This is a genomic window from Marinoscillum sp. HNIBRBA16962 (assembly GCF_057801515.1).
Genome location: NZ_CM173603.1, coordinates 892,672 through 950,342, shown reverse-complemented (window position 1 = coordinate 950,342; position 57,671 = coordinate 892,672). Strand labels below are relative to the sequence as shown.

Below are 57,671 nucleotides of genomic sequence, written 5' to 3'. Positions count from 1 at the left end.
TGATAACTGGTGCAGCTATTCCACCAACGAGATCACCATCAATTGGAATGCACCCCTGGTATACTTATCAGGTGCTCTTCAGCATATTTATGAAACAGAGATGATCGGGCCGGATCGAGGACAACCTGAAATCCCGTTGGATATTGGTCATATACTTAAACCTGAAATATTTCCCAATCCAGCTGATGAAACGATCCATGTTGTTTCAAATGATCTCCCTGTGTCAAAATTCTCCATTATATCTCTTTCCGGAGCTGAACTCCTCTCCACTAACCAGGAATCATTGGATATTTCTTCCTTACCTGCAGGTCTTTATCTGGTCCTGATCTATCTGCAAGACCAAAAAATCATGAGAAAATTTGTGAAGGAGTAAAATTATAGCAGTAGACAGGAAATCCTGCCTATTATCTTTCAATCGCTTCCCTGATTTTCTTTTCAGCGGCTAGCGCTTCCTTACTTTCTGTGTAAAAAAATGCTGACGGATCAATGTCCCTTTCTTTCATCATCACCTTCTGGCTTTTAAAGACCGGCAATTGATCTCCCGCCCATACCGACAGGAACTGAAGGATCAGGACTGCAACAACGAAAAATGTGGTATTTCGAATGATCCGTTTCATAGAAAAATGAGTAGTTTTTTATTAAAGCTATCAAGAAGGTCGTAAAAAGTGTAATTTGCCTGATTGTCTTAATGGATAATCGACCTTCTCGATCGACTCATTGATCCAATTTTGATCATAATTATCCAAAGTCCTTTCCATTGATTCTAAAAACATGACTTGGGCAAAATTCCAGACTTTGGATATGCTGGAGGATTCGGTCATGGTTGATCGTAGTTTTGCATGAAAAAATCTAAATAAGCACTCAGCTGTGTGCCCAAATAATAGGGCAGGTTCATTAAATAAAACACTTTTCCAGTTGGGGTACTATGTTGCTCAACTGAAAATTTGCCGGCATACATTCTGACAGCATAAGGATGATCCAATCGATCTACCAGGAGCATAAGTGATTTTAAGGTTCCCTTCTTGCCAGATTTGAATTCTACCGGAATCACTTTCCCCTGATGCGAAATCACCATGTCCACTTCAGCGGAAGATTGCAGCTTTTCCCTCACCCAGAAAAAAGGCAATTGTGCAGTAGCAATGTCCAAAGAAGAAAATTCCTGGACAATGAGATGGGGGATAATCGCTCCTTTAAATGCCTGACTTAAATCCTGCATGGCCAGCATGTCTGCCTGTATCCCAAGTTGATGGTTGACCAGCCCGGTATCCAGAAAATGCATTCGTGGTGATTTTTTGAGGTCAGGTTTTAGCGGAACCTCTGTAGAAGTAGTGGGGTAGCACAAACGGATGATCCTGGCCTGATCCAGCTTTCGAAAGGCCTCTCCCACTTCCCTTGATTTGTAATTGCTGTTGCCAAAGCCATGAAACTTTACACGCTGATCCACATAAAGATGAGCAGTGTGCATCAGGAAACTCAGTAGCTGTTGCTGGGATTTACTCCCTCCATACTTTACCACATCGTCCTGATAGGTAGCCCAAATACTTTCATAAATGGAAACAAGGTCCGAAACACTCCGGCTCTCCGCATAGCAACTCATGACCTCCGGCATACCTCCGATGATGGCATACTGATGAAACAACCCGATCAATACCTCATGAGCATGCTCTGCTATCGGAACTTTGGCCAGCTGATCAACAGCGGAATGGTGGTCAAGGGCATGAAGAAACTCCTGAAAATTGAAGGGAGAAAGGTAGAGATAAGTCACACGACCTACCGGAAAGCTGGTCACCTCCCCGAGTGCAAACTCCAGCAGTGATCCGGCTGCTATCACGTGTAGCTGAGGAACTTCTTCATAAAAATACCTGAGCATGCGTATGGCCTTTGGTGATTCCTGAATTTCATCAATAAACAACAAAGTGTTGCTCAATCCGGATTTTGGAACATTGTGTTTTAGGCTCAACGCATCCATCAGGACTGTCACCTCCTCAAAGTCCTCAAAAACCTTTCGGTCTGCAGTCTTTTCCAGGTTTAAGAATATCTTATGCTCATAGGATGAGGCAAAAGCTTTGACCAATGTGGTTTTACCCACTTGTCTGGCTCCTCTGATGATCAGCGGCTTCCGGTGACCGGACGACTTCCATGCTTCTAACTGGCTATATGCATACCTTCTGAAGATCATTCACGCAGAAATAAGGGTTATTTCAGAGAGTAAATGTAATAAAATAAGGGTAATTTTTAAAAATAGTTGTAACAAAATAAAGGTAATTGATTGATGTCTGTAATATCATAGTTCATATAGCTCAATTTGAATTCAGCCGAAACCAAGGCCTCAATCAGTTAAGGCGCATGCGTCTCACTTGTCCTCATAAACTCCATTCCAGCAATCCACCTTTTACACTGACTGCATCTGCATACCCTGAGTCTAAAAGTTTTTTAACTACCTGCTTACTCCGAATCCCTGAGTGACAAACCACCAAAATCTTCTGGTCTTTTCCGGGCAATTGATCCCGGGCCTGATCAAACTGACTTACCGGTACATTGACGCCCCCGATATTAAATTGCGCAACTTCATGAGGTTCCCGCACATCCAGCAAAAAAACCTCCCCCGATTTTATTTTTTCTTTGGCCAAATTGGCGGTTATTTCCGGAATGGTCGGGGGCTCACATAAAATATCGTAATCTGACTGTATGCTAACCTTCCGGTTTTCCGGATTTGAGATGATTTTCAAAGCGAACTGACTATTATCCAGGGCATTCATCATAATTAACTTCCCACTGCATACCACTCCCACTCCTGAAATAATTTTAATGGCTTCCAGAGCCTGCCGGGTACCGATCATTCCCGGAAGAACTCCCAAAACTCCAACTTCCGAGCATCCGGGCACTGTGCCGGGCTCAGGTGGGTCAGGAAAAAGACAACGATAAGTAGGGCCCTCCTCATAGTTAAACACACTCAATTGCCCTTCATATTTATGGATAGCTCCGTAAACGAAGGGTTTTCCCAAATGGACACAGGCATCGTTGATCAGGTAGCGTGTAGCAAAATTATCCGTACCATCCAGGACGACATCAAAATCTGAAATAACTTCCTCCGCATTTTGTGGGGTTAAAGGCTCTTCAAAAACCTGAATGTTTATGTGTTCGTTTAGCCCACACAGCCGCTTTGAGGCGGCGTAGGCTTTGTTTTTCCCAAGATCATCCTTCGTATACAAAACTTGTCGATGGAGGTTGCTCACATCCACAACGTCTCCATCGATGATCCCTAATTTGCCTATACCTGCCCCTGCCAAATACAACAACGCCGGACATCCCAGGCCTCCGGCTCCAACTACCAGAACACTTCCCTGCTTGAGGTTTCGCTGTTTTTCAGGGCCAAAATCCGGCAGTATAAACTGTCGGTGGTAGTAGGCTTTTTCCTGTTCGTCAAACATACTCCAGCGCTTTATCCCAGTCTTTCCATACGGCTTCATAGCCTTTTTCACGGATCATGGCCGCCACTTCCGAAGGACTACGCTCATCGGATATTTCAAACTGTTCCAACGATTCCGGTTCTGAGGTATACCCTCCCGGATTGGTTTTGGATCCGGCACTCATAGAGGTAACTCCAAGCCGTACTAACTCATCTCTGAAAGCAGGCGCCTCCCGTGTGGAAAGTGAAAGCTCTACTTCCTGGTTAAAGAGCCTGTAGGCCGTAAGCAGCTGGACTAGCTCCCGGTCATTCATGGGAATCTTGGGGGCCAACCCCCCTGAGAATGGCCGCAGGCGCGGGAATGAAATGGAATATTTCGTCTGCCAGTAGGTCTGCTCAAGATATTTCAGGTGCAATGCCACAAAAAAACTGTCTACTCTCCAGTCTTCAAGCCCGATCAATGCCCCCAGCCCGATTTTATGAACACCTGCCTGACCCAGGCGGTCCGGAGTTTCTAACCGGTAATAAAAATCAGACTTTCTTCCTTTCGGATGATGCTTTCGGTAATCCTCTTTGTGATAAGTTTCCTGATAAACCAACACCGCATGTACCCCATATGGCATAAGTTCATGGTATTGCTCCAGTTTCAAGGGCTGAACTTCCAGGCTGATCTGGTCAAAATGAGGTCGGAGCTGCTCAAGCACACGCTTAAAGTAAGGTACCCCCACCATGGTATTTGCCTCACCGGTCACCAGTAATACATGACGAAAACCCAGTGAAGTCAAAGCCCTGGCTTCCTTCTCAATTTCAGTAGGATTCAGTGTTTTTCGGGGAATCTTATTATCCAGGCTAAAGCCACAATAGGTACAGATATTCTGGCATTCATTGGACAGATACATAGGCGCATACAGCTGAATATTATTCCCAAATCGCTGAAGGGTATCTGCCTGGCTTTGTACGGCCATTGGCTCCAGGTAAGCAGATGCAGCCGGTGAAACCAGTGCTTTAAAATCCTCCAGATCCCGTATGCGTTTATTCAAGGCATTTTCCACGTCGCTTGACGTCTTTGCATAGATCTCGTCCCTGACCTGATCCCACTCAAGCTGGTCAAATACTTCTCTGAAACTAGGCATCTAAGAATGAAGTTAATGGACTTGTTGGTTGAGAAATTCGATTTTTTCGGCCGAGCCTACTTTCATAAGCCAGTCTGCCCGCTTCTACTCCCAGCTTAAAGGCCCGAGCCATTGATTCAGGATTTCCTGCAGCAGCAATTGCTGTATTTACCAGCACCGCATCAGCACCGATCTCCAGTGCTTTGGCTGCATCTGATGGCGCTCCCAGTCCGGCATCTACTATTACAGGCACTGTACTTTGTTCAATAATTATTTCCAGAAAATCAAGGGTTTTCAGCCCCCTGTTGCTTCCGATGGTTGATCCCAGGGGCATCACCGCTGCTACACCTGCTTCTTCCAGACGCTTACATAAAACCGGATCAGCATGTATGTAGGGCAACACCACAAACCCCTTTTCCGCTAGTTCCCCGGCAGCTTTAAGGGTCTCCACCGGGTCTGGCATCAAATATTTTGGATCCGGATGGATCTCCAGCTTGACCCAGTTGGTTTCCAGAGCTTCCCGGGCCATCTCCGCAGCAAAAACAGCCTCTTTTGCAGTTCGTACTCCTGAAGTATTAGGTAAAAGATGCACTCCGTCAAGAGCTTTCAGCATTTCGTCATTGTGGTTTTGCATGTCCACACGCTTCAAAGCCACCGTAACCAACTCAGATCCTGATGCAATGACTGCCTGCTCCATGGAGCGAACACTGCTAAACTTACCCGTTCCAAGAAATAACCTGGAATTAAATGCTTTATCAGCTATTGTTAACTTCTCCATTTGTTAATGCTTCATTAAAGTTTCTTACAATTTGTTGCGGGTCTTCAGAAAATGAGATTGCAGACCCTACTGCCACACCAAATACACCGGAATCCATAAGCAGCTGTACATCTTCCTGCGCTATCCCTCCTATCGCAACTACGGGTATCCGTATATTATTCGCATTCATTTGTTCAAGGATTTTTTGATACCCCTCGATACCAAGTATGGGGCTCAGGTTGTCTTTGGTTTTGGTGAATCTATACGGACCCAGCCCAATATAATCCGGCTCCATAAGCGCCAGCTGCTGAATGTCTTCAAAAGTATTGGAAGTGCACCCTATTAATTTGTCCGCCCCCAGGATCCTCCGGGCTTCCCGTGGATCCATGTCTTCTTTACCAATGTGTACACCATCTGCATCAATTTCCTTACATAAGGCTACACGATCATTGATAATGAGTCTGGCACCATGTGTTCTGCAAATTTGCAATGCTTCAACCGCCTGCTCATAAATGTATTTCAGGGGTGCTTCTTTGATCCTAAGCTGAACCCATTTTACGCCAATTTCACATGCTCGTCGGACCATTTCAGCATGGGATTCACCATTTCGCCCTTCCTGCGTGATATATTGCAACTTTTCTATCATTTCTCTATCAGATAATGTTCACCCAAAGCCGTTTCCGATTTTCGTAACAGCTGATAAACGTATTCCTTTGCCTGCTTAAAAGCTTCGGGCAGTTTTTTCCCTTTAGCCATTCCGGCAGCTAATGCTGAAGCAAACACACACCCTGTCCCATGCAGGGATTTTTGTGAGATTCGCTGCGAATCTAAAGTCACAACCTCTCCGGATATCATGTACAACGTGTCTGTTACTATTTTTCCATCTCCATCTCCACCTTTGCAAATTACGTTTAGCGGTAAGCCGGACAGATCCGTGTGACAGATCTTTTGTATCTGAAGTGCCTCGGAAATATTTGGTGTCATGCAATAAAGCAGATCGATAACCTTCAGAAGCTCCCCCTGATTCCATTGATTATGAAAATCAAATCCTGCCGATGCTTTCAAAACGGGATCCCAGACAACCCGGATTCCTGGCAGCTGCTGATGCAAAAATGTTAACAACTTTTCCAGCAGTTGCAAGTCCCTGATCAAACCGATTTTTACCACGTCTATCTGATATCCGGTGGACATCAAAGGTATTATTTGTTGCTGGATCTGGTCAAATGTCAGCCACACCAATCCCGAGAATTCAGATGCATTCTGAAAGGTAATGGCTGTAGATACCCCAAAACCCTGAACGTTTAGCTGGTTTATGGTTTTAATATCAGCTAAAACTCCAGCTCCCCCGCTTGGGTCAAAACCACCTATTGATAAGACCGCTTTACTGTCCATTTCTCTAGAATTTTCTCAAGCGCTTCAACTCGTTCCTTCACGGTTTCTTTCTTCCAGATGTACCCGAGCACTGCCACCCCTTCAAAACCCATTTCCTTCAACGTATTTATGTTGGATGGTTTTACTCCTCCCAGCGCTACTATGGGAAAAGCTCTCAACGGACTCGCCAAAAAAGTCTTTAAACCATCAGGGTTGTAATGACTGGTATAGCCAGGCTTGGAAATACTGTCATAAACCGGGCTGAGAAAACCATAGTCTAACGGATTGCCAACATACCCGATGACCTCATCAGTAGTATGAAAAGATCCCGACAACAGTCCTTTCCATGAAGTTTTTAAGTGCAAGCTCTTTTGGTGCAGATGAATGCCACCTATCTTCATTTCTTCCGCAAGTCGGGGGTCTCCGTGTAACGTACAGTTTGACCTTATATCCTTCGGAATTTTTGACAAAAGTCCTCGAAGGACAGAAATACTCCAGGCCGGTTTTCGGACATGGACCCTTACCGGATACCGGAGAATTTCGTTGAGCGTTTCCACTTCATGTGGCACGTCCCCTTCAGCGGTGATCACTGTGACATCCATCTACCGTTTCTATTGATCCACGTACAGGTTGTTTCCCATCTCTGAGAATTCGTCAGCCTTCTCTTTCATTCCTTTTTGCAACGCTTCCTCCTCTGATAGATCGTTTTGGGAAGCAAACTCCCGAACCTCCTGGGTGATTTTCATCGAGCAGAAATTCGGTCCGCACATACTACAGAAGTGAGCCACTTTGGCACCATCCGCCGGAAGTGTCTCATCATGATACTCTATCGCAGTTTCAGGATCCAGCGAAAGATTAAACTGATCCTCCCACCTGAATTCAAATCTTGCCTTGCTCAGGGCATTGTCCCGGTATTGCGCCCCGGGATGACCTTTCGCCAGGTCAGCCGCATGAGCAGCAATTTTGTAGGTAATCACTCCTTCCTTTACATCCTCCTTATTGGGAAGGCCCAGGTGTTCTTTAGGCGTGACGTAGCACAGCATGGCACACCCGTACCACCCGATCATAGCAGCACCTATCCCTGAGGTAATGTGATCATATCCCGGAGCAATATCAGTAGTCAGCGGCCCGAGCGTATAAAAAGGTGCTTCATCACATGCTTCCAGCTGCTTTTCCATATTTTCTTTGATCATGTGCATCGGTACATGGCCGGGGCCTTCGATCATCACCTGCACATCATGCTTCCAGGCTATTTTGGTGAGCTCACCCAGGGTTTCCAGCTCGGCAAACTGGGCCGCATCGTTGGCATCTGCTATGGAACCCGGACGTAGCCCGTCTCCCAGCGAAAACGCCACATCGTACGCTTTCATGATCTCACAGATCTCCTCAAAATGTGTATAAAGAAAGCTCTCCTGGTGATGGGCCAGACACCATTTGGCCATGATAGATCCTCCACGGGACACAATACCCGTGACACGCTTTGCGGTCATAGGGACATATCTAAGCCGGACCCCTGCATGGATCGTAAAGTAATCTACACCTTGCTCCGCCTGCTCTATGAGGGTATCTCTGAAGATCTCCCAGGTCAGATCTTCTGCTTTACCGTTTACTTTTTCAAGCGCCTGATAAAGAGGTACTGTGCCGATCGGGACAGGTGAATTGCGAAGTACCCACTCTCTTGTTTCATGAATGTTCTTACCTGTGGACAGATCCATGATGGTATCAGCTCCCCACCGGCAGGCCCAGACAGCTTTCTCTACTTCCTCCTCAATACTGGATGTAACCGCCGAATTCCCGATGTTGGCATTAATCTTTACCAGGAAATTTCGCCCGATAATCATCGGCTCGGATTCAGGATGATTGACGTTGGAAGGGATAATTGCCCTTCCTTTAGCTACCTCATCTCTTACAAACTCAGGAGTGATCCTACCCTTTGGCATATTGCTGCCAAAGCTCTCTCCGGGGTGTTGCTGATTGTATTTCCCCCATTCCTCGATGCGTTGATTTTCACGAATGGCGATATATTCCATTTCAGGCGTAATGATCCCTTTTCTTGCATAATGAAGCTGAGTTACATTTTGTCCGGGCTTAGCCTTTCTTGGATTACTCAAGTGCGGAAACCTCAACTCATTAAGTTCTGATTCAGCCAGGCGTTCTTTTCCGTAATCTGAAGTGATCCCATCGAGAACCTCCGTATCTTCTCGCTCTTCAATCCATTTTGCTCTAAGCTTATTGAGACCTTTTCGAACATCTACCTCTACGTCTGGGTCGGTATACGGACCGCTGGTGTCGTATACAGTTACCGGTGGGTTTTCTTCATCTGGTGCTGAAGGGTTTAACTTGAGTTTGGTATTGTGTAAGGAGATCTCCCGCATAGCCACGGAGATATCATGCCTTTCGCCTTTTACATAGATTTTTTTTGAACTGGGAAAGGGGTCACGAGTAATCGAAGTACTATCCGGAGTTTTATCTGCTTTTCTCATATTTTGATAATTTTTTAGCCACCTTGGGTAGCTGTAATGATTAAAACTTCATCATTTGATTTAATGGGGTATTCCTGCCATGAAGCATGTGGGACAATCTCATGGTTAACCGCAATGGCTATCCCTTTTTGATGGTTGATCCCTCTAAGTGACAGTAATTCAGTAATTAGAATGGTATCTCTGTCAAGAGCACAGCTTTCATTGTTAACAGTGAAGTCCATAAAATCTTAATTTTTAGATTCTTGCACTTCAGGGATACCAAGCGATGAGAAAAATAAATGGAGGTAGTCCGGGACTTTTCCCTTCGCCCGCATTACCGGGATCAGGTTCCAAGGGTATTTCTCAGCCTGTTACAAGGCACCCCTAAAGTGTTTCACAAGACTAACTATTTTGAGGGAAAGAAAAAAATCCAACTACTAAATCTGAAGCAAAAGCCATTGGTAGATCTAGATGCTCTTTGTGATCTCGGGAAAGACTTTGTAAAACATCAGCCAGGCCATAAGAAGTGTCAGCCCCAGGTTTAAGGTCTGACCACACAGGTATAAAACCAGCGGCTTACCCCCTGAAAATTGAGCTCGTAGCTCCTTAAAGTTTGTGGAAAGTCCAATGCTGACAAAGGCCAGGCAAAACAGCCAACCTCTCAGGCTTTTGGTAAATCCAAACAGATCCTTTTCAATCAAGGTAGCGGAAGTTTCCGGGGCCATGGATTGCTGCAACACACTGAAGAAAATCGATGCTCCGATAAACCCAAGAATAAATTTTGGGAACCGGATCCATATCTCCTTAGCTGTTACCTTGTCTCCCTTAGACTTCTCTACCCTGGCCGTCCAGTAAACCGCTACTGCAAAAGCAATCACCCCGATCAAAATATTCTGGATCATTTTGATCGTGGCAGCCACATTCATCGCCCGCTCACCTAAAAATGCACCTGCAGCTACTACAGCCCCAGTCGCATCGATGGTTCCGCCTAACCAGGCACCGCCAAGCACTTCTGGCATGTTCAGGGCTTTGATCAAAGCTGGCAAAGCCACCATCATTACAGATGTAAAAACCATGGATAAGCCGATTGCAGTAGTCAGCTCTTCTTTCTTTGCTTTGCAGGCAGCTGCCGTTGCTATGGCAGCAGATACCCCACAAACAGACATGTCCGCACTGATGGTGATGTTCAGACTTTTGGAAGCAATCTTTAATACACGTTGGCCGAACCAAAAAGTAGTCACCAAAACGATGGGCGTCACCACCCAGGCCACAAAAATCCCGGGTACACCTATAGCCAGGATTTTACCAAAAAGCACCTCAGCACCCAGAAGCACCAGGCCGGTTTTGATAAAAAACTCGTGCATCAGGGCTGGTTTCAGCCAGTCTGGTAAACCAAACGTATTACTGATAAAAATGCCCAATGCGATCGCCCAGAGTGCGTAACCCAAACCTATAGCCTTCAGATCAACCTGAGCGGCCAGTAGGTAGGCCAGTAAGCCAACAAGAAAAACCACGAAAAAACCTTTCAAAAAATCGTTGAGGCGGGTTTTCAATAGTTTTGCACCACCTCCAAGAAGTAAAAGAAAGATGAGGAATAAGCTGAGCAGTCCCAGGCCGTAGCTTTTTCCACTGAAAGCCATAAATGGATTCGCTTCCCACCTTTGGAGTTTAGAGGTGATCAGACTTAGGGCCCCCGTGAGACTTGTTACCTCAATCCCGGTTTGAGGCAAGACTACAAAAGTGATCAATGCAAAGGCCAGAATTAAAACACCTGTACAGATCGCAACGATATCTTCTGTCCACTTCATAGGATAAAATTTTGTGAAAGTTATGAATAAGGTTGCAGATGACATCAATTCATTATGATTCTTCATTTCAATTAAAGATTGGGCCAAATTGCAATTTTGTAAATCTGGAATGCAAGGTCCTGAGGGTTGAAAGAACTTTTTTGTATTGACATTTGTATGTACATTACAGGTTTATGGAATTTGAATGGGATGAAAACAAAAATCAAAGTAACATCATCAAACATGCCATTGATTTCATTGATGCAGCACATGTTCTGGATCAAGGTGATATTCTGATTAAACCATCACGTTTTAGCAACGAAGAGAGATTTGTAGCAATTGGATATTACAATAAGCGACACATAGCAATTGTTTATACGACAAGAGGTAACACCTACCGGATCATTTCAGCAAGAGCAGCCCGGAAAAAAGAAAAGATGGAGTATGAAAAAGAAATTAAAAAAAGGAAGGACAGTGAAATATAGTTCTGATGAACTCAGAGGCCTTAACAGTAAAAGTGATTGGGAACGAGTTGATCGTTTGACGGACGAGGAGATTGAAAAAGAGATCTCGTCAGACCCTGATGCTGCACCAGTATTGACTAAGGATTGGTTCAGGAAAGCTACCTTGATTAAGCCACCTAAAGATCGGGTTACCTTGCGTTTGGATAGGGATATCCTCTCCTTCTTCAAGAAGCATGGCAAGGGATACCAAACCCGGATCAATCAGGTACTACGGGCGTTTATGGATGCACACCATTAATACAAAAAAGGAACAACCAGTGGTAACTCATCTAAAGAATCATTGATCACTTCCATGCCTCAAAACGTAACCATAGAATACTGCAAGCTCTGCCGCTGGATGATGCGAGCTGCCTGGATGGGCCAGGAATTGCTTAGCACATTTAGTGAAGAGCTGGATGAAGTCACCCTCCGCCAGGGAACAGGTGGTATCTTCAATATTTACGCCAATGACAAACTTATCTTTTCCCGAAAGGATGAAGGCCGATTCCCGGAAATTACAGAACTCAAGCAACTGGTCAGGGATGAAATAGCCCCGGACAAGTCTTTGGGGCATTCGGATAAGAAGTGATCTTACAACGTCTCAATTCCGAATTGCACTGCCGCATCCTTCAATTTTTTATCCAAAGTCGCTAACATCGCAGAATTATTTGATGCAGAATAAAGATATGATGCATCGTAGACAGAAAGATCAAATTGGCTTGCCAGGCTAGTGATCTGTTGAAATTCATCAATCGAAAATGCACTATTCAAAACTGGTAAATTTCTAAGTAATTTAATCGCTCGTCTTAATCCCTCTTGATCAATTCTATTCCTTTTCAAACCAACACTTAAGACATTGAAGATTTCATAGTAAAATATGGGATTGATAATGAGCGTAAGCAACCCATCAAAAACCTTAGCCATCAATTCTTCAACCTGTAATGAATCTTCATCTTCAAAGAAGAATGGAATGACATAAGAACAATCCACAACAATTTTATGCCCTTCCTTCATCCCTCCATTTCAAAATTTCATCAATAGAAATATTACGTTCTTTGCTGAATTTTTTCCTCATTTGCCTAAAATATTCCTTTTGCTCTTCCCAGTTAAATTCTTCTTTTTTAGTTACCGGAGATATTTCAGCAATAGGTTTACCATGTTTGGTTATTACATAATTTTCCCCCTTTGAAACTTCTTCAAGTATCTTTGAAAGATGGGTCTTTGCGTCAAATGAGCCAATTGTTTTCATTTCAACTAGATTATTAAACTAGTTTAATTAATTTTTTCTTAAAGAACAAGCTTCTTATGATTGTAAGTTCTTATGCAACCAGATAAAAAAAGTTTTTCCATCAAATCCATCGCCAAAAACTTAGGCTTCTCCTACTGCGGAATCTCCAAAGCAGAATTTCTCGAAGAAGAAGCTCCGAAACTGGAGGAATGGCTCAACCGTGGCTACCAGGGCAAAATGAGCTACCTGGAAAACCACTTTGAAAAGCGGCTGGATCCAACTAAACTGGTACCCGGAGCGAAATCAGTAGTCTCACTGGTTTACAATTATTATCCTGAAACCCAGCACCAGGATGGACCCTACAAAATAGCCAAGTATGCCTATGGCAAAGATTACCACTTTGTCATAAAAGACAAACTGAAAACCTTCATGGAGCGGATCAAAGAAGAGATCGGTGAAGTGGAAGGGAGAGTCTTTGTGGATTCTGCGCCGGTACATGAAAGGGCTTGGGCTGCTAAAAGCGGTATCGGATGGGTAGGCAAAAATACACTCCTCCTCAACCGGGAAATGGGCAGTTTCTTTTTTCTGGCCGAGCTGATCATTGATCTGGAGCTGGAGCCTGATGGTCCCATGAAAGACTACTGCGGTACATGTACAGCATGCCAAGATGCCTGTCCAACAGACGCTATTCCCGAACCTTATGTGGTAGATGGCAGTAGATGTATCTCTTACCTGACAATCGAGTTGAAAGACGAAATACCGACAGAGTTTCAAGACAACATGGAAGGATGGGCTTTTGGGTGTGACATCTGCCAGGATGTGTGCCCCTGGAACCGCTTTTCCAAACCACATAATGAACCAGCTTTTAAACCTCAGGGCTGGGAAAAATTTTCCAAACAGGACTGGGAGGAAATGACCGAAGAAACCTTTCGTAAGGTCTTTAAGAAGTCAGCTGTGAAGCGGACAAAGTTTGAGGGATTGAAGCGGAACATCAAATTTATCAGGGAAGCAAAAGAGTAGAGACACAATGCATGCGTCTCGACTGTCATGATCTATTAAATTGATCCTGATCCCAATTACCGGGATTATTGATAATATATTTAGAAATCCTATAATAGTCATCCATTGACCGGATGATGTGATCATGAAACCGGGACTGCCAGTTAAATTCGATCTGGTTTTTACGCGCATAGGTTGTCACCGCAGATTTGTACCCGCGAATGATAGACGCCAGGTTTTTTCGTTGCGGACCGAATTGGTTTTTTGGGGTGGGTTCGTCGTTGGTATTCGTGGTAGAGACGCAATGCATCGCGTCTCTACCATTAAATTCATTACCCCCAATGATCACAATCCCATGAATATGATTGGGCATGACCTGAAATTCACCCAATTCCAGGTTCATGTCCGGTCGTAAACCTGGCGTTTTATACCATTCGTCACGAGCCATTTCCCCCACAGATGATAATTCCATTTCGCCTTTCAAAATTTTGCCGAAATAACATTCCCTGTCTTTGGTACATATTGTCACAAAATACAATCCCTCAGAGCCATAATCCCACGTTTGCAATCGTGCAGATGTTATCCGGTAGGTATTCTTGTACAGATCAGCCATGATTTATATTGATTATCCGGTTTTTTCGAACTAAACCCACAACCAGCCTTCTGAAAACTCCCTGATCTTGTGTCGCTTTGAGTGTCGTCTCCCCAATCGGCTTTTGGTAAAGATGACATAGAATCCGGCTACCTCAATACGATCCCATTGTGGATGTTTTGCTATACTAAATGGATACCGCTTAAAAGTCAATGTTCAGACCAACGAAAAATAATTTTACTTCCCTAAAGCGAGCCTCAAGCAAAGCACAGCCAGAACAGCAGTTGCTATTGAGAAAAACTTTTCAAACATTGATTCTGCCAACAAATTTCCTATTGTATTCAAAACGAAAAGAAAAAACAGCACCCACGTACCGATCTTTGCCACGCCCTTCAGCCACGGTATCCTAATTCGCTCAGATCTAATTAAAACCACAAAGAAACATACCATTACCACAGCCAAAGAAACAATCTCAAATACCAGTAGTTGATTGCTGGTTTCCATCTTGCCACCCCACAAATACTCTACCGGGACAAAATCAAAGAAAACAATGCCAATGATCACTGACAGGTGAAAAATTCCAATTACTCCAAAAAGAATCAGACTAAGCAGACCCGCATGTTGGAAACTGACAAGCTTTTTCATACCAGTAATTTAAATACGTTTCCACTATATACTTTCAAAAAAATAATACCGCCATAAAGCATATTCCAATATCATTGCTTAATATGGTACTTTGAAAAATTGTAACACCTGACCTATGAAAAATTACGCAATCCCCCATTTTTTAATTGTGGTATCAGCACTTCTGTTTTTCTCATGTGGCACGGATAACCAATCCGGCGACCAAATCACAAACGACCCGCGATTTGCAGAGTATATCAAGAGTCGTACGGATGGAACCATCTCCAAAAAAGATAATATCACGGTTCAGTTCACGGACATTGTTCCTTTGCCTGATGACTTGCAACTGGATGAACTGTTCTCCATTGAACCTTCACTGGATGGTGAATTGGTAAAAACAGATGCACATGCCATTGTTATCTCACCTGAAAACGGATTGAAATCCGGACAAAGCTTCGTTTTTACACTCAAACTGAATGCACTGATGGAGGTGCCTGAGGGCCTGGAAGAATACCTGTTCCGGGTGAATGTCATTGAGCAGAATTTTGACATTGAACTGACTCCTGTTCAGGCGCCGGACCCGGCTAACCCAGACATGCTGGAATTTGAAGGACTGATCACTACAGCAGATTTTTCAGAAAATGAATCTGTTGAAAAAATGATCACAATGGATGAGCAGCTCCAGGTAACGTGGCGACATCTAAGCAGCACCTCACACCGATTTGCAGTGACGGGGATCAAACGAGAAGAAAAACCGAGAACCATAGTAGTCAATGGGTCAGGCAGCCCCATCGGGGTAAAAAGATCAGTGGACCTGCGTGTGGAGGTGCCGTCTATCCAGGTTTTCTCAGTGATTTCCACTAAAGTGGAAAAAACGGGAGATCCATACGTTTCTGTATACTTTTCAGACCCGCTCGATAGTAAACAAAACCTTGCCGGACTGATCCAGCTGGAAGGTCAGAACAATCCGGGAATGGTCATTGAAGGCAACGAACTCAAGATCTACGTTTCCAACAACATCAGCGGCAGCAAAAAGCTGGAGATCTCCGAGGGGTTAAAAAACTCTAAAGGAAAAACACTGGGCCAGACAGTGACCAGCTATGTGGCTTTTGAACCCGAGAAACCACAAGTTAAGCTCATTGGAAACGGAACTATTCTGCCATCTACTGACGGACTGGTTTTACCTTTTGAAGCGGTAAACCTAAAAGCTGTCCAGGTTGAGGTGGTCAAGATCTATGAAGATAATCTGCCACAATTTTTCCAGGTCAACAGCTACAGGGGGGATGAGCAGGTCAGACGCGTAGGTCAAAAAGTGATTGATCAGAAAGTTTCCCTGGAAGAAAAAGCAAAAGACCTGGCTTCATGGAACCGCTTTACATTGGATCTTTCAGGCTTATTCGAAGCTGAAAAGGGCGCACTCTACCAGGTTCGGATTGGTTTCCGCCCGGATTATACAAACTACCCTTGTGAAACAGCTTTTGAATCAATGGAAGGTTCAGATGAGTCCGGGGACTGGTCGATTTATGATTACGATGGATTTGAATCCTGGGGAAATCTATGGGATTATCGGTACCCTAACGGATATAAATGGTCTGAGCGGGAAAACCCATGCCATGTGTCCTATTACATCTCCAATCGATTTGTTACCACCAGCCTGCTTGCAACAGACATTGGGCTGATCACCAAAATTGGCGGAGACAATGCCGTACACATCTTCACCACCAACATGACCACCGCTGAGCCTATCCAGGCAAACATTAAAGTCCTTGACTATCAACTGCAGGAAATGGCCAATGTAAACACCGATCCTGACGGGAAAATAACGATCCGCCCTGAGCAACGACCATTTTTGGTCATTGCTGAGGCTGAAGGCCAAAAATCTTACCTGAAGCTGGCAGACAATGAATCTTTGTCCATGAGCAACTTTGATGTGTCCGGAACGCGAGTCAGAGGAAATATCAAAGGGTTTATCTATGGTGAGCGCGGTGTCTGGAGACCTGGAGATAACATACATTTATCCTTCATGCTGGAAGATCCGGAAGACCGCATACCTGCAGACCACCCGGTGATTATGGAGCTTCGTGACCCACGTGGCAACCTGAAAGACAAGCAGGTCTCAACCAGTGGTGTATCCGGCCTGTATACCTTCCACACTAAAACCAGCCCGGAAGATGTGACGGGAAATTGGTGGAGCACCATTTCCGTAGGTAACAACAAGTTTTCCAAAACGGTAAAAGTGGAAACCATCAAACCCAATCGGTTGAAGATCAACCTGGACCTGGGTGCTGACCGGATTACTCCGGCTGAAAGGAATCTTTCTGCGGACCTGCATGTGGATTGGCTCACAGGACTCACCGGGAGCAACCTCAAAGCCGAAACAGAGCTGAGGCTCACAGAAACAAACACTATCTTCAATGGATACACTCAATACGAATTTGATGATCAGGGCAAAAGCTTTTACCAGGACCCTGAGCAGGTTTTCAGCGGCCAGGTAGATGCCAATGGTGATGCAACAATCAACGTCCCATTGCCCGGAAACCCAAAATCGCCGGGTGCACTTCGGGCGGTTTTCAATACAAAGGTTTTCGAACCGGGTGGAGGATTTTCCATCAACAGCAAATCAGTTACATACCTGCCCTATGAATCCTTTGTAGGTATCAATCTGACTACTGCGGAGCGCGGCTATCGCATAGAACGAGATAAGCCTCAGCAACTGCAAGTGGTTACTCTGGATGCCAACGGACAGCCTATTAACCGCCAGGGACTTGAATTTACACTTTACAAACTCAACTGGCGCTGGTGGTGGGACCAGTCTGAGGACTACACAACCAACTACCTGTCTTCAAGCTATGCTTCCAAAGTGAAATCTGAAAAGATCAACACCTCCGGAGGTAAAGGCCAGGTAAATTTTGAGATCAAAAGCCCGAACTGGGGACGATACATTGCTGTCGTTAAAGATCCGGTTTCCGGTCATTCATCGAGTAAAATTTTCTATACCAGCTGGTATGGAGACTCGGGAGACAATGCCTTGGGAGCTACCACTTTACAGGTGAGCACTGATAAAGCCGAGTATTCCGTAGGCGAAAAAGTCAATGTAACCATGCGCGGAAGCCTTTCAGGTCAGGCTCTGGTGAGTATTGAAAACGGAAGCAGTGTACTGGATAACTTCTGGATCAAAACGGACCGTGAGTGGACCACTTTCACCGTGGATGTAACTCCGGAAATGGCTCCAAATGTATACTTGCATGTTACTTTACTTCAGCCTCACGGACAAACTACCAACGACCTGCCAATCCGCCTTTATGGAATTTCTCCAATCAAGGTTGTTGACGAAGCTACCAGACTTAGTCCACAGCTGAAGATGGCTGATGAGCTGGAACCGGGAGGCCCGGTGGAGTTAACCATTTCAGAGGCCAATGGTAAACCCATGGCCTATACAGTAGCAGTGGTAGATGAAGGACTGCTGGACATTACAAATTATCAAACTCCTCAGCCCTGGGAACATTTTTACAGCCGGGAAGCCATCGGAGTAAAAACCTGGGACCTGTATAATGATGTTATTGGTGCTTACGGGGGCAGACTGGAACGTTTACTCGCAATTGGCGGAGGAATGGATGCTGAAAGTGAAAGTGATAAGCCCCAGGAAAACCGCTTTAAACCAGTTGTTCAATTCATGGGGCCTTTTTACCTGGAGGCAGGAAAATCCAAAAAGCATTCTTTCACTATGCCTCAGTACATTGGCTCGGTGAAAACCATGGTGGTAGCCGGATTGGATGAAGCTTATGGAAGCGTGGATAAAGCCACACCGGTTATTAAACCATTGATGGTATTGGGCACACTTCCTCGTGTAGTTGGCCCGGGAGAGAAAGTAAGCCTGCCGGTAAATGTATTTCGATACAAAGACAATATCAGAAACGCCAAAATCTCAGTGGAGGCTTCAGGAGTACTAAGTCTGGATGGTTCAAAATCACAAAATATCAGCCTGGACAAAGAAAGTGGCACATTGTATTTTGACCTTTCAGTCGCTGATGAGCTTGGAGCTGGCAAGGTGACGATAACAGGTACTTCTGGTGGTGAGTCGGCTAAGCATGAGATCAATATCGCCTCGCGATCTCCAAATGCACCACAAACTACTGTAAAAGTGGTACCGGTGGAAGCAGGTCAGTCAAAAGACCTAAGTGCAAAACTTTTCGGAATGGAGGGCACCAATGAGGTAGCTTTAGAAATCGCCTCAATACCGCCGATCAACCTGGAGCAGCGACTCAAATACCTCATCCGGTATCCACATGGGTGTATTGAGCAAACTGTTTCCTCCGCATTCCCTCAGCTCTTTTTGGCAGATGTAACCGAACTGTCAAGTGAACAAGTGATCAAAACGGAAAGCAATATCAGAAACGCCATCAAAAAGCTGGAACGTTTCCAGGGAGCAAGTGGCGGACTGAGCTACTGGCCCGGATATGATAACCCCAATAGCTGGGGAACGAGCTATGCATATCATTTTCTGATAGAGGCTCAAAAGAAAGGCTATGTAGTTCCTAATGAATTAATAGATCGTATTCGAAACTTCCAGCGAAATAAGGCCAGAAACTGGACCAAATCCGTAGATCACAGCAACTCCGACCTGATCCAGGCCTATCGCCTGTTTACATTGGCTATAGGAGGCTACCCGGAACTTGGAGCCATGAATCGCCTGAGGAATACCTCAGGAAAATCAGTTCAGTCTATTCACAAACTTGCAGCAGCCTATGCAGCCATGGGCCAGGCAGATGCCGCCAAAAAACTCATGGAAGGAAATGCACGAAGCAGCTTGAAAGAACATCCATATCATTACTATTATGACAACTATGGTTCTTTCACCCGAGATCTTTCCATGCTTTTAGAGGCTTACGTTTATCTGGATAACAAAACGGAAGCTTTTAAAGTACTTCAGGAAATCTCTGAAAAGCTGTCTTCAGACCGGTGGATGAGCACACAAACTACGGCCTACTCTTTACTGGCGATCAGTAAATATGTGAATGCTAACAGTTCTGATAAAGGACTAAAAGCAGCAGTAAGCTACGGCAGTACAAACACGACCTGGTCTTCAGACCGGGCGATCTACCGATCAGACATTCCAGCTAAAGAAAGCAGCTCTCTGAAAGTGGAGAACCAGGGAGAAGCCACGCTATTTGCTACCCTGACTGTAACCGGCACACCAAAACCCGGTGATGAGCCGGTAGAGAGTTCCGGGCTGGATATCAGCGTGCAATACCTCGATCTGAATGGCCGACCAATCAATCCGGATAGTCTGAAACTAGGACAGAGCTTTGAAATACTGGTAAATGTGAAAAATCGCTACGAATTAGGTAGTGTCAGGGATATTGCGTTGACGCACATTTTGCCTTCAGGGTGGGAGATACAAAATGACCGGCTGAATGACAATGAGACCAATGAGTATAGTCACTTCGATTTTCAGGACATTCGCGATGACCGGGTGTATACCTATTTTGACCTGCGCCAAAATGAGCAGAAGACGTTCAAGCTAAGTGTCACCGCAGCGTATCCCGGTAAATATTATAGGCCGGGACTTCAAGCAGAAGCGATGTATAAAGCATCCATTTCAGCCAAAACTGCAGGAAAGTGGATTACGGTTGGTGAGTAAAGAATGCCTAAGAGAGGACTATATAGTTATAAATGGAAGCGCAGAAACTACTGGTTTCTGGCGCTTCTTTTGCTCATTGGATATCTCTGGTGGCCCACCAAAATACCTCAGGCAGCTACATCTACAGTCATCAACGATCGACATGGCAACCTGCTAAGTGCATCTATAGCGGAAGATGAGCAATGGCGCTTCCCAACTGCAGACTCTGTCCCCTACAAACTGGAGCGGTGCTTCCTGAACTTTGAAGACGAGTACTTTTATTATCATCCTGGCGTCAATCCGGTTTCTTTGGTTAGAGCCACCTATCAAAACATAAAAGCAGGAAAAGTGGTGAGCGGTGCAAGTACGGTCACCATGCAGATAGCCCGAATGATGCGGGACAGGGAACGAACCATCTGGCAAAAGCTGATTGAAATGCAACTGGCTTTGCGGCTGGAATTTAGTTACTCCAAAGAAGAACTTCTTAAACAATATGTTTCCATGGCCCCTTTCGGTGGAAATGTGGTTGGCATTAATGCCGCTTCCTGGCGCTATTATGGGCGGCCACCGCATTTGCTCAGCTGGGCTGAATCGGCCACCCTGGCCATATTACCAAATCAACCGGGCGCTATCTTCCCAGGTACAGCCATGAAACCCCTGAAAAGCAAACGGGACTTCCTGCTAAAAAAACTCTTTGAGAATGAAGTCATCGACAGCCTGACTTATGAACTCAGCCTTGAAGAACCCCTTCCTGATCGTCCGTTTGACATTCCACAAAAAGCTCCACACCTACTGACCACCTTTCTCGAGCAGCATGATGGTAAGCAAATCACTACTACGCTGGATCCTTTCTGGCAGGAAAAAACCACCGAAATTGTCGAGCGAAAACATCAACGGTTAAAAACAAACGGTGTGGATAACCTGGCAGTGATCGTGGTAGACCTGGAAAATGGAAAAGTATTATCCTACGTCGGGAATACTACCGATCAGGAAGCTGATGGATTCCAGGTAGACGTGATTCAGCGTCCGCGGAGTTCAGGCAGCATTTTAAAACCATTGCTTTATGCAAAAGCTCTGAACGAAGGGTTGATCTTACCAGAAACACTCCTACCCGATATACCCAGCTTTTTTGGAGGGTACACACCCAAAAATTTCAATCATGGGTACGAAGGGGCTCTAAAGGCCGATCAGGCTCTTTCCCGCTCATTAAACATTCCGTTTGCACACCTGCTAAGAGATTATAAATACGAGAAATTTCATCAGGATCTGAAAAAGTTTGGCCTGACAACCTTGCAGGAGGACCCCGGTCATTATGGTCTCTCCATGATCCTCGGTGGTGCTGAAGTGAAGCTTTGGGACCTGGCCCAGGTCTATTTCAGCCTATATCGTCGGCTGGCCAATGAGTACAATTACCAAATCCATTTTGATGGAAATCCCAAAAAGCTGGCCGATGTGGATGCGCAGGAAATCAATATCTGGCATACGTTCCGGGCCATGACCGAGCTTTCCCGTCCGGGGATCGATCAAAACTGGGAGAACTTCAGCTCCAGCCAGCGTATCGCCTGGAAAACGGGCACCAGCTTCGGGTTTCGGGACGCCTGGGCCATAGGTCTCAATGGAAGCATCCTCGTAGGAGTCTGGGTGGGTAATGCTGATGGAGAGGGGAGAGCAGGATTAATGGGCGCTACCTCAGCAGGCCCAATCCTGACAGAGCTGATCCGCCTTTCGGATTATGAGCCTGACTGGCTGGAACGGCTGAAACCGTTCTCGATCACTAAAAAAATATGTGCCACCTCCGGTATGCTGGCAAGTGAACATTGTGAAAAAACAAAAGATATGGAGCTTGGCTCCAATGCAGAGCTCTCTGGTCTGTGTACTTATCATCAGCGTTTTTGGCTGGATGAAACCGAAACGTTTGCCATCAACCGCTCGTGCTACCCGGCTGAGAGCGCCAGGGAGAAGTCACTTTTTATCCTGCCTCCCACCATGGGCTATTATTACAAAAAGACCCATTCCGGCTATTCCGGAAGACCGGCCACATTGCCAGGTTGTGAAACCAGGGTAGAAAATCTACTGGCCATCACCTACCCGACACCAAATGCCAAAGTCTTTATTCCACGCGAGCTGGCAGGAACTTCCAGTGAAGTGATCATGGAGGCTTCCCATCAGGATCCCACAGCGGAACTTTTCTGGCACATCAATGACGAATACATCGGATCAACTTTCGGTGAACACAAACAATCACTGCAGCTAGGCAAAGGTGTTTATAATATCCTGGTACTGGATGAGCAAGGTAATTCCGTCAGCAGGTCTTTTGAGGTCGTTTCCGATCAGGGTTAATGAAGTAAGTGCTTGTTTGTGAAGCTTCCTGAAATAACTACAAAATGCTGACTACCTTCGCTATAAAACTTGAATATCCTCTACATCATCGACCTGACGGGTACCATGGTTTTTGCTATCAGTGGTGCTCTGACCGCTTTCGACAAAAAGCTGGACATCTTTGGTGTTTCAGCCGTAGCATTTATCACCGCATTAGGTGGCGGAACCCTGCGGGACCTGCTGATAGGCAGTACACCAGTGGCCTGGATGAATAACCTGAACTACCTGATTATGATCGTCCTGGGCATTACGGTAGCTATTTTGTTTAGAAAACAGGTTCAAAAACTTCGCAAAACATTTTTTCTGTTTGACACCATCGGAATAGCTGTATTTACAATATTAGGGCTGCAAAAATCACTCGAAATTGGTGTCTCACCCATTATCGGGATCATGATGGGCATGGTATCCGCGGTGTTTGGCGGGGTAATCCGTGATATTGTCTGCAATGAGATCCCGCTGATCTTTCGAAAGGAAATCTACGCCCTCACATGCATAGCAGGCGGTATTGTTTTTGTTTTGCTTAACTATCTGGGCATTTCACAGCTTTGGAATGTACTGATCACAGCTGGCTTTATTGTCTCCTTCCGAATACTCGCTGTAAAATACCACTGGCAATTACCCAATTTTTCATGACAGATTATGATTACTTTTACAGCCCAAAAATGACGCCCCCGTTTCATAAAGCATTATATGGAGTCCCTGCCTTTGTCGGCAGGCAGGCATATGGACAATAATTGAGAACCTATTGTAATGGTCTGATAATCAAGTACCAAATTTCAAAAATTTGAGTTATCAAAACAGAGTTTATATAAAATATGGGCACAAACAATCACGCCATCCTACTTATCCACTGTAATGATCGAAAAGGGTTAATTACCACCATTACTAATTTCCTTTTTGAGCATAATGGAAACATTATAGATCTTGATGAGCACGTGGAGAAATCCGAGGGGATCTTTTTCATGCGTGTGGAATGGGAGCTCGACGGCTTTGACATCCCGAGAGAAGACATCTATGCTGCTTTTGAAAATAAGATCGCCAGCCAGTACGAGATGCAATGGCAACTGCATTTTACCGACAAAAAACCCCGGATGGCCATTTTTGTATCCAAAGCATCTCATTGTCTGTATGACATCCTTTCGAGGCATTATTCAGGAGAATGGCAGATTGAGATCCCGGCGATCATTTCCAATCATACGGTCCATAAGGAAGTAGCGGACCGCTACGGGATTCCATTTTATCACTTTGAGATCACCATAGAGAATAAATCAGAGATCGAACGGGCGCAGATGACACTCCTGGCAGAGTTAAATATCGATTTTCTGATCCTGGCTCGCTACATGCAGATCCTTAGTGATGAATTTATCAGTGCATTCCCTAATAAGATCATCAACATTCATCACTCCTTTCTTCCAGCTTTTGCCGGAGCAAAACCTTATCACCGTGCCCATGAGCGGGGTGTAAAGATCATAGGAGCTACCAGTCACTATGTCACAGCAGACCTGGATGCGGGACCGATCATCGAACAGGATGTGGTGAAGATCTCACATAAAGACTCCATTGAGGATCTGGTCAGAAAGGGAAAAGATTTAGAAAAAATTGTACTATCCCGTGCTATCTGGACCCACCTGCAACGAAAGACACTCGTGCATAAAAACAGGACGGTCATCTTCGATTAGACTCAGGCCATCGATTTTTAATTTCCTTTTGATGGTTAAGCTCTTATCTTCATGCCTATGAAGAAAACCCAGCTATTAGTCGTCGAGGATGCCGAAGAAGTGTTAGAAGGCCTGGTTGAAATCCTGGAGGGTAATTTTGCGGACATCATTCAGGTAACCAAAGCTCAAAATGGAGCCGAAGCATTCGAAAAGCTGAAGGCAAGCGGAACTGACATCCTCATTACCGATGAGAAAATGCCCTACATGAATGGCGATGAGCTCATATCCTCACTCCGCAAGGATGCAATCTACCAAAACCTTAAAGCCATCTTTTTGATCACTGCATTATACGACTTAAAAGGTCTTCAGGCTCAGCATCCGGATGTGAAAGTGATCAGCAAGATGAATATTTTTGACTCACTCATTCCGGAGCTGCGGATGATACTTGATAATTAGTACCGGGCAGACATTCCTTTAGAGAGATTCAAGCATAAAAAAGGCGAACCCTGACAAATTCTACCGGTTCAGGCTGACTGACAGTATTCTATTATTCCTGCTTTTATCCTTTTGAAAGTTTCCTCAAGAATTTCTTCATTTTCTTCAAGTAAGGTAATCCTGAAACCAAGTAGCTCCGAAGCAAATGAAGAAATGGGCACCACACATACCTGCTTAGCCGCCAGCAGATAATACACAAACCGCTTATCCAGTGTCATATTATTGCTTTCAAACCAGCTGTCCAGTAGCTTTTGCACCCGCTCATCCTCTATCTTAAGAAACTGCTTATCATTCAGCACATTGGGCTCAAAGATCATGGTATTGTAAAACGCGCCATTCGTCTGGTTAAACTTGACATACGGCACTTCCTTAAACACCTCATTGAGATAAGCGCTGCGTCTCCCGATCTTATCTTTGGTCTCATTAATAAAGCCTGCATACCTGGCATCTTTCATAATTCGAGGGATAGCTCTTTGCGGGAGTTTTGTCGAGCTCACCTCGATCATCTTTGCATTATCAATGGTATCACATAGACGTGCAAATTCTTTACTAGTGGTCCTGTTGTAGTACTCTGCCCACCCACAGCGTGCTCCGGGCCATGGAAACTCCTTGGAAATACCCTTCAGAGATATTGCCGGTACATCTCCAATCACCTCTGAAAGCGTGCATGTCTGAGCTCCATTGTAAATGATATTCATATAGATCTCATCACAAATGATAAAGAGATCAAACTCCACCGCGATCATTACCATCTTCTCAAGGATCTCCCTGGGATAGACCATCCCGGTAGGGTTGTCGGGATTGATAATGAGGATCCCTACTATATTGGGATTGTAGCGAACCTTATTGTACAAGTCTTCAATATCCGGATACCAGAGATTATCCGGGTCCAGCTTATAAGTGATCGGGTGATGGTTAGCATGTGCGGCTTCTGCCGAACTATGCGTAGAGTATGCAGGTGATGGCCCTATCACCCTGGCTGTTGGCAGCAGGTACTGATAGATCTTGGCAATAGCATCTCCCAGCCCATTAAAAAAAGTAATGTCCTGAGGACCAATTTGTGCTCCGCCTCTATCATTATTGACCTCAGCTAAAAACTCTCTGGTAGATAGTACTCCCTTGGAATGACTATAACCATAAGTATCATCCTCGTATAGGAGACCCGCTATGGTATCTTTCATCCATTGTGGTAAAACATGGTTTTTCTGTATCGGATCACCAATATTCTCCCAAAAAATTTCGTATCCCAGGGCTTCCAGCTGCTCGGCCTTCTTTACAATGCCTCTGATCTCATAAGAGAGTTCATCAGCCCCATCTCTTAATAACTTCTGTCGCATACCCTAAAAAATAAGCTACGAAGGTAGGAGAAAGTGAAGGTATTTTGAAAGTCTGCCGAATAAAGTTCCTCTTATTTTTTGTGGGACTATATAAAATTCTTCAAAATCAGGATATACCTCATCTGGAAATTCCAAATACCATATAAAACAAAACCACACCCGCTATAGCGAACAATCCTGCAATTAACCCTCTGAACAGCTGATTTAAACCGCTGCTACCTTTCCTTACCCACCTGATGACATAAGAATCTGCCAGTATACCTAAAACTATATCCATAATTTTTTAAAAAAGGTTCCTATCACCCCGTTAGTAACACCTAAACCACCGAAGATTACAAAGAGCTAAATTATTCTTGCATTAAAAATGTAAAAGGTATATTTTAACATTCAAATTAAAAAACCGCTAAATGGATTTCAATTTTTCGGACTGGTGGGATTCCATGTCTACTTTACTCCAGGTCTATTGGGGATTTGCTATCCCTTTCACACTCATTTTTCTAATCCAAATGGTGTTAACCTTTATCGGTGGGGATTTTGACACGGATGGGTCAGCGGATGTTGATGTGGAGACCGATCACGGAGCGGGATTTCAGTTCTTTACTATCAAAAATTTTGTAGGTTTTTTTACATTGTTTGCCTGGACAGGCATCGCCTGCCTGGAGTCCGGTTTTTCGGGAGGTGTTACACTATTGGTCTCCTTCCTGTCAGGTTTGGCCATGATGCTCCTCATGGCCGGTATATTTTATTATTTCAGCAAGCTCAACGATTCGGGAACGCTTTCCATTAAAAATGCAGTAGGCGGAATCGGGGAAGTTTATCTTACTATCCAGGCCAAAAGGGGAAATATCGGAAGAGTCTTAATCAAAGTCCAGGGCTCACTGCGTGAACTGGAAGCTATAACAGACGATAATAAAGACCTACCCACAGGATCAGTAATTTCTGTCACTGATGTCATCAATAATAGTACACTAGTAGTCACTAAATCAATCAAGTAAATGTCAGGAACCTTCATTTTTATAGTAGCGGCAGTAATCATTTTTGTTTTCGTACTGCTCATAGGGCTATTTCAGAGATACAAGCGGTGCCCGTCAGACCGTATTCTCGTTGTTTATGGAAAAGTCGGAAAAGGAACAGACGACTTAGGAAGGTCCGCAAAATGTATCCATGGAGGTGCTGCTTTTATTTGGCCCATTATTCAGGACTATGAGTTTCTGGACCTTACCCCTATGTCCATAGAGGTATTACTTACCAACGCACTAAGTCGTCAGAATATAAGGGTGGACGTTCCTTCAAGGTTTACGGTAGGTATCTCCACAGAAGAGGGAATCATGAACAATGCCGCTGAAAGACTTCTCGGTCTTTCTCAGGAAAACATCCATGACCTGGCTAAAGACATCATTTTCGGTCAGTTGCGTTTGGTAGTCGCTACCATGGATATTGAAGAGATCAACAGCAATCGGGATAAATTTCTGGCCAATGTGGCCTCTAATGTGGAAGCTGAACTAAAGAAGATCGGTCTCAAACTCATCAACGTAAACGTAACTGACATCAAAGACGAGTCAGGCTATATCGAGGCTCTGGGTAAAGAGGCGGCAGCCAAAGCGATCAACGATGCCAGGAAAAGTGTGGCTGAAAAAGAACGAGACGGATCTATAGGGGAAGCTAATGCTCATCAGGATCAACGAGTAAAAGTAGCATCAGCCAATGCATCAGCAGTAGAAGGAGAGAATACAGCAAAAATAAAAATTGCTCAGTCAGACGCTGCACGTAGGGAAAAAGAAGCTGAAGCTCAGAAAATAGCCATCGCCGCAGAAAAAGTGCAAACAGCTAAAGCCCTGGAAGAGGCTTATGCAGCAGAGCAGGAAGCAGAAAATGCCAGAGCAACCCGGGACAAATCCACACAGACAGCCGACATAGTGATACCTGCACAAATCGACAAAGAGAAAGTAGAAATAGCGGCTGAGGCTGAAGCTGAGATGATCAGAAGAAAAGCCCGCGGTGAAGCTGATGCAATCCTGTTTAAGAAAGAAGCAGAAGCAAAAGGTATCTATGAAGTACTAACCAAACAGGCAGAAGGATTTAAGCAGATCGTAAATGCAGCAGGAGATAATTCACGTGATGCCGTGTTGCTGATCATAGCTGACAAATTAAATGATCTGGTCCGACTTCAGACCGAAGCAATTAAAAACATTAAGATAGACAAAATCACCGTTTGGGATAACGGAAAGGGTGATAATGACAAATCCTCTACCGCTAATTTCATTTCGGGACTTTATAAATCCGTGCCTCCACTTCAGGAGATGTTTGGTATGGCAGGGATGGAACTGCCTGAATACCTGAAAGGAAAGTCTACTGAAGAAATTCAGGAAATGGCTAAAGAAGTAAAGGCTAAAAAGAAAGGTGAGGACAAAGAGCAGGGCGCTTCTTCAAAAGAAGAGTCTCCAAAAGGGGACAAAAGCTGACCCGCATTCATAAAACCTCATGATATTTAGCGCATGTGATTGATTTACTGCGGAGTTGAGTTATAAGATAAAAAATACGAATCAGGATAACTCAAATTCGGGCTATGACTCAAAACAGGGATTCTAAACCAGGGTCTGCTGCAAAAGATGGCTACTTTCTTCGTGTAAATACAAAAGGGATCGATTTACCGTCCCCGGAAATGGTAGCGGTAAGTTGCTCTTCTTTTAGTTCATAAGTAATCTCCTTTGGGAAATCATGTTGCGGATTGGTACATCTGAAATAGCCCTCACGTATTTCGGTGACTTTAAAAAGGGTAGGCTCGGGATTTTGCGGAACATCCGCTACGTAGTAAATCTCCCCTTCCATTTGTTTAATTCGTAGCTTTTCCACGAAAGTGGTATCTCCGTCTTTCATGGAGATTCCCTGCCCCATCAGCTGGTCTTCTCCTTTTACCCAAACCTCATAAGCCTCTTTTCCCGGTGACATGCCGGTTCTTTTCCACTTGCCTGCCAGCCAGTCAAACTGGCTCAAATCTCCCTCCGCAGGTTGGGCGGCGCAGGCTGCACCAATGCCCATACAAAAAAGCAGTAGTATTCTATTCATCTTTTTTTCTGACAAAAGAAACGTAGTCTGCATTTCAGATATAGTAAAAAACCGACATTTTACTTTTTCATAAAGAAATTGGCCATATTTTCATGATCAAACATGTATTTGGAAGGGTCTTCCCCGGTAAACTCCTTAAAGTTTTTAATGAAATGAGACTGATCAGTATAACCGGTTTTAAAAGCCACCCCAGCCCAGGAGAAATCGTCCTTGGCTATCTGATGGAAAATATAGCTGAACCGAATAACCCGTGAATAAAACTTTGGGGAAAGACCAACCTGCTTTTTAAAAAGACGCTCCAGCTGGCGCTCCCCTATTCCCGCTGCTTCGATGACGGTTTTAATTCCCACCATCCCATGCACGTCCAAAATTAGCTTTATGGCTCTGTCCAGGGAGTTGTTTACAGCTGGTTTCAGGCTTGACAACCACTTTTCAATGACCGGTATCGCCCTTTCAGGGTCAGCAAGCAAGGGAGTCAACGTTGACGAAAGTTGTTCCCAGTCCGGGTAATATTTTTCCAGGGAAACTACTCTATCGGTGGTCCCGGCCATCTCTACTCCAAAAAGCTGATGAACTGCGGCAGGCTGTAGCTTTATCCCGATCATGCCAGCTACTCCTGTATTTTCCAGGAAGAAATGATTTCTGATCTGACCTGCCAGGAGGTACCTGGTTTGTGTCTGCCAGCTGCCGGAAATGTTGATTCGGAATGGGTCTCCATAATGCAAAATAATCTCAGGATAGCCATCCGGAATGATCTTTTGCATTTCGATAGTATCATCTCCTTCACTATCCACGACCCAATAGCATACGACCAAATGCTTTAGCTCTTCTGTAGGGTCAATCCGCAGGTATTTCATCCAAAGTAATCCGTCATCTGGCTCCAGTAGTGATCGATCCAGCCCTGATCCAGCGAATCTTTTAGTGCATCCGGCACATCTTCGTGAACAAGCGTCAGCTCAGTGCCTTCATCCTTCTCCTTCAGTGTAATGGTGACCATGGATTGGTGTCCTTCCGGCCACTGGTCTTCATGGGCTGCCCACTTCTGCTGTATGGTTTTTCCCGGTTCCAGCTTTACATTTTCCGCTTCTATATAGCCGTCATACATGATGCACTTACCGCCAATCTCTTCCGTCATCTGGCAGCCGGAAGCCGTAAAAGTTGTTTGCCGGTTTTCATGCATATATGCCTCGTACACCTCGTCAGGGGTGATATCTTCAAAGAAATAAGTCTGGTTGATAGTAGCCATGATCGTGAGGATTGATACTCACTAAATTTAATCATAAATCGGGAAAGAGAAATACCACCCTTTGAGCAAAATCAATTCTTCCTTTTCGGACCCGTTTGAGAGTATTAGATTTGAATTACTTGGCGAGATATCGCAACCATCATTAAAACGGTACTACCAATCGTTAGCAGCTCAAGCAGGTAGAATCTTAGGTCGCAGATATGTGACACCCTCCACAGTCAGAAGGATCATCTGACTTATGGCCAAAGCTCTAAGGATCATGAGTTGAGGCAACCCTATAAAATTTTAACCCATATTATAATGGAAGATTTTGTAGTTCCTCTACTAGGCATTTTTTATTACCTATTTAAATTCCAAAGGGAAAAAAGAAAATATCTAAAAGAGAAAAGAAGGTTGATTTCAGATTTAAAAAAATTACTAAAAGACCTATAACAACAAAAAACCCTCTCCCCCAATAATAATCAGGAAAAGAGGGTTTTCATTATCTATATGAATTGGGTGACTGGATAACACTACTGATGTGCACATCAGTGTGGGTACTGACGCCACGGTTCAGTACGGGCCCGGCTGTTGCCTAATCGTATAAGGCCGAAGAAGTATACAGCCTCTAAAAGAGACTGTCTTTGAGTCCCACAGGGACCTATTTCTTCTTATCCTCGTCTACCTCTTCAAACTCTACATCTGACACATCAGAATCTCCGGAAGTATCAGCTCCGCCTGACTGATCTGTGCTCTGTGCCTGCTCAGCTCCCTGAGCTGCCTGCTGTGCCTGGTAGATCTCTTGTGATGCTGCTTCCCAGGCCTTATTCAAGCCTTCCATGGCTGTGTCGATCGCTGCAAGGTCCTGAGCCCCGTGGGCTTCTTTCAGCTTGGCAAGGGCACTTTCGATAGCAGACTTGTTACCATCAGAGAGCTTGTCACCATAGTCTTTCAGCTGCTTCTCTGTCTGGAAGATCAGTGAATCCGCCTGGTTGACTTTTTCTACTTTCTCTTTAGTCTGCTTATCAGATTCAGCATTGGCTTCCGCTTCTTTCTTCATCTTTTCGATTTCCTCCTCAGAAAGTCCTGAAGAAGCCTCGATCCTGATCTTCTGCTCTTTACCGGTTCCTTTGTCTTTGGCAGACACATGCAGGATACCGTTTGCATCTATATCAAAAGTCACTTCGATCTGAGGTACTCCCCTTGGCGCTGGTGGTATACCATCCAGGTGGAATCGTCCGATAGACCGGTTATCCTTAGCCATTGGTCGCTCACCCTGCAGGATGTGGATCTCCACAGATGGCTGGTTATCAGCCGCTGTTGAGAAGGTCTCGGATTTCTTCGTAGGAATCGTAGTGTTTGCCTCGATCAGCTTGGTGAACACACCGCCCATGGTTTCGATACCAAGAGAAAGTGGAGTCACATCCAGAAGCAATACATCCTTAACCTCACCAGTCAATACACCACCCTGAATTGCAGCACCGATTGCTACCACCTCATCAGGGTTTACACCTTTAGATGGCTTCTTGCCAAAGAATTTCTCTACCTCTTCCTGAATCTTAGGGATCCGTGTAGAACCACCTACCAGGATCACTTCATCCACATCCGCAGAAGAAAGACCAGCGTCGCTTAGCGCCTTTTTACAAGGCTCCATAGACCTTCTCACAAGGTCTTCGCTAAGCTGCTCAAACTTCGATCTGCTCAGTGTTTTCACAAGGTGCTTAGGCACACCATCCACCGGCATGATGTAAGGAAGGTTGATCTCTGTAGAAGATGACGAAGAAAGCTCGATCTTGGCTTTTTCAGCCGCTTCTTTCAGTCGCTGAAGCGCCATCGGGTCTTTTCGCAGATCCAGACCTTCGTCTTTCTTGAACTCTTCTGCCAGCCAGTTGATGATCACTGCATCAAAGTCATCACCACCAAGGTGTACGTCACCGTTAGTAGATTTCACTTCAAATACGCCATCACCCAGCTCCAGAATGGAAATATCGAATGTACCACCGCCAAGGTCATACACTGCGATCTTCATGTCTTTGTTTTTTTTATCAAGGCCATACGCAAGCGCTGCTGCAGTAGGCTCGTTGATAATCCGCTTCACTTCAAGACCAGCGATCTGCCCGGCTTCTTTTGTAGCCTGACGCTCTGAGTCATTGAAGTATGCAGGTACGGTGATCACCGCTTCGGTCACTTCCTGACCGAGAAAATCCTCAGCAGTGGACTTCATTTTCTGAAGGATCATTGCTGAAAGCTCCTGTGGAGTGTAATTCCTGTCACCTATTTTTATCCGAACGGTATCATTGCTACCTGACTCGAGTTTGTAAGAAACGTTTTTTCTTTCTTCGGTGACCTCAGAATACTTTTTACCCATGAATCGCTTCACGGAGCTGATGGTGTTCTGAGGGTTTGTGATGGCCTGACGTTTTGCAGGATCACCTACCTTTCGCTCTCCATTTCCACTATCCAAAAACGCCACGATAGACGGGGTAGTCCTGCGTCCTTCACTGTTTTGAATAACTACAGGCTCGTTACCTTCCATTACCGCCACGCAGGAGTTAGTCGTACCTAAGTCTATGCCGATAATCTTTCCCATTGTCAATAATTTATTTTTAAGTTCTTATTTAGTTCACTCGCTGTTTTCTATTGATCAATGGTTGTGCCAACAGGGGAATGTCAGCGAAATTGTGACAGATTGTCAGAAAGATTTGCAGGAATTATTGAAAAAGCAAAGAAATGGCTGACAAGACAGGCTATTTTTCATCCTGATCATTGTTCTTCTGCTTGCTAATGATGAATCGCACGATAATCATCAAAATGACTATGCCGATGATTAGGGCAGGCGCTATTTCATGAAGCTCCTTCAGGACCGTAGGGTCATCATCAGCACCTACTATGAAATAGATGGTAAATCCGATAAGGAAATAAAGGATATAGCGGTAATGCTTTTTCATTCCTGCTTGATTTGGCGGATGGCAAGATAAGCGATCAGTCCAGCCAAACCAAAGCTCAGGCTTATGCTTCCAAGAAGAATTGCTCCCTTCCCATAGTAGTCAAAAATGTATAAAAAAAGTTTCTGGCCCAGCACTATGGCAATAAGATATAACAAGTAGGAAAGTATTCGCCTCCACCATTTCATAAATCAAAGATAATGAAGTCGCTCTCTTTGCTTCAATTCAAATGAGCGAGATCTTTATTTAGCGGCAGCTTCCACCTGATCGACTAATAACCTTATACCTGTAATTATTTGCAGTTCTGTTCTCCCCCCTTGCTTGCGGGCATTTTCCAGCGCTTTCTTGCTACTTCTGATCCATTCCGCATCAGGAACCTGCTCGGTTTCCAAAAAGGTGATAGCTGCATTTCCGACCCCTGCCACTTCTGAGAGATTTGCAGATAGTTCTTTGATCTCATTCAATACTGGTGAACGCTCAATAATCGGAAGAACCTTCTGGTGGTTGTTTTGCCAAATGGTAAGTTGCGCCTGTATGGGTTTACAGTCCGCGGAGGAGTGAAGGTAACTCTTAACCTGCTCGTTGAAATTTCTGGCTACTCGAGCGTCCGGTAATGCCGCATCTGCCCAAAGGGTAAATGGAGAATAACTGGCATACATGGTCCCTTCCGGATTGCGTGTGTACCCTTTCATCGGTTCCACCACGTCAACCAGCGTCTCCAGAGGCTCGATCTCCCGGGATTGTGCCAGCTTTCTCAAAATTACATCTTGAGCCGTTTGATGTTTAAGGTTGAGCTGTTCCAGCTCCAGACTAACCGACCATAGCCTGCGATACATATCATCGACATCATTTACCTCCTCCGGCGACCAGAAACGCTCCGCAATGGCAGCACCTCTCGGCCATATCCGGCTGTCTATGGTTTCAGGAACTACGAGCTCACTCCACATACACATTTCACCTCCCAGAATATTTTCCCTGGCTTCAGGAGCTATATCGACCCCTGATGGCAGGGGATCTACCAGGTAATGGTCCTTCGTAGTTTGCATCAGGTCAAGATAATACCCGTTGGACAGTATAGTCTTGTATCCCTTTTTGGCTGCATCATACAGTGACTTTTTGGCAACCATGCCTTCCCACTCCCCTCGCCAGGAGTGGATCAGGGCGGTTTGGTTCATTTCAGGTGACATAATTTCTTCCCAACCCATCAGAAATTTTCCCTGTTTTTTCAGGATTGCCTGCAGGCGTGTATTGAAATAGGCTTGCAGTTCATGATTGGTTTTAAGCCCCTTCGATCTCATGAACGTCTGAATGTCCGGGTTGGCATCCCAATGCTTCCCAAGGTTTTCGTCACCACCGATATGAAAATAGGGGTCGGGGAAAATCTCGCCTATTTCAGCAAAAAGCGCATCCAAAAAGTCATAAACCTGTTCATTGGTGGGATCCAGCGTAGGATCAAAAATGCCTGCATACCGCTCAATTGAGTAAGATGTATCTTTACTCCCCAACTCCGGATAGGCGGTAAGAATCGCTGTGGCATGCCCGGGCACATCTATTTCGGGAATCACCCGGATGCCCCGCTGATGGGCATAGTCTACAAGTTTTTTCAGTTGCTGCCGGGTATAAAAATTCCCGTCTGAACTTTTACTTGTCAGCTCAGGAAATTTTGCCGACTCAAAGCGAAACCCTTGATCGTCGGAGAGATGCAGGTGAAGTACATTGAGCTTTAAAGCAGCCATGGCATCCAGATTGCGATAGACGACATCCATAGGCATAAAATGCCTGGCCACATCCAGCATCAATCCACGCCACACAAACCGCGGCTGATCACTGATTGCAATCTCAGGAAATACATACCTGCCATCGCTCACTGCCACAAGCTGCAAAAGAGTCTCCAACCCCCGTATTGCTCCGATATCGGTAATTGCTGTCAGCCTCAGTCCTGTTGGAGAAATATTCAGGTCATACGATTCGTTTTCATAAAGCTCTACTTTGCCTGGCCGGTTTACAATGATCTTCAGGTCAGCATCTTTTTTAGCTCCTTCCACTTTATGCTGGTCAAAGAAACTTCCGGTCTTTGCATCCAGTCTCCTCAAAAACCTGGTAGCCTCCCTGGACAAACGATCATCAAAACTGCCTTCAACTGAAATGGAAAAGGATCCGGAAATTGGAAAATTACCTCGACCTATTTCATATTTGGCCGGCATGGGCATGAGATCAAGCTCCTGGCTGACTCCTGCCTGCACCAAAACGATGAGTACTATGGATAAGATTGTATGCTTTGTGTTTACAAACGTTGCTGCCATGTTTCAAGTAAAGTGGGAGCGTGACTACACGCTCCCGTAATTAAATGTATGAAGAAAACTCACTAATAATGGTATCTTTTAAAACCCTCGATTGCCTCGTATTCAGGCAAGCCCAGTAAATCATAGATCCTGGCCGTGTCGCGGTTACGGTCTTCTGCCCTCTGCCAGAACTCACGACTATCTGTTCCCGGAAAAACAGCAGAATCCTTTTGCGATTGATGCTTGAAAATCGCCCGGCGCTTTTTCATCAATTCGTCCGGACTGATCGGCACAGCCATCTCGATATCTTCCACTGACCACTCCTGCCACGCTCCACGATACAGCCAGACCCAGCAATCTTTCATAAATGACTCCCCTTTCAGCTGATCCAGCGCCTGAAATATCGCCGACAAACAAACTCTGTGCGTGCCATGTGGATCTGAAAGGTCTCCGGCTGCATAGATCTGATGGGGCTTTATTTCCTTGATTAATTCTGCAGTTATGCGGATATCTTCCGGGCCCAGCGGATTCTTTTTCACCTTGCCTGTTTCATAAAAAGGCATGGTCATAAAATGAACGTGGTCCATATCTAACCCTACATACCGTGCTCCTGCCTTTGCTTCACTCTGCCGGATCAGGCCTTTGATCTTCTGGACTTCCGGAGAATCCAGCTCTCCCGGCTTCTTGTTTTTGATTTGAGCCTTTACAAGCTCATAAATATTTTTTCCACCGCTTTCAGAATCAAATTCCTTTTGAAGGTCTCCAAAAAAATCAGCATAGCGCACCACATCATCATCAAATACGGCAATGTTTCCGGAGGTCTGATAAGCTACATGCACATCGTGCCCCTGATCGACAAGCCGAATGAATGTGCCTCCCATGGAGATCACATCATCATCCGGATGGGGACTGAAAATGAGCACACGCTTTTTAGCCGGAGCAGCCCGCTCTGGTCGATTGGTATCGTCCACATTGGGTTTCCCTCCCGGCCAGCCGGTGATGGTACGCTGCAGTTTATTAAATACGCGCAGGTTTATGTTATAGGCCGGTCCATCATCAAGGATCAGGTCGCTCATTCCATGATCTGCATAATCCCTGTCCGTAAGCTTAAGGACCGGCTTATCAAGTTCCTGTGCCAGCCAGATAACGGCCTTTTTCTCTTTGTGAGCATCCCAGTCAATGGAACCAAGGATCCATGGTGTTTTTTCTCTGGTCAACTCCTCAGCAGCAGCCTGATCAACCACAAAGGTGGTGGAAGGGTGAGTCTGTAAAAAAGTAGCAGGGACCTGATCTGTCATGGGTCCCTCGATGGCTTCTTTCACAATCGGCGCTTTACCTTCGCCCCAGGCCATGATGATGATCCTTTGGGCTTTCATAATCGTGCCAATACCCATGGTAATTGCTTTACGAGGCACGTGCTCTTCTCCAAAAAAGTCCGATGCAGCATCTTGCCGGGTAATGTGATCGAGGTTGATCATCCGGGTCTTTGAGTGGACCGTAGACCCTGGCTCATTAAATCCCACATGGCCAGTACGACCAATCCCTAACAGCTGAAAGTCCAACCCTCCATAAGCCTCAATTTTTTGTTCATACGCTTCACAGTAATTACTTACCTGCTCCGCATCCAGTGTTCCATCCGGAATGTGAATGTTTTCTTTAGGAATATCAACATGATCAAACAGGTTTTCGTGCATAAACAGCACGTAGCTTTGCATCTCTTCCGGACGCATGGGGTAGTATTCATCCAGGTTAAAGGTGAGGACATTTTTAAAGCTGAGCCCCTCTTCCTGGTGGAGCCGTATCAACTCCTTATAAACTCCCTTGGGCGAAGAACCGGTAGCCAAACCGAGCACACATTTTTCACCTTTATCCGCCTTCTTCCTGATGAGATCCGCAATCTCTCTGGCTATTAAAGCGGAGGCCTCCTCCGGGTGCTCGAAGATCTCTGTGTGGATCTTTTCTTTTTGCGTAAAAGCAGAAAACTCCCAGGTTTTTCTATCAAAGTATTTTAATGCTTTCATCGTTTGTTTTGTCATGTCAAGTTATCGGTTCGGTTTTTTGATTCACGTCATTCGTATCCCACACCAGGGCCGCAGCACCAATGACTCCTGCATGGTCGGGAGCCAGAGCTGTTTTTCTGATAGGGATGTCTGTCGGATAAATTTTCAGAAGATTCTCTTCAAAACTCCTAATTGCTGGCTTAAAAAGCAAGTCACCGGCATTAACGAGTCCGCCAGCCAGAAAAATAGCTTCCGGATTAAATAATGCCGCTAAATCCGCCAATCCTTCACCAAGCTTGCGGCCGGTATATTCAAAAGCCTGTAGGGCCAGCAAGTCCCCGGCACTGGCAAAAACAGCTATGCGATTGGCTGTGATCTCTTTGAAAGGAAGGTCTCTAAGCCTGCTATCCACCTGAGAAGTTACTAAAAGTTCCTGAACTGTGAGACATACTCCTGTTGCAGAAACATATCGTTCCAGGCAACCATTTCTGCCGCATTTGCATGGTCGCCCTTCTTTATCAACTACCACGTGCCCAAACTCTCCGGCCAGTCCGTCTCTGCCTTGCAAGAGTTTACCATTACAATAAAACCCCGCCCCCACTCCGGTGCCTAAAGTGATAACAACAAAATCTGCCATTCCTCTGGCTTCACCAAAAGCATGTTCCGCAATCGCAAAAAGATTGGCATCATTGGTAAGTTTTACCGGAAGTCCAAAGGCTCCAGTGAGCTTGTCTACGATCTGAAGTTTTTCCCAGGGAAGATTAGAAGCATTTTCGATGATCCCTTTTCTTATATTAGCGCCCGGTGACCCCACGCCGATCCCCTGTATCTCCAGGTGGTCGTGCCCATCGATAAGTTCCCTGATGGTGCTAATCAGTTTTTCAGTGAAGTGTTTAGGGTCAGGATAGCGAGCGACCTCCACAACGCTCTTTTTCAAAATGCAGGCAGTTTCATGCACCAGAGCTACCTGCACGTTGGTTCCTCCTATATCTATGCCTATTGCAGCTTTCATGCTTCCGTCCCCTTTGCTTTATGTCCGTTTATTCCATAAAAAATCAGGTAACTATAGCAGATAAGCACTATTGAGAAAGAGGCCTGTAAGGACCAGTAATCTGCCAAAACTCCCTGTAATAACGGAATGACGGCTCCTCCTACCACGCCCATGATCATAAGTCCGGACCCCTGGCTGGTGTATTCACCCAGTCCTTTGATGCCCATCGGAAAAATGCAAGGCCACATCACCGAATTAAACAGCCCCACAGCCACAATGGTCCACATAGCTACAGGGCCGGAGGACACTACTGAAATGGTCACCAGGACAAATGCTACCACTGCCACGAAGGTGAGCGATTTTGAAACTTTTACTTTTCCTAAAAAGGCTACTCCTACGAAGCGGCCAACCATGGCCCCTCCCCAGTAAAGTGATACATACCATGCAGCCTGGCTTTCCGAAAAGCCGGCAATATGATCCAGAGCCAGATAATTAATCAAGAAACTTCCCACAGTAACTTCTGCCCCGACATACAGGAAAATAGCAACTACTCCAAGTCGTAAATTCCTAAACTTCCAAGCTCCTTTTTTCTTTGATTGTTTTGTCTCTATGGAAAGGGATGGAAACCTATAAAAGTGGATGATAAGTGCTACTGCCATGATAAATAATGCCAACCCCAGATACGGCCCCTGCACCGCCTCTGCTCCACGGGTCTGCTCCTCATTGCTAAGGATAAAATGTGCCCCGATCATTGGCCCGATGACAGTAGCCAGGGAGTTGAAACCACCGGCCATGTTTAGCCGGGCTGAAGCAGTCTCGGCACTTCCCAGAGCTGAAAGGTATGGATTGGCTGATACCTGCAGTAGGGTAATTCCACTGGCCATGATGAAGAGGGCAAAAAGAAACAACGGGTAAAAAACAATGGAAGAGGCAGGATAAAAAAGCAGACAGCCTCCCATGACTGTAAGAAGCCCAATGACAATTGCACTTTTATAGCCTGTCCGGTTGATCACCCAGGCTGCAGGCATGGCCATCAGAAAGTAAGCGCTGAAAAAGGTAAACTGAATAAGAATGGCCTGAAGGTAGCTGAGTTGGAAAACTGACTTCAGATGAGGGATCAGCACGTCATTGAACACGGTGATAATCCCAAAGATGAAAAACAATGAAACCATCAGGGCTATGGGACCCACGTTGCTCTTTCGCTCTGAGATTGTTTCACTTAATACTGCCTCTCCGGCCTGGTTAGCTCCATTCATAAATTATGATTTTCAAATAAGAGGACAGGCCCATCCTGCCCTCTAACGTTGCGACTATCAATAGCTAGTGTGCTGACTCGTAAAAAAGCCAACTATTTTTGCGCTCTTTTTCCTTCATACTGTGTTAAAATTTTCTGCCATAACCCTGCTATGCCCTCAAATTTTGCCGTGTCTGAAGAAAAAATAACATCAAAAATTTAGTCACCTTTCTTACAAATCATCACACTAGTTCTTCCACAAACAATTCAAACCCGTACAATTCAGAACCCAATTAACAGAGCAGGTGACAGTACTTAAAATTTATTAGCAGTATGGCATGGATTAGTAGCTAAACAACAAAAGGGTATAGCCCAGCTACATGAATGTAAAACATCAGGACATTCCTGCCATTCAGCAATAAAAAAGCCCGGGACAATCGCCGGGCTTCTTTTATCTTAAACTTATCTTACTTTGACCACCAGAGACCTACATCCTGTTTATCCGGACCTTGCTCACTAACAGCCGCACTATAGTTGTCTGCATTTTCGCTTTTTACGGCATTCCCGTACTGCATGCGCATTGGGTAAGCTCCATTGATATCGCCCATAGCAAAAATATCAGGATCAGCTACACCTGCTGCAAGAGAGGCCGGATACCCGGACTTCCTTACCACAGCCCACGCTTCAAAACCATCCGTATAGGATGCGATCCATCGCTGTATGGCTATTTTCTCGAGCTGTTCGTCTACTGTGCCAGATAGAGTAGCCAGATCAGCGCCAGCCAGGTAAGTAGCTATCTCTCCATCACTCACTCCCCACATTTTCATGGCCTGGGAAATACCCCGCGAAAACATTTCCTGGGCATCACCACTACTTAGCCCTCTGACAATCGCTTCTGCCTGCAAGAAATACGCTTCTGCCGAACTGAAGACAATTTCCGACCATATATTATCTCCGCCTTTAGCGTTGATGATTAAATCTGCCGGGTCCGAGAAAAAAGCATCGGCCACAAATGGATAAATGAAACCATTCAATCGAACAGGCTGTCCGATGTAATGCCCTGAGGAAATTGTCACCTCCACTTCATCAGCAGTTTCGTTCACTACCGGATTGGCACCGGCATCCGTAAGTGCCTGAATGATAAAATCTGCTCGTTTATCAAAATTTTCATTTCCCTCGGGGTTTGTTTCAGCATCAGGTCGCGTCCATGTCACGGTACCACCTATGGCAGGTTTAGCATACTTGCTTAACCGTGGGTCTCCATTATCTTTCAGGTAATCCAACAGAGGCTGACTTACTTTCCAGTTAGACCCTGCACCGAAGTTATGCCAAACATCTCCATAAGCAGCGCTTGCCCACTGACTGATCACATTATCTTTTTCCATCAGCACATCTCCGCTTGTTTCATCCAGCAATGGGGCACTTAAAGCCTCAGTTATCGCTGTGGTGGCAAAGTCTGCACCCGGAGCCCCATAAGCACGCAGGGCCATTCTTAACTTAAGGGTATTGGCAAGCCTTTTCCACTTTTGCAGGTCTCCTCCGCAATACAGGTCATTAGCTCCAAGATCTTCTATCCCATCTCCCGTAGAAACCGCATCACCAATAGTAGCCATCGCCTGGTCCAGTTCTGCAATGATGTTTCCGTAGATCAATTGCTGATCATCAAAGCCCGGAGTGAGTACATTCTCATCTCCAACTTCTGAAAAAGGTATCTGACCAAAGGTATCCGTATACATCTGGAAATAAAGTCCTCTTATGATCTGCCCAACCGCAAACATCCGGTCATTTTCAAAATCCCCTCCAGGTCCGGTCAACTTCATGAAGTTGTCCAGGTCCCCGAAGAAACCTGCCAACCAATCCCAGGCCGCATCTGTATAACCGGGATTGTAAGTATACCCCAGGCCATCGTCCCACCAGGAGCCATTAAATCCAAAAGTGAAATGCCCGGCATATCTGTCAGCATGGATAAGCTGCGCCCTCCAATAAGGGTAACGATCAGGTCCGTAGAGCTTAAACTGTACGCCAGTCAAAAAGTACTTGGCACTTGCTTCCTCCGTGGTAATGTCATTGGGATTTGTGTTGATCTCCGAAAAATCAGAAGTACACGACACAAACACCATCGTCATCACCAGTATTGCTATATATTTAAATGATTTCATATCGGCTATAATTTGAGGGTCTGTTAAAATTTGATGTTGACATTAAACCCATACTGTCGGGTAGTAGGCAGATTGTAAAACAATACACCCTGAGCAAAATTGCTGGTACTGTAGCTGGATTCCGGATCAAAGTTGTCAATCTTCTTATACAGGAAGAACAGGTTTCGGCCAACCACACCCAGCGAAACACTCTGTAGTGGTATATTATCCAACCAGGAGTCTGGCAAACGATACATAAGAGAGGCCTCTCTCAAACGAATGTTGGTTTGATCGAAAATATAGTTTTCCGGAATACCGCTATATGCACCCCAGTATTGCTGGCCGGTGATTGAAGTTTCATTTGCCTCGTATACAGGATTTTCGGAATCACCTGTATTTTCAACGCCATCTACGATGATCCCTTCCTGTCTGTACTGAACGGTCTTAGCAGATACTCCACTGCCATCCAAGGCCGCATCCGTACCAGAATAAAGTTCTCCTCCAATTCGTGCATCTATAAGCACTCTCAGAGAAATGTCCTTATAAGTAAAGTTATTGGTAAGACCTCCGGTCCAGTCCGGTTGATAGTTGCCAAGCAATTCATAATCGGAGTTTCTCTGCGGAACACCCTGCTGAGTCACGATATTTCCCTGATCATCGCGCTGATAGGTGAAGCCATAGATATCCCCATAGCCTCCACCTACCGTAGCCCGGACAATCACTGTTCCGGCATTGGTGGTCGAGAATGTAAAGTGCTCAGCCCCTTCGATCAATTCTTCTAACCTGTTTTTATTCCTTGCAAAATTTGCAGAAATGTCCCAGCTGAACCCCGGTTTCCGTATCACAGACCCTCCGACCATCACTTCCACCCCTTCATTGGTCATTTCACCTACATTGGTGTGGAATTCCTGATAGCCGGTAGATTCCGTAACAGGCACATTCATGATCAGATCCTGAGAGGTGATTTTGTAATAAGATATATCTGCATAGATCCGGTTATTAAAAAAGCTGATATCTGTTCCCACTTCAAAAGACCTGGTTTGCTCAGGCTTTAGGTTTTCATCATAAAGGACCGTGGACCTGTTGAGTATTGGTAAACCCAGGTAAGAATCTGTAGGGCTGGACAGTGCATAAGGTGTGGTCAGCTGAAACGGATCCGTATCATTACCCACCTGTGCCCAGCTGGTGCGCAGTTTCCAGTAATCAAGCAATCCTCCACCCGGATCTACGAATCGCTCGATCAGGAAAGACAAACTAGCTGATGGATAAAAGTATGACCAGTTGGATTCGGGAAGTGCGGATGACCAGTCATTTCGTGCAGACAGGTTCAGAAAGACCATATTGGCATACGAAAATTCAGCAGACCCGTATAATGAGGTCACTTTCTTTTTCTGGGTTGGTGTATAGCCAGGCGAAAGTACTGACGCACTGGCAACGATAGACTTAGTCGGGATTTTGAAATTTTCACCACTTACCCCCTGAAACTCATAGGTATTCAGACGGTAATTTCCTCCAAAATTCACTCCTACGTTAAATTTACTGGCTACTTCTTTATTATACATCAAAAGGAAGTCAGCGTTTGTCTCTCCGGTCTTATATTGATTGTAAACAAACCGGCCGGTCTGGTAAAACCAGTGACCTACCTGCTCCACTCGCTCGGTTTTCTGGCTCACCTGATCTGACCCAACCCGTACGAAACCGGAGAAATCATCCGTAAATTCATAAGTTGCTTTTATAAAGCCTGAAAAACGATTTCTGAAGTCTTCATTCCTGTCATTATTGAGGGTCCAATACGGATTCCCATTGCCAGAGCTCCAGGTATTCACAGACAGATCGTCGGCCTGGTAATCTTTCAGGTCGTCCATAACCATGTTTCTGGGCACTGCGTAGACATATGCCATGAGCCCTTCGGTACCCTGTGATACTCTGTTTTTGGTCTCCTGATGAAAGTAGGTGACACGAGAATCCAGAGTCAGCTTATCACTGATCTGTGAAAAGGCCCGTACGTTGAAATTGTGCTTCTGAAGCTCCGAGTTTGGCACAAAAGAGCTCAAATCCGTATTGGTATATGAAAAACGCATACTGGCATTTTCACTGCCACCATCTATAGCTATGGTATTGATGATGTTAGACCCTGTCCGGAAAAAGTTTTCTACATTATCGGATTGGGCTACGTATGGTCTCGTTTCACCGGTCCAGTAAAGCTGGTTTGAGCCATCCATACGAGCTCCCCAGCTTCCTCCATTGTTTTTCAGGTTACTGAGGTCTGTGTAGGTGTTCCCATCAGATCCCTGACCATATTCATTTTGATAACCTGGCAACAAAAGGGGATCTTCAAAGGTGTAATTAGCAGAATAAGTCACCCCCAGTCCCTGGCCGGTTCTCCCCTTTTTGGTAGTGATCATGACTACACCATTGGCCGCACGCGAACCATACAATGCCGCAGCATTAGGACCTTTCAGTATACTCATTGACTCTATATCGTCAGGATTAAGGTCTGAAATCCCTGTACCATAATCCACGCGCTCGTAGTTGGCTGTTCCATCCTCGTTAGAAGAACCAAAGCCAGAGTTGTCAATAGGTACACCATCTACTACATAGAGGGGTTGGTTATTTCCGGTAAGTGAATTATTACCCCGAATAATTACACGTGATCCACTTCCCAATCCGCCTGTAGACTGAGTGATCACCAGGCCCGGAACTCGCCCGGCTAATGAATTCACAACGTTGGCCTGCTTAACAGTAGAAAGATCTTCACCTTCTACTCCGGTAACTGCATAGCCAAGGGCTTTTTTATCTTTTTCAACTCCAAAAGCCGTCACAACGACTTCACCAAGCTCTGTGATATCAGCCCGCATCTCCACATCTACGGTCGTTCTTGACCCTACAGCCTCTTCAATGGTCATATATCCTATAAAGGAAAAAACCAGGACACTCTCCGGGTCATCCACCTGGACACGATAATTTCCATCCAGATCTGTTGTAGTACCCGAGTTTGTTCCTTTTATAAGGACCGTAGCCCCGGGTATCGGATCTCCTGACTCAGTATCTGTTACGGCACCGGTTACCATGGTTTGACCCAGTACAGCCACACTGATCAGCATTAGCATAAAAAATGGTAGTATTTTTCTCATAGAAATAACTTTAGGTAATTAGAATGTTGGCAGCTGTGCTTTACAGCCATACATCTAATTAACCTGGTTGCTATCTCCTTTGAAAATTTATTAGCGGTACGACAAAATTCTGTCGCTGAATGACAGTCGAATTGCTACGAGTAGCATAGATGCTGTTTGGGAGCAAAAAGGGGCTGTTCGTCTAATTAAATCGATTTCAACATACATATTTAGCATATTTACTATCGAATAATTTTTAAAGTTCTAACTTGACCAGTTCAATAAATCAACAACTTGGAACGCATAAGACAACATAGGGAGGTTTTGTTCCACATCATCTTCTGGGTGGGTTATTTCTCCTTTAACAGTGTACGGTGGGGGCATTATTTTGAAGATTACGTTTATTCCTTCAAATCCAACCTCGTCGAGTTTCCAATTCATATTATACTGGTTTATTTCAACCTTTACTTTTTGGTCCCCCGGCTTCTTTCTAAGAAAAAATACACCGGATATATCACTTCCCTGTTTTTTGCAACACTTACTATGTCGCTCATAAAAATCATCCTGACCTACGGATTAGTCACTACGAATATCTGGCCTGAATCAGCGAAAGAAGAAACGGAGCTTTTTGGGCTCAGCTACATAACAACGGTATTTATCGGCGAACTATATGTGGTAGGGCTTACGGCGGCCATTAAGCTTACCATTGATCGCATACGGGAGCGGGATGCTCAGCGCGAACTGGAGAAAAACAATCTGGAAACGGAGCTGGCATACCTGAAGAGCCAGATCCAGCCTCACTTTTTCTTCAACACACTCAATAGCCTGTATGCTATGACCCTGGAGAAATCTGACCTGGCCCCAAATACGATATTGAAGCTTTCTAATCTGATGAGCTTCGTGATCTACCAGGCCAAAGCGGATGAAGTTTCGCTCATGGAAACTGTGACCCACATGAAAAATTACATAGAGCTGGAGAAAATCCGCTTTGGACCGAAGCTTCAGGTAGACTTTGAGATATCCGGTAAACTGGACGATAAAAGTATACCCCCGCTAATCCTATCCCCGTTTGTGGAAAACAGCATCAAACATGGGGGAGAATCAGCCAATGGAAACTTTGAAATAGCGATACATCTTGATGTGCAGGAAGATCACCTGAACTTTGAAGTGGAAAACTGGACAAAAAACTATATGGATTCCACGGAAGTAATGCGACTGAACGGAAGTGAGGGGATTGGCCTGAAAAACACCATCAGAAGGTTAAAACTACTTTATAAAGATGCCTATAATCTGGATATCGCAGAAAACGAACAGAAGTATAAGGTAAAATTGTCGCTACCTTTAAACAAATAGCTATGCAAGTAAAATGCCTGATCATAGATGATGAGCCTCTCGCTGTAAAAGTTGTGGAAAAATACATTGAGGATATCGATGATTTTGAATGCGTAGGGAGTTGTAGTAATGCTATGGAGGCTATCCATTTCCTCTCCGAGCAGCCGGTAGATCTTATTTTTCTGGACATCAACATGCCTAAACTCAGTGGTATGGAACTCCTGGAAACCCTCAAAAATCCTCCTCTTGTGGTTATCACTACTGCATATCGCGAATACGCAGTTGAAAGCTACGACTATGACGTGGTAGATTACCTGGTAAAGCCCATTGAGTTTCCACGCTTTTTCAGGATGGTCCAGAAGGTACTAAACAGGCTGAAAATCCAACCTTCCAATACGGAAGTGCCAGAATCAGGAAAGTTAGATCACCTGTTTTTAAAAGTAGATAAAAAGATGGTCAAGGTTTTCCTGAAAGACATCCTGTATGTGGAGAGTCTGAAGGATTATGTTATGGTGCGAACAATCTCTGAAGACCTTATTGTACATCATAATCTCCAGTCTTTCACTGAGCTGCTTCCTTCGGATGAGTTTGTACGTATCCACAGAAGCTACACAGTATCCCTGGAAAAAATAAAGGCCCTGAATGGCAATCAGGTTGAGATCGGAGGAAAGCACCTGCCAATAGGAAGAAACTATCAGTCCGAAGTAAAAGCTAAGATCCTGAGCAGCTAACCTTTTCCAGGACTCAATAACTTTTCAATACAATGTGTAGGAAAGATAACTAACTTTGCGCCCTGAAATAATAGCAGGGATGACACTAGAACAGGAAATTCAAAAGCGACGTACTTTCGGGATTATCGCTCACCCGGATGCAGGTAAAACCACCCTTACTGAAAAACTGCTACTCTTTGGGGGAGCTATTCAGACGGCAGGAGCCGTAAAATCCAATAAAATCGACATGAATACGCGATCGGACTGGATGGATATAGAAAAGCAGCGGGGTATCTCAGTAGCCACTTCCGTAATGGGTTTTGATTACAAAGACCTGAAAATAAATATCCTGGACACCCCCGGACACCAGGATTTTGCTGAGGACACGTACCGTACGCTCACAGCGGTGGACAGTGTCATCATGGTGATCGACTGTGTAAAAGGTGTGGAGCAACAGACAGAGAAGCTCATGGAAGTCTGCCGGATGCGAAACACACCTGTTCTCTGCTTTATCAATAAGCTGGACCGGGAAGGACGTGATGCATTTGACCTGCTGGATGAGATAGAAGAAAAGCTGAACATCAAAGTACGTCCGATGAGCTGGCCCATCGGCATGGGTAAATCGCTAAGAGGTGTTTTTAACATCTATGAAAACAACCTAAACCTCTACGAACCCAGCAAGACTAAAAAGGTGACCGATGTAGTAGAGATAAAAGGAGTGGATGATCCCCGGCTGGATGAGCTATTACCAGCATCTGCTGTATCTGAATTACGTGAAGAAATAGAGCTGGTGAATGGCGTTTATGACCCATTTGATCGTGAAAAATACCTGAACGGTGAGGTAGCCCCTGTTTTCTTTGGTAGTGCAGTAAATAACTTTGGTGTCAGGGAACTGCTGGATTGCTTTATTCAGATCGCCCCTCCACCCCGCCCACGGGACAATGAACTCCGGAGGGTGGAGCCTAACGAAAAAAAATTCACTGGTTTTATATTTAAGATCCACGCAAACATGGACCCGAAACACCGAAACAGGATCGCATTTGCTCGTATCTGTTCCGGGAAGTTCCAACGGGGAAGCAACTATTATCATGTAAGACAGGAAAAACCTTTTCGCTTTTCCAATGCCACAGCCTTCATGGCACAGCAAAAGGAAACAGTGGATGAGGCTTTCCCCGGAGATATTGTGGGGCTGTATGACACAGGAAACCTGAAGATCGGCGATACGCTCACAGAAGGGGAAAAAGCATTATATAAGGGAATACCTTCATTCTCTCCGGAGCTTTTCAGGGAGGTAATCAACATGGATGCCATGAAAGCCAAACAGCTGGATAAAGGCCTGGTCCAACTCATGGATGAAGGAGTTGCTCAGCTATTTACTTTTGAAATGGGATCGCGAAAGGTTGTAGGGACTGTCGGTGCACTTCAGTTTGAGGTTCTCCAGCACAGGCTGCTCAACGAATACAATGCCAAAGCACGATTTGATACCGTGAATATTTACAAGGCATGCTGGATCAGCTCAAAAGACCAGACCAAGCTCGATGCATTCGTGAAAGATAAGTACCGGCACATTGCAAAAGACAAAGACGGTAAGCTGGTTTTCATGGCCGAATCAAAAGCCTGGTTGCAAATGGTGCAGGATAACTTCCCGGATATCGATTTTCACTATATCAGTGAGTTTTAGCCCGGAAAAGACTAAAACGAGAAGTGTTACGTTATTTAAACCATGAGTTTTCGTAAACACCTGTTTTTCATCTCGATTTTCATCCTAACATGCACAGTAGCATCTGCTAAAGTAGTTTTTAATTCTTATAGCAAAGGACCTACGGAATACTGGATCATTTACGATGATTCCCTGGGAATTACACAAGATAATCTGATCATATTCCTACACGGCTATGGGGCTTCCAACCCGGGATGTTACGGGGGTTGGATTTCTGCACTCGCCACTGCAGGAAATGCTATTGTTTTTCCGAAATTTCAAATAGGCACTTTTCTGCCTCGAACCAGGGCATTTCAAAAACGCACCGTTAAAGTGATCTCATTGGCCATCTCTGAAATTCAGAAACATCATGGGGTGGACATAATCAGAATAAGCATGATCGGTCATTCCATAGGTGGTGTGATCGCAGCAAATATTGCCAATAATCATGCTCCTAACAGACCGAATGTGAGTGGTCTTGTACTATGCCAGCCCGGGTTCAAATATTTAAAACTTGGGGCTCATCGATCATATCATCAGATCAGTAGCTCAACCCTGCTCCTCAACATTACCGGAGAAAATGACCATGCGGCAGGAAGAAAATTCGCAGCGAAAGTATACCGTACCGCTACACAGATCCCTTCTGACCAAAAAGCATGGATTGAGCATCAGGAACTTGAATCAGAGGGACTTTCCGCTCATCACAAAGACCCGGTATCTCCTCTTAGCACCCTGGATACTGGAAATCGAAACCTGGTCATAGGGGGAGCCTTTCTTTTATGTAAAATAGATAAAGTGGATAGAGAAGCATATTGGGCGCCAAGCCTTAACCTTATAAAGACTGTAAATGATAATGCTCTTGAATTGCAAGATCTGAAACACCCTCACTGGATCGTCAGTTTATCGGATTGATCATACCTTTTTGGTAAACCTACCCCAATAGATCTTCAACCGTAAGACTAAAGTTATTTGAGTTTACTGGATCAATTCCTTGTTCTAACCCTTTGTAAAAATCACCTGACATACCCCAAATCAACCAGATCCTGACGACCATTGATGATTTTGAGGGACTGACTTCTCATCAGGTACAGCCGGTCAGAAACTTCTAATATGGACTCGTATTGGTGGTCCGTTAATAATATACCTTTCTCCTGAGATATTTCCTTCAACAATGGTATTAACCGTTCTACCAAAACCGGAGCGATATACGAAAACGGCTCATCCAGCAACACAAACTTTGCGGGTGAATAGAGGACAATCAGCATCTCAATATATTTGGCCACACCACCCGACATTTGATCAAATCTGGTTTCTTTATAAGCTGTAAATGTCTCATCTCCGGACAGCACCTTTTTATCCGAATCGTACAGGTCGGCTGCCTGATGAGGTTTCAAAAAACCCGGAAACAAACCCTCCTGCGGCACAAATTTGATTTTCCCTGTAGCGAAAGGTGTCTCGGCATAAACGCCATCTACCCGAATAGACTGACTCTCCCCTTTTAATGCTCCGAATATGATCTTCAGCAGAGTGGACTTTCCGCACCCGTTTCTGCCTAAAAAGCCTACGACTTCTCCGATTGACACCCTGAGATAAATATCGGAGAGAATTTTGCTGGTTCCGTAGCTGAAGTTGACGCTATCTATTTCAAGTAAAGACATAGATGAGGTAAAAGATGAACAACGAAATCACCGTATCGATTGAGACGGCATACCAAACCAGCTTATTCCTTGAGATACCCAGGTTATGGTAAAAGTAGAACCGATGCCTTCGGTTGAAATAATAGCCTGCTCCTAACAAACCAAAGCCCAGGACTTTCGTCCAAAAAGCTCCAGGAATACCAAAGCGACCGTAAGCATATAAAATGTAACCAGCTAAAAAAGTGAAGACCAGGTTATAAACAATAAAATCTCTGTATAGTATTGCAAGTATTCTTATTAATCTCAAATTAAGACGGTTTTAAGATCAAACGAGTTGAAGCAGCCATTAGTATTATTTGAAGACAATCACCTCCTTATCCTACAAAAACCGGCTGGCTGGTTGGTGCAGGGGGATAAAACAGGAGACAAAACGCTCACAGACTGGGGCAGAGAATACATTAAAAAAACATACAATAAGCCCGGAGATGTCTTTCTCCACCCCACACACCGGCTGGACAGGCCCGTTAGTGGCATCACCGTTTTTGCCCGGACCTCAAAAGCACTCGAAAGAATGAATAAACTATTTCGAGAAGATAAAATCTACAAAACCTACCTCGCAGTGGTCTCAGGGAAACCTCAAAATCCTGCAGGTAAGCTCATTCACTGGCTGGATAAAGACTCAAAGAGAAACGTTGTGAAAGCTTTTGTGAATCAAAAAGGAAATGCCAAAAAGGCCGAACTGGACTATACACTGATAAACATCCGGAAAGAAACCAGCCTGCTACAAGTTATGCCTAAAACCGGACGTCCACATCAAATCAGGGTACAACTGTCACAGCTTGGCTGCCCCATCAAAGGAGACCTGAAATATGGCTACCCCGAACCAAATTCAGACAAAAGCATCCACTTACATGCTTTTAAGATTAGCTTTGTGCACCCGGTCAGAAAAGAGGAGCTTTCAGTAAAATCATTACCGGACTGGGAAGAATTTAAAACACACATCCATGAGCTGGATTGATCGATTGCAGGAAAAATGGAACCTTAAGAATACAGGGCAGGTAGTCATCATTCTGATCGTTTTTGCCTGCACTGGATTTACTGTCCTGTTCTTAAAGCGACCGGTCGTAGCCTTTTTTACCACAGATGGTGACCAGAATATCTGGTTTTCGATTGCTTACTACGTGCTCATTCTCCCTATTTATAATATAATTCTACTTTTTTATGGATTTATTTTTGGACAGTTTCGCTTTTTCTGGGAGTTTGAAAAACGCACATTTCGTAGAATAATCCGCCGGAAAGATCATGCTGGAGAGAAATGAAGCCATAGACAGGATCAACAAACTTGGTGCCTCCAAAACACCTTTTTTTTTCTTTACCGATTTTCCAGGTGAAAAAGCATGGGTAAAACCCCTTGCTGACATTGATCCCGAAGAGGTCTCTTTTCAGGTCGGAAACTTTCATAATCACCCGCAAAACTCAACAAGCCTCTTTTTCAGCTTTTCAAAAAAGCCTTTGCCATTTAGCCAGTTCGAAAAATCCTTCCGGCAGGTGGTTCATGAAATCAGTATCGGCAACTCGTTCCTCGTAAACCTGACCTTCAAAAACCCCATCAGCACAAGCCTGTCACTTCAGGGTATTTTTGAAATCAGTCATGCTCAATACAAGCTGCGTTACAGGGACCAGTTCGTAGTATTCTCCCCTGAAACATTCGTCAAAATAGAGGATGGGTATATTTATTCTTATCCCATGAAAGGAACCATTGACACAAAAATCAAAGATGCAGCTTCTACTATCCTGCAAGATCCAAAAGAAACAGCCGAGCATGTCACCATTGTCGACCTTATAAGAAACGACCTGAGTCAGGTGGCAGAGACGGTGGAAGTTACCAGATTTCGGTTTATCACTGAGGTGAAAACTCATGAAAAGACACTACTCCAGGTAAGCTCCGAGATCAAAGGGAAGCTCCATGCCGGATATGAAGGCAAGCTCGGTACGATACTCTTTCAGCTGCTCCCCGCCGGGTCCATTTCCGGTGCTCCGAAGCCCAAAACCCTGGCAATCATACGTGATGCTGAAAGGTATGACAGGGGGTTTTATACAGGTATTTGCGGTCTCTTTGACGGGGAAAAGCTGGATACGGGAGTTATGATCCGTTTCATTGAAAAAGAAGGTGATCAGCTCTATTATAAGAGCGGTGGGGGGATCACATCATTTAGTAAAGCTGAAAACGAATACCAGGAAATTATCGATAAGATCTATGTGCCTATCTGAAAAGTAAGATTATCATAGCTTTCATACCTTCATTCTACAACACTTTTTAAAGCTTATATCCTAAATACAAATATACACCGGCAGCAGTATCACCATTTGTATATAACATTTGAAGCAAACTTTTGACCCCGATAGATAAGTTATTGTGACGGAACATTCTAACACTTAGTTCTGATGATAGCCCAAAAGTGCTTTCTTCAATGTAAACTGGATAATCAAAAGATGAACCAAACTGTTGATTATCCTGATTTTGATATCCATTACCGTAAATACCGTTAACAATCCTGTATGATGGCCCAATCCCTATTGAAAACCCATCCCAGGAACGAGGAAAAGGAACAAATTCAAGAATCAAATCATAGGTCTGAGAATTGGTAAAATCGAAATTTCCCCAAACACTGGCAGATTGCTTTGCTGCCGCAAAATTAATGTGTGGAGATATCCCAAGGTATGGGTTAATTTGTAGTGTATATTCAAAGTCCAGAGCTGTACCTATTAAATCTCCTGACCCAAAAAAAACACCCCCATAACCAGTCTCAAAGCTATGTCCTAAACCTTTTGTGTCTTGAGAAGTGGCGATTTTGCTTATAAGCAAAAGGAAAGCCAATATTATCAATCTATTACCCATATAAGTTAAATTATTAGAAACTCATAAAAACTACCACGTAACGGGTTCGCGTTTTTTAGTATAAAACCTGTATTCAATGCAACTGTTATTTGTGCCCTTATAACACGGGTATAAGTTATTAATATAGCCAGTCGGCTTATACCACGACATAAGTCCATAGTCATATGCACTTTCTCTACTTGGATAATATATTTCCACCTCATTAGGACAATTGCTGAAAATATGCTTTTTCCCATTAAAGACTGCATCTTGTTCATATATAAGGTAGTAAATGTAGTCGCCTCTCCCATCTACCAACTTTCCATCAGAGTATCCCCAGCCAACAGTTCCATAATAATCGATGTAGCATGTCCCGTTTGTGATTGGACAATCAACGGCAAGATTTTTTTGTTCTGTCAAATTCTTATTTAAGGTAAAAGTTTTCTTGTCTTTCACATCACTTCGCTTTATTTTCCATTCAAATTCCTCAAATTGTTGAATTGTTGGTTGATAGAAGGTATTCCCATTTATTGTCTGAGGTTCTAATGCCGTTTTCCATCTTAACAAATCTACCCCTGCACATCCATTTGAGGTAAGTGCCATAACCACCTCACTACGCCCTGCTATCCAGCCTTCCTTATGGCATTTTACCTTTAATTTTTCTAAAAAAACATTTATACCATTACTATCAGTCGCATTTCCTCCTTGTGGAACACCATCTGAAGCACACAAATCTACATAGCCCCAATCGTCTAAAGGTGATCCGCCTCCTATCTCACCACCGCAGTTTGGATCATCAATGGGACATAATTCTGGTAATGCAACTTTAGTGGTTCCTTCAAAATCTATGAGGCTTTCGTTGTAAGAAATAACCCACGACAATTACTGGGTCCTTTGCACCTATATCCCCATTTTCCACATGTTCTTCATAAAATGGAATGTAAATTTGCGGATAAAGAGTCTCATGATCTGCATTAAATAAGCTATCATATTGACTGGCTTTACTTTTCCGGGACAATGGGTTACTTTGCTGTGACAGGTATGCACCTAAGTATTCGGTAAGAATGCTATGTTCACCAAATTGCTGTGTTTCAACAAGATTATAAAGTGATTGCCTGAAAAAAGGGTCCGTACTCAATGATAGCACTTCGTTCGAAATTCGATTTAATACATCAACATTTGCAAAGGTCATCTCAGAATTATTCCCGGGATCAATTTCATCGATAACTACATTTTCATGATCATTGCATGAAGCTAACAGTAAAATATTTAGAATAAAGAGAGAATTTAGCTTTTTCATAAAGGCGAATTTTAGTAAAAACGGAAAAGTAACAAAAAATTCAATCAGTTATATTGGTTTAAGTGTAAAAAATTCTCCATCCGATTTAACGGACATGAGTCACTTCATTGAAACAATCTGCTTTGAAAACGGGAGGTATCCATTACTCGGCCTGCATCAAAAGAGAGTAAACAGAGCCTTTCTAAGCCACTTTCCCGGAGCTGCGCCTCATAACCTCAAAGAGATCCTTCCTCAGCTGGATTATGATGAAAAGTATAAAGTCCGGGTGATATACGATCATGAGCAGACAGATATTGAGTTTTCCGAATACAGGATTCGGGATATAAAAAAGATAAAGCTGGTAAATAGTGATGACATTGAATATGCACACAAGTATGAAGACAGGTCTGAACTGGAAGGGCTTTTTAGCTTAAGACAAAATGCGGATGAAATCCTGATTATTAAAAAGGGGATGGTGACCGATTCATTTTATGCCAATCCTACTTTTTGGGATGGGGCAGATTGGTGGGTTCCCAAAACCTACCTGCTCAATGGAGTAAAAAGGCAGCACTTGCTAAATACAGGTCAGGTAAAAGAAAAAAACATTCGAGCTGATGAAATTAGCTCATATGAGAAGGTAAGCCTGATAAATGCGATGATGGACCTTGGAGATCTTGAGGTGAGTACTGCTAATGTCTTATAAAAAAGTAAAGCCGGGAAGGTGGTACACAAGCCATGAAAGACCACCCTCCGGCTTACCTGGATTTGTAAAATCCACGCTGGTTACTAGCCTCTGTTTTCTAAAACGTACTTAAAATTTAAGTCATACAATTCAGCGAAATCCGCTCCGGTTTGTTCAACTGCCGGATGTTCCCGGGTTCCACCCCAGGCTATCTCTACTTCTGTTCCTGTAAGCTTTTTATAGCTGATGAATTTGAAGAGGTCAAACAGTACCTTAATTGTGCTTGTGTTTAATTCTTTGAAGAAGAAATACACTTTGAACGATCTATGTGTATCCAAATATTTCTTGAGTTTAGATATGACCGGGTAATAAAAATGATGCATATCCAGGTTCGTAGAGTTTCCTTTGATCATCAGTACTTCTTCATCTTCACTGTATTTCACAAAAGGTGTGGTATATGTAGGTTCGATGAGCAAGTCACTAGACCTTTTGGAGATTATTCCTGAAAAATCCATAATGTATTTTGTTGCATATTGAGTTGTCATTGTTTCCTTACTTTTTAGTGGTGATTTATTTTGATGCCAGGTAACCTGACGCTTTTGTCTGACTGTTGAGTTGTATGGTAATAGACGCCATATAGGTAGGTCGAAATGCTCTGGTTCCCACTCCACCTCCTATAGAAATGTTCTTAAGAGGTCTATAATTTGCCATTATACTTGGCGTGATCACGAAGTTCTCTCCGTTGGAAACCCCTGTCCTTACATTAAACTTAATGGATGTGCTGGTTGCGGCCAGGAGTGGGTATGCGAAATACACCCCATAAAATTCATTCTCAGCTTTAAGCGGCCTTCCGGCTTCCGGCTCCTCTAACTGACCGGCACGCTGGAAAAATCCTCCTACCTCGATCTGATCCCTGAAACTATACCCAATGGCAGTTCCAAATTTTGGACTTACGTGGGTCTGTTCCAGGTAAGTCTTTGCCTGAAGCCCCTGACCTTTCACAAAGGTGATGATGGCGAGGGTTATCAGTGCAAGTAAGAATACTTTTTTCATGGCTTCAGTAGTTACGAAATAAGCGGTTTGCTACAACCCTTTGATCATACCCGATTGGTGTTCTCTCCCGATAGCTATCGGGATTGGGTTGAGACTACGCGTCCCGGCATCATGCTCATTTCATGGCTTTTCTTTTTAAATTATGATTCAAAATTGAGCCTTTAAATGCCCTTATATTAGAGTGAAATGCCGATTTTAGAAATTTAGGTGCAGTGCGAAAAACTACTGTTGGATAATACTAAGCTGATTCCCTATGTAAATTTTAAGTGACTTTACAATCACCACTAGGTGATTTACTTAAGCAGACCAGTCGACTGAACTTCTGCACGCTAAAATGTTCGATTTCGAACTTATTTATATCACCCAAATAATTTAACTTACTGATTTTCAAATACTTAAATATACTGGCAAGCTATTGGCTCTATTCTTTTCAAATGACAGGACCATGATAAAAAACCTTCTTACCGTAGCCTTCAGGAATATTCAGCGTCAAAAACTCTTTACTTCTCTACACCTTTTTGGTCTTTCGGTAGGGTTAGCAGTTTGTATACTGATAGGTCTATATACTAAACAAGAATTCAGCTACGATCAGTTTCATGCAAAGGCAGATCGCATTTACCGGATAAATCAGACATTTATCTGGGGAGATGATGATGCGCTTTTTGGCTCCACAGGGCCTGCAGTAATGCAGGCGGTACAAAGCGAGGTACCTGAGTTTGAAGCAATGACGAGGGTTCATACTCCCGGACCATCATTAATTTCTCACAATTATTATGATGACTATGTGGTCTTTGAAGAAGAGGGGTTACTGGCAGTAGATTCAAACTTCCTGGAGGTCTTCACCTTTCCTTTAATAGAAGGCAACCCAAAAACCGCTCTGAAGAACCCCAACAGCATTGTGCTCACAAATTCCGTAGCCCGGAAATATTTCGGTGACCAACCCGCCTATGGAAAACACCTGGAAGTGGGCGAGGGTGAGCATAAAAAGACATACCAGATAACAGGTATTGCTGAAGACATACCCGATAACTCTCATATCCAGTTTGATTTCCTGCTCTCTATGTCATCTTTCCC

The 57,671-nt window shown here is 44.4% G+C and carries 56 protein-coding genes and 1 riboswitch (2 of these 57 only partly in view); of the genes, 21 read left to right on the top strand and 35 right to left on the bottom strand.

Features of this window, described 5'->3' with window-relative positions; all coding sequences use genetic code 11:
- Window positions 1-373, top strand: partial view of a glycoside hydrolase family 9 protein gene (locus AC3E9V_RS03850; protein WP_488751869.1) — the end only. The gene continues 1,559 nt to the left of window position 1, outside the view; the window shows 373 of its 1,932 coding nt (coding positions 1,560-1,932); its start codon lies off the left edge, out of view; its stop codon occupies window positions 371-373.
- Window positions 374-404: 31 nt separating this feature from the next.
- Here AC3E9V_RS03850 and AC3E9V_RS03845 read toward each other — a convergent pair whose 3' ends face one another.
- The 11 genes from AC3E9V_RS03845 to AC3E9V_RS03795 all read right to left on the bottom strand — a co-directional run bounded on the left by AC3E9V_RS03845 (window position 405) and on the right by AC3E9V_RS03795 (window position 10,919).
- Window positions 405-617: a hypothetical protein gene (locus AC3E9V_RS03845; RefSeq protein ID WP_488751868.1), complete on the bottom strand. Its 213-nt coding sequence runs from the start codon at window positions 615-617 to the stop codon at window positions 405-407.
- Between the two features lie 200 nt (window positions 618-817).
- Window positions 818-2,179 (bottom strand): ATP-binding protein, encoded by a 1,362-nt coding sequence (locus tag AC3E9V_RS03840; protein ID WP_488751867.1) that lies wholly within the window; start codon window positions 2,177-2,179, stop codon window positions 818-820.
- 184 nt (window positions 2,180-2,363) lie between these two features.
- On the bottom strand, window positions 2,364-3,431 hold the full coding sequence (gene moeB, locus AC3E9V_RS03835) for a molybdopterin-synthase adenylyltransferase MoeB (RefSeq protein WP_488751866.1): 1,068 nt from the start codon (window positions 3,429-3,431) through the stop codon (window positions 2,364-2,366).
- Entirely contained in the window at window positions 3,424-4,542 is a 1,119-nt protein-coding gene (gene thiH / locus AC3E9V_RS03830; protein WP_488751865.1) for a 2-iminoacetate synthase ThiH, read from the bottom strand. Before thiH ends, moeB begins: the two co-directional genes overlap by 8 nt.
- A complete protein-coding gene (locus AC3E9V_RS03825) occupies window positions 4,535-5,299 on the bottom strand; it encodes a thiazole synthase (RefSeq protein WP_488751864.1) in 765 nt (254 codons plus the stop codon). Before AC3E9V_RS03825 ends, thiH begins: the two co-directional genes overlap by 8 nt.
- Entirely contained in the window at window positions 5,277-5,924 is a 648-nt protein-coding gene (locus AC3E9V_RS03820) for a thiamine phosphate synthase (protein ID WP_488751863.1), read from the bottom strand. Before AC3E9V_RS03820 ends, AC3E9V_RS03825 begins: the two co-directional genes overlap by 23 nt.
- Window positions 5,921-6,670, bottom strand: a complete 750-nt coding sequence (locus AC3E9V_RS03815; RefSeq protein ID WP_488751862.1) for a hydroxymethylpyrimidine/phosphomethylpyrimidine kinase — start codon at window positions 6,668-6,670, stop codon at window positions 5,921-5,923. Before AC3E9V_RS03815 ends, AC3E9V_RS03820 begins: the two co-directional genes overlap by 4 nt.
- Entirely contained in the window at window positions 6,643-7,251 is a 609-nt protein-coding gene (locus AC3E9V_RS03810; protein WP_488751861.1) for a thiamine phosphate synthase, read from the bottom strand. Before AC3E9V_RS03810 ends, AC3E9V_RS03815 begins: the two co-directional genes overlap by 28 nt.
- 9 nt (window positions 7,252-7,260) lie before the next feature.
- Complete coding sequence (thiC, locus tag AC3E9V_RS03805; RefSeq protein WP_488751860.1) at window positions 7,261-9,132, bottom strand: phosphomethylpyrimidine synthase ThiC; 1,872 nt, start codon at window positions 9,130-9,132, stop codon at window positions 7,261-7,263.
- Window positions 9,133-9,146: 14 nt separating this feature from the next.
- A complete protein-coding gene (gene thiS / locus AC3E9V_RS03800; RefSeq protein ID WP_488751859.1) occupies window positions 9,147-9,353 on the bottom strand; it encodes a sulfur carrier protein ThiS in 207 nt (68 codons plus the stop codon).
- Window positions 9,354-9,414: 61 nt separating this feature from the next.
- Window positions 9,415-9,507: riboswitch (TPP riboswitch) on the bottom strand.
- Window positions 9,508-9,578: 71 nt separating this feature from the next.
- Complete coding sequence (locus tag AC3E9V_RS03795) at window positions 9,579-10,919, bottom strand: YeiH family protein (protein WP_488751858.1); 1,341 nt, start codon at window positions 10,917-10,919, stop codon at window positions 9,579-9,581.
- Between the two features lie 173 nt (window positions 10,920-11,092).
- Between AC3E9V_RS03795 and AC3E9V_RS03790 the strand changes: the two genes are divergently transcribed.
- The 3 genes from AC3E9V_RS03790 to AC3E9V_RS03780 are packed head-to-tail and all read left to right on the top strand — an operon-like array spanning window position 11,093 to window position 11,990.
- Entirely contained in the window at window positions 11,093-11,383 is a 291-nt protein-coding gene (locus tag AC3E9V_RS03790; RefSeq protein WP_488751857.1) for a BrnT family toxin, read from the top strand.
- Window positions 11,343-11,660 (top strand): BrnA antitoxin family protein, encoded by a 318-nt coding sequence (locus AC3E9V_RS03785; protein WP_488751856.1) that lies wholly within the window; start codon window positions 11,343-11,345, stop codon window positions 11,658-11,660. The genes AC3E9V_RS03790 and AC3E9V_RS03785 overlap by 41 nt, the downstream gene beginning before the upstream one ends.
- 54 nt (window positions 11,661-11,714) lie before the next feature.
- Window positions 11,715-11,990 carry an Rdx family protein gene (locus tag AC3E9V_RS03780; RefSeq protein ID WP_488751855.1) on the top strand — a complete coding sequence of 92 codons (276 nt, stop codon included), beginning with the start codon at window positions 11,715-11,717 and terminating at the stop codon, window positions 11,988-11,990.
- 2 nt (window positions 11,991-11,992) lie between these two features.
- Here the strand turns inward: AC3E9V_RS03780 and AC3E9V_RS03775 are convergent, their stop codons facing one another.
- Both AC3E9V_RS03775 and AC3E9V_RS03770 read right to left on the bottom strand, forming a co-directional pair.
- Window positions 11,993-12,415: a type II toxin-antitoxin system VapC family toxin gene (locus tag AC3E9V_RS03775; RefSeq protein ID WP_488751854.1), complete on the bottom strand. Its 423-nt coding sequence runs from the start codon at window positions 12,413-12,415 to the stop codon at window positions 11,993-11,995.
- Window positions 12,399-12,650, bottom strand: coding sequence for a type II toxin-antitoxin system Phd/YefM family antitoxin (locus AC3E9V_RS03770; protein WP_488751853.1), 252 nt, complete (start codon window positions 12,648-12,650; stop codon window positions 12,399-12,401). Before AC3E9V_RS03770 ends, AC3E9V_RS03775 begins: the two co-directional genes overlap by 17 nt.
- Before the next feature lie 72 nt (window positions 12,651-12,722).
- Here AC3E9V_RS03770 and queG point away from each other — a divergent pair, with 72 nt between their 5' ends.
- Window positions 12,723-13,649 carry a tRNA epoxyqueuosine(34) reductase QueG gene (queG, locus tag AC3E9V_RS03765; RefSeq protein WP_488751852.1) on the top strand — a complete coding sequence of 309 codons (927 nt, stop codon included), beginning with the start codon at window positions 12,723-12,725 and terminating at the stop codon, window positions 13,647-13,649.
- 25 nt (window positions 13,650-13,674) lie between these two features.
- Here the strand turns inward: queG and AC3E9V_RS03760 are convergent, their stop codons facing one another.
- Window positions 13,675-14,241: a transposase gene (locus AC3E9V_RS03760; RefSeq protein WP_488751851.1), complete on the bottom strand. Its 567-nt coding sequence runs from the start codon at window positions 14,239-14,241 to the stop codon at window positions 13,675-13,677.
- A gap of 216 nt (window positions 14,242-14,457) precedes the next feature.
- Complete coding sequence (locus AC3E9V_RS03755) at window positions 14,458-14,865, bottom strand: hypothetical protein (RefSeq protein WP_488751850.1); 408 nt, start codon at window positions 14,863-14,865, stop codon at window positions 14,458-14,460.
- A 115-nt stretch (window positions 14,866-14,980) separates the two neighbouring features.
- Here AC3E9V_RS03755 and AC3E9V_RS03750 point away from each other — a divergent pair, with 115 nt between their 5' ends.
- From AC3E9V_RS03750 to AC3E9V_RS03730, 5 genes are all read left to right on the top strand, one after another.
- Complete coding sequence (locus AC3E9V_RS03750; protein ID WP_488751849.1) at window positions 14,981-20,485, top strand: alpha-2-macroglobulin family protein; 5,505 nt, start codon at window positions 14,981-14,983, stop codon at window positions 20,483-20,485.
- 3 nt (window positions 20,486-20,488) lie between these two features.
- On the top strand, window positions 20,489-22,804 hold the full coding sequence (pbpC, locus tag AC3E9V_RS03745; RefSeq protein ID WP_488751848.1) for a penicillin-binding protein 1C: 2,316 nt from the start codon (window positions 20,489-20,491) through the stop codon (window positions 22,802-22,804).
- Between the two features lie 69 nt (window positions 22,805-22,873).
- The gene (locus tag AC3E9V_RS03740; RefSeq protein WP_488751847.1) at window positions 22,874-23,476 is read left to right on the top strand and encodes a trimeric intracellular cation channel family protein; all 603 of its coding nucleotides are present in this window, start codon (window positions 22,874-22,876) and stop codon (window positions 23,474-23,476) included.
- A gap of 182 nt (window positions 23,477-23,658) precedes the next feature.
- Window positions 23,659-24,522, top strand: coding sequence for a formyltetrahydrofolate deformylase (gene purU, locus AC3E9V_RS03735; RefSeq protein ID WP_488751846.1), 864 nt, complete (start codon window positions 23,659-23,661; stop codon window positions 24,520-24,522).
- Between the two features lie 57 nt (window positions 24,523-24,579).
- Window positions 24,580-24,957, top strand: coding sequence for a response regulator (locus AC3E9V_RS03730; RefSeq protein ID WP_488751845.1), 378 nt, complete (start codon window positions 24,580-24,582; stop codon window positions 24,955-24,957).
- A 68-nt stretch (window positions 24,958-25,025) separates the two neighbouring features.
- Here the strand turns inward: AC3E9V_RS03730 and AC3E9V_RS03725 are convergent, their stop codons facing one another.
- Complete coding sequence (locus AC3E9V_RS03725) at window positions 25,026-26,333, bottom strand: pyridoxal phosphate-dependent aminotransferase (protein ID WP_488751844.1); 1,308 nt, start codon at window positions 26,331-26,333, stop codon at window positions 25,026-25,028.
- A 118-nt stretch (window positions 26,334-26,451) separates the two neighbouring features.
- Entirely contained in the window at window positions 26,452-26,610 is a 159-nt protein-coding gene (locus tag AC3E9V_RS03720) for a hypothetical protein (protein ID WP_488751843.1), read from the bottom strand.
- A 130-nt stretch (window positions 26,611-26,740) separates the two neighbouring features.
- Between AC3E9V_RS03720 and AC3E9V_RS03715 the strand changes: the two genes are divergently transcribed.
- Together AC3E9V_RS03715 and AC3E9V_RS03710 are read left to right on the top strand one after the other, a co-directional pair.
- Window positions 26,741-27,328 (top strand): hypothetical protein, encoded by a 588-nt coding sequence (locus AC3E9V_RS03715; RefSeq protein WP_488751842.1) that lies wholly within the window; start codon window positions 26,741-26,743, stop codon window positions 27,326-27,328.
- The gene (locus tag AC3E9V_RS03710; RefSeq protein ID WP_488751841.1) at window positions 27,329-28,795 is read left to right on the top strand and encodes a flotillin family protein; all 1,467 of its coding nucleotides are present in this window, start codon (window positions 27,329-27,331) and stop codon (window positions 28,793-28,795) included.
- A 151-nt stretch (window positions 28,796-28,946) separates the two neighbouring features.
- Here AC3E9V_RS03710 and AC3E9V_RS03705 read toward each other — a convergent pair whose 3' ends face one another.
- From AC3E9V_RS03705 to AC3E9V_RS03655, 11 genes are all read right to left on the bottom strand, one after another.
- A complete protein-coding gene (locus tag AC3E9V_RS03705) occupies window positions 28,947-29,399 on the bottom strand; it encodes a DUF6265 family protein (protein WP_488751840.1) in 453 nt (150 codons plus the stop codon).
- Between the two features lie 59 nt (window positions 29,400-29,458).
- Window positions 29,459-30,256, bottom strand: coding sequence for a DUF6597 domain-containing transcriptional factor (locus AC3E9V_RS03700; protein ID WP_488751839.1), 798 nt, complete (start codon window positions 30,254-30,256; stop codon window positions 29,459-29,461).
- Window positions 30,253-30,645 carry an SRPBCC domain-containing protein gene (locus tag AC3E9V_RS03695; protein ID WP_488751838.1) on the bottom strand — a complete coding sequence of 131 codons (393 nt, stop codon included), beginning with the start codon at window positions 30,643-30,645 and terminating at the stop codon, window positions 30,253-30,255. The genes AC3E9V_RS03700 and AC3E9V_RS03695 overlap by 4 nt, the downstream gene beginning before the upstream one ends.
- A 640-nt stretch (window positions 30,646-31,285) precedes the next feature.
- Window positions 31,286-33,214 (bottom strand): molecular chaperone DnaK, encoded by a 1,929-nt coding sequence (gene dnaK, locus AC3E9V_RS03690; RefSeq protein ID WP_488751837.1) that lies wholly within the window; start codon window positions 33,212-33,214, stop codon window positions 31,286-31,288.
- Between the two features lie 157 nt (window positions 33,215-33,371).
- Entirely contained in the window at window positions 33,372-33,572 is a 201-nt protein-coding gene (locus AC3E9V_RS03685; RefSeq protein WP_488751836.1) for a hypothetical protein, read from the bottom strand.
- A gap of 239 nt (window positions 33,573-33,811) precedes the next feature.
- Complete coding sequence (locus tag AC3E9V_RS03680; RefSeq protein WP_488751835.1) at window positions 33,812-35,872, bottom strand: beta-N-acetylhexosaminidase; 2,061 nt, start codon at window positions 35,870-35,872, stop codon at window positions 33,812-33,814.
- A 62-nt stretch (window positions 35,873-35,934) separates the two neighbouring features.
- Entirely contained in the window at window positions 35,935-37,872 is a 1,938-nt protein-coding gene (gene nagB, locus AC3E9V_RS03675; protein WP_488751834.1) for a glucosamine-6-phosphate deaminase, read from the bottom strand.
- A gap of 16 nt (window positions 37,873-37,888) precedes the next feature.
- Entirely contained in the window at window positions 37,889-38,863 is a 975-nt protein-coding gene (locus AC3E9V_RS03670) for an ROK family protein (RefSeq protein ID WP_488751833.1), read from the bottom strand.
- Window positions 38,860-40,098, bottom strand: coding sequence for a sugar MFS transporter (locus AC3E9V_RS03665; protein ID WP_488751832.1), 1,239 nt, complete (start codon window positions 40,096-40,098; stop codon window positions 38,860-38,862). The genes AC3E9V_RS03670 and AC3E9V_RS03665 overlap by 4 nt, the downstream gene beginning before the upstream one ends.
- 445 nt (window positions 40,099-40,543) lie before the next feature.
- A complete protein-coding gene (locus AC3E9V_RS03660) occupies window positions 40,544-42,235 on the bottom strand; it encodes a SusD/RagB family nutrient-binding outer membrane lipoprotein (protein WP_488751831.1) in 1,692 nt (563 codons plus the stop codon).
- A 23-nt stretch (window positions 42,236-42,258) separates the two neighbouring features.
- Window positions 42,259-45,348 carry a SusC/RagA family TonB-linked outer membrane protein gene (locus tag AC3E9V_RS03655; RefSeq protein WP_488751830.1) on the bottom strand — a complete coding sequence of 1,030 codons (3,090 nt, stop codon included), beginning with the start codon at window positions 45,346-45,348 and terminating at the stop codon, window positions 42,259-42,261.
- 273 nt (window positions 45,349-45,621) lie between these two features.
- Here AC3E9V_RS03655 and AC3E9V_RS03650 point away from each other — a divergent pair, with 273 nt between their 5' ends.
- From AC3E9V_RS03650 to AC3E9V_RS03635, 4 genes are all read left to right on the top strand, one after another.
- Entirely contained in the window at window positions 45,622-46,680 is a 1,059-nt protein-coding gene (locus AC3E9V_RS03650) for a sensor histidine kinase (RefSeq protein WP_488751829.1), read from the top strand.
- Window positions 46,681-46,682: 2 nt separating this feature from the next.
- Complete coding sequence (locus tag AC3E9V_RS03645; protein ID WP_488751828.1) at window positions 46,683-47,390, top strand: LytR/AlgR family response regulator transcription factor; 708 nt, start codon at window positions 46,683-46,685, stop codon at window positions 47,388-47,390.
- 79 nt (window positions 47,391-47,469) lie between these two features.
- A complete protein-coding gene (locus AC3E9V_RS03640) occupies window positions 47,470-49,050 on the top strand; it encodes a peptide chain release factor 3 (RefSeq protein WP_488751827.1) in 1,581 nt (526 codons plus the stop codon).
- Between the two features lie 42 nt (window positions 49,051-49,092).
- Complete coding sequence (locus tag AC3E9V_RS03635; RefSeq protein ID WP_488751826.1) at window positions 49,093-49,980, top strand: alpha/beta hydrolase; 888 nt, start codon at window positions 49,093-49,095, stop codon at window positions 49,978-49,980.
- Window positions 49,981-50,081: 101 nt separating this feature from the next.
- Here AC3E9V_RS03635 and AC3E9V_RS03630 read toward each other — a convergent pair whose 3' ends face one another.
- Both AC3E9V_RS03630 and AC3E9V_RS03625 read right to left on the bottom strand, forming a co-directional pair.
- On the bottom strand, window positions 50,082-50,726 hold the full coding sequence (locus tag AC3E9V_RS03630) for an ATP-binding cassette domain-containing protein (protein ID WP_488751825.1): 645 nt from the start codon (window positions 50,724-50,726) through the stop codon (window positions 50,082-50,084).
- Window positions 50,713-51,012, bottom strand: coding sequence for a hypothetical protein (locus AC3E9V_RS03625; protein ID WP_488751824.1), 300 nt, complete (start codon window positions 51,010-51,012; stop codon window positions 50,713-50,715). Before AC3E9V_RS03625 ends, AC3E9V_RS03630 begins: the two co-directional genes overlap by 14 nt.
- A gap of 27 nt (window positions 51,013-51,039) precedes the next feature.
- On the opposite strand from AC3E9V_RS03625, the gene AC3E9V_RS03620 reads away from it, so the two are divergent.
- From AC3E9V_RS03620 to AC3E9V_RS03610, 3 genes are read left to right on the top strand one after another with little or no spacing between them, the layout of a single operon-like run.
- Window positions 51,040-51,723, top strand: coding sequence for an RluA family pseudouridine synthase (locus tag AC3E9V_RS03620; protein ID WP_488751823.1), 684 nt, complete (start codon window positions 51,040-51,042; stop codon window positions 51,721-51,723).
- Window positions 51,710-52,024: a DUF6787 family protein gene (locus AC3E9V_RS03615; RefSeq protein ID WP_488751822.1), complete on the top strand. Its 315-nt coding sequence runs from the start codon at window positions 51,710-51,712 to the stop codon at window positions 52,022-52,024. Before AC3E9V_RS03620 ends, AC3E9V_RS03615 begins: the two co-directional genes overlap by 14 nt.
- Window positions 52,008-52,976, top strand: coding sequence for an aminodeoxychorismate synthase component I (locus tag AC3E9V_RS03610; protein WP_488751821.1), 969 nt, complete (start codon window positions 52,008-52,010; stop codon window positions 52,974-52,976). Before AC3E9V_RS03615 ends, AC3E9V_RS03610 begins: the two co-directional genes overlap by 17 nt.
- Window positions 52,977-53,022: 46 nt before the next feature.
- Here the strand turns inward: AC3E9V_RS03610 and AC3E9V_RS03605 are convergent, their stop codons facing one another.
- Genes AC3E9V_RS03605 through AC3E9V_RS03595 form a run of 3 tightly spaced genes read right to left on the bottom strand, consistent with a single transcriptional unit; the run spans window position 53,023 to window position 54,883 of the window.
- Complete coding sequence (locus AC3E9V_RS03605; RefSeq protein WP_488751820.1) at window positions 53,023-53,604, bottom strand: hypothetical protein; 582 nt, start codon at window positions 53,602-53,604, stop codon at window positions 53,023-53,025.
- 30 nt (window positions 53,605-53,634) lie between these two features.
- Window positions 53,635-54,465, bottom strand: a complete 831-nt coding sequence (locus tag AC3E9V_RS03600) for a hypothetical protein (RefSeq protein ID WP_488751819.1) — start codon at window positions 54,463-54,465, stop codon at window positions 53,635-53,637.
- Entirely contained in the window at window positions 54,422-54,883 is a 462-nt protein-coding gene (locus tag AC3E9V_RS03595; protein ID WP_488751818.1) for a hypothetical protein, read from the bottom strand. Before AC3E9V_RS03595 ends, AC3E9V_RS03600 begins: the two co-directional genes overlap by 44 nt.
- A 94-nt stretch (window positions 54,884-54,977) precedes the next feature.
- Between AC3E9V_RS03595 and AC3E9V_RS03590 the strand changes: the two genes are divergently transcribed.
- On the top strand, window positions 54,978-55,565 hold the full coding sequence (locus tag AC3E9V_RS03590) for an aminotransferase class IV (protein ID WP_488751817.1): 588 nt from the start codon (window positions 54,978-54,980) through the stop codon (window positions 55,563-55,565).
- An 83-nt stretch (window positions 55,566-55,648) separates the two neighbouring features.
- Here the strand turns inward: AC3E9V_RS03590 and AC3E9V_RS03585 are convergent, their stop codons facing one another.
- Window positions 55,649-56,089, bottom strand: coding sequence for a SiaC family regulatory phosphoprotein (locus AC3E9V_RS03585; protein ID WP_488751816.1), 441 nt, complete (start codon window positions 56,087-56,089; stop codon window positions 55,649-55,651).
- 25 nt (window positions 56,090-56,114) lie between these two features.
- Window positions 56,115-56,597, bottom strand: a complete 483-nt coding sequence (locus tag AC3E9V_RS03580) for a hypothetical protein (RefSeq protein WP_488751815.1) — start codon at window positions 56,595-56,597, stop codon at window positions 56,115-56,117.
- 445 nt (window positions 56,598-57,042) lie between these two features.
- Between AC3E9V_RS03580 and AC3E9V_RS03575 the strand changes: the two genes are divergently transcribed.
- A protein-coding gene (locus AC3E9V_RS03575) for an ABC transporter permease (RefSeq protein WP_488751814.1) crosses the window boundary here: on the top strand, window positions 57,043-57,671 show its start. It continues 1,828 nt past the right edge of the window; 629 of the gene's 2,457 nt are visible here — the first part of the coding sequence; it begins with the start codon at window positions 57,043-57,045; the stop codon falls past the right edge of the window.

Coding starts and splice junctions, on each gene's coding strand:
- AC3E9V_RS03845 (WP_488751868.1), bottom strand. CDS start 617: ATGAAACGGATCATTCGAAATACCACATTTTTCGTTGTTGCAGTCCTG.
- AC3E9V_RS03840 (WP_488751867.1), bottom strand. CDS start 2,179: ATGATCTTCAGAAGGTATGCATATAGCCAGTTAGAAGCATGGAAGTCG.
- moeB (WP_488751866.1), bottom strand. CDS start 3,431: ATGTTTGACGAACAGGAAAAAGCCTACTACCACCGACAGTTTATACTG.
- thiH (WP_488751865.1), bottom strand. CDS start 4,542: ATGCCTAGTTTCAGAGAAGTATTTGACCAGCTTGAGTGGGATCAGGTC.
- AC3E9V_RS03825 (WP_488751864.1), bottom strand. CDS start 5,299: ATGGAGAAGTTAACAATAGCTGATAAAGCATTTAATTCCAGGTTATTT.
- AC3E9V_RS03820 (WP_488751863.1), bottom strand. CDS start 5,924: ATGATAGAAAAGTTGCAATATATCACGCAGGAAGGGCGAAATGGTGAA.
- AC3E9V_RS03815 (WP_488751862.1), bottom strand. CDS start 6,670: ATGGACAGTAAAGCGGTCTTATCAATAGGTGGTTTTGACCCAAGCGGG.
- AC3E9V_RS03810 (WP_488751861.1), bottom strand. CDS start 7,251: ATGGATGTCACAGTGATCACCGCTGAAGGGGACGTGCCACATGAAGTG.
- thiC (WP_488751860.1), bottom strand. CDS start 9,132: ATGAGAAAAGCAGATAAAACTCCGGATAGTACTTCGATTACTCGTGAC.
- thiS (WP_488751859.1), bottom strand. CDS start 9,353: ATGGACTTCACTGTTAACAATGAAAGCTGTGCTCTTGACAGAGATACC.
- AC3E9V_RS03795 (WP_488751858.1), bottom strand. CDS start 10,919: ATGAAGTGGACAGAAGATATCGTTGCGATCTGTACAGGTGTTTTAATT.
- AC3E9V_RS03790 (WP_488751857.1), top strand. CDS start 11,093: ATGGAATTTGAATGGGATGAAAACAAAAATCAAAGTAACATCATCAAA.
- AC3E9V_RS03785 (WP_488751856.1), top strand. CDS start 11,343: ATGAAAAAGAAATTAAAAAAAGGAAGGACAGTGAAATATAGTTCTGAT.
- AC3E9V_RS03780 (WP_488751855.1), top strand. CDS start 11,715: ATGCCTCAAAACGTAACCATAGAATACTGCAAGCTCTGCCGCTGGATG.
- AC3E9V_RS03775 (WP_488751854.1), bottom strand. CDS start 12,415: ATGAAGGAAGGGCATAAAATTGTTGTGGATTGTTCTTATGTCATTCCA.
- AC3E9V_RS03770 (WP_488751853.1), bottom strand. CDS start 12,650: ATGAAAACAATTGGCTCATTTGACGCAAAGACCCATCTTTCAAAGATA.
- queG (WP_488751852.1), top strand. CDS start 12,723: ATGCAACCAGATAAAAAAAGTTTTTCCATCAAATCCATCGCCAAAAAC.
- AC3E9V_RS03760 (WP_488751851.1), bottom strand. CDS start 14,241: ATGGCTGATCTGTACAAGAATACCTACCGGATAACATCTGCACGATTG.
- AC3E9V_RS03755 (WP_488751850.1), bottom strand. CDS start 14,865: ATGAAAAAGCTTGTCAGTTTCCAACATGCGGGTCTGCTTAGTCTGATT.
- AC3E9V_RS03750 (WP_488751849.1), top strand. CDS start 14,981: ATGAAAAATTACGCAATCCCCCATTTTTTAATTGTGGTATCAGCACTT.
- pbpC (WP_488751848.1), top strand. CDS start 20,489: ATGCCTAAGAGAGGACTATATAGTTATAAATGGAAGCGCAGAAACTAC.
- purU (WP_488751846.1), top strand. CDS start 23,659: ATGGGCACAAACAATCACGCCATCCTACTTATCCACTGTAATGATCGA.
- AC3E9V_RS03730 (WP_488751845.1), top strand. CDS start 24,580: ATGAAGAAAACCCAGCTATTAGTCGTCGAGGATGCCGAAGAAGTGTTA.
- AC3E9V_RS03725 (WP_488751844.1), bottom strand. CDS start 26,333: ATGCGACAGAAGTTATTAAGAGATGGGGCTGATGAACTCTCTTATGAG.
- AC3E9V_RS03720 (WP_488751843.1), bottom strand. CDS start 26,610: ATGGATATAGTTTTAGGTATACTGGCAGATTCTTATGTCATCAGGTGG.
- AC3E9V_RS03715 (WP_488751842.1), top strand. CDS start 26,741: ATGGATTTCAATTTTTCGGACTGGTGGGATTCCATGTCTACTTTACTC.
- AC3E9V_RS03710 (WP_488751841.1), top strand. CDS start 27,329: ATGTCAGGAACCTTCATTTTTATAGTAGCGGCAGTAATCATTTTTGTT.
- AC3E9V_RS03705 (WP_488751840.1), bottom strand. CDS start 29,399: ATGAATAGAATACTACTGCTTTTTTGTATGGGCATTGGTGCAGCCTGC.
- AC3E9V_RS03700 (WP_488751839.1), bottom strand. CDS start 30,256: ATGAAATACCTGCGGATTGACCCTACAGAAGAGCTAAAGCATTTGGTC.
- AC3E9V_RS03695 (WP_488751838.1), bottom strand. CDS start 30,645: ATGGCTACTATCAACCAGACTTATTTCTTTGAAGATATCACCCCTGAC.
- dnaK (WP_488751837.1), bottom strand. CDS start 33,214: ATGGGAAAGATTATCGGCATAGACTTAGGTACGACTAACTCCTGCGTG.
- AC3E9V_RS03685 (WP_488751836.1), bottom strand. CDS start 33,572: ATGAAAAAGCATTACCGCTATATCCTTTATTTCCTTATCGGATTTACC.
- AC3E9V_RS03680 (WP_488751835.1), bottom strand. CDS start 35,872: ATGGCAGCAACGTTTGTAAACACAAAGCATACAATCTTATCCATAGTA.
- nagB (WP_488751834.1), bottom strand. CDS start 37,872: ATGAAAGCATTAAAATACTTTGATAGAAAAACCTGGGAGTTTTCTGCT.
- AC3E9V_RS03670 (WP_488751833.1), bottom strand. CDS start 38,863: ATGAAAGCTGCAATAGGCATAGATATAGGAGGAACCAACGTGCAGGTA.
- AC3E9V_RS03665 (WP_488751832.1), bottom strand. CDS start 40,098: ATGAATGGAGCTAACCAGGCCGGAGAGGCAGTATTAAGTGAAACAATC.
- AC3E9V_RS03660 (WP_488751831.1), bottom strand. CDS start 42,235: ATGAAATCATTTAAATATATAGCAATACTGGTGATGACGATGGTGTTT.
- AC3E9V_RS03655 (WP_488751830.1), bottom strand. CDS start 45,348: ATGAGAAAAATACTACCATTTTTTATGCTAATGCTGATCAGTGTGGCT.
- AC3E9V_RS03645 (WP_488751828.1), top strand. CDS start 46,683: ATGCAAGTAAAATGCCTGATCATAGATGATGAGCCTCTCGCTGTAAAA.
- AC3E9V_RS03640 (WP_488751827.1), top strand. CDS start 47,470: ATGACACTAGAACAGGAAATTCAAAAGCGACGTACTTTCGGGATTATC.
- AC3E9V_RS03635 (WP_488751826.1), top strand. CDS start 49,093: ATGAGTTTTCGTAAACACCTGTTTTTCATCTCGATTTTCATCCTAACA.
- AC3E9V_RS03630 (WP_488751825.1), bottom strand. CDS start 50,726: ATGTCTTTACTTGAAATAGATAGCGTCAACTTCAGCTACGGAACCAGC.
- AC3E9V_RS03615 (WP_488751822.1), top strand. CDS start 51,710: ATGAGCTGGATTGATCGATTGCAGGAAAAATGGAACCTTAAGAATACA.
- AC3E9V_RS03610 (WP_488751821.1), top strand. CDS start 52,008: ATGCTGGAGAGAAATGAAGCCATAGACAGGATCAACAAACTTGGTGCC.
- AC3E9V_RS03605 (WP_488751820.1), bottom strand. CDS start 53,604: ATGGGTAATAGATTGATAATATTGGCTTTCCTTTTGCTTATAAGCAAA.
- AC3E9V_RS03595 (WP_488751818.1), bottom strand. CDS start 54,883: ATGAAAAAGCTAAATTCTCTCTTTATTCTAAATATTTTACTGTTAGCT.
- AC3E9V_RS03590 (WP_488751817.1), top strand. CDS start 54,978: ATGAGTCACTTCATTGAAACAATCTGCTTTGAAAACGGGAGGTATCCA.
- AC3E9V_RS03585 (WP_488751816.1), bottom strand. CDS start 56,089: ATGACAACTCAATATGCAACAAAATACATTATGGATTTTTCAGGAATA.
- AC3E9V_RS03580 (WP_488751815.1), bottom strand. CDS start 56,597: ATGAAAAAAGTATTCTTACTTGCACTGATAACCCTCGCCATCATCACC.